The following is a 57,671-nucleotide window of genomic DNA, read 5'->3' on the forward strand; positions in this document are numbered from 1 at the left end:
AGTCGGGCTCCTCCGTTCAAACCGATGGGTCCAGTGGAAATACTATTATTATCGAAAATAATATGTCGGTTGAAGAGGATGGACAGGTGGACGTGCAGGGTAACGACAATATCGATGTGCGGGGCGACCTCGACAACCAGGGAGATGTGCAAAGTGAGGAACCGTTTGTCTATGCAATTTCAACTCCATCCACTACTGAAGTGCTTGTAACCTTCGACCAGCCCATGGATGAGGCAAGCACTGGCAACGCATCCAACTATTCTATCGACAACGGGGTTACGATCTCTGGTGCAACATTCCACGCCAATGACTCTACGGTGACGCTTCATGTCTCCCCATTGAGTGATAATGTGGAATACACGCTGTCGGTTTCCCAGAATGTTAAATCAGAAGACGGTGGTAAAATGTCCAACAACCATACCAAACGTTTTCACCTGATGGTGGATGCAACCTACTACAGCAGAGCCAGCGGCGACTGGGATGATCCCGACTCATGGTCAACGGAAAGTCATGCCGGTGCCGCCGCCAGTGCCATACCCAATGCCCAGGACGATGAGGAAGTGATCATCGCTAATGGCCACACGATCACACTTGGTTCAACCCAGGACATTTCCAATATGGCCGAGCTGACAATTAACGGAGCCGGTACGCTGGAAATCGCAAGCGGCGATACACTGACCCTGGGGCAACTAACGATCAGCGGTTCGGGAACATTCGACCTGCAGGGTGGGGGAACGCTAAAAATTGGTTCCCCGAACGGAATTGAGGCAGAAGGTTCCAATGAGGGCAATATCCAGACCTCCACAAGAAATTACAGCTCTTCCGCGAACTACATCTACAATGGCAATGGCCAGCAAAAAACCGGTTCAGGACTACCCGTCACGGTGAAGGATCTTCGCATCAATAGTGTATACGGCGTTGAAGTCCAGGACAACCTGCGAACCAACGGTACCCTCTACCCGACCGACGGGCCGTTAATCTTTCCTTCGGGCAAGCAATTAATTGCCAACAACAGATCGATCGGCAACGGGGATCTCATTTTCAACCGGGTTATTTCGGGTAACCAGGGATGGAGAGCACTTTCGTCTCCTATCGCTTCTACCTACCGGGATCTGCTCGACAGCACTGTGACCCAGGGATATACCAACTCACAGTTTGGACTCCAGGATGGCAATCAAAACTCCCTTCAAACGAATGTGTTATACTACCTGGAGGATGTCGCCGGAACCGACAACCAGCACTGGCGTGCCCCTGGCGATGCTACGAATAGCCTAACGGCAGGACAGGGAATGTTTGTCTACTTTTTTGGTTCTGTACCTGAAGATAACCGGTACAACAACGCCCTGCCCGATACCCTGACGGTACGGGGACAAGAGTTCACGGGCTCCGGCGGCGATGTGTCATTTGATGTAACCCGAACGGATATTGAACTTGAGAATACATTTACGACCAATGCGGATTCCGGGTGGAACCTGGTGGGAAATCCGTTTGCCTCTGCCATCGACTGGGACGACAATACCCACTGGACCAAAACCAATATGGACAACACCATTTATGTCTGGGATCCCTCGACCGGGTCATACAAAACCTGGAATGGGAACACCGGCAGCCTGGGCAGTGGACTGATTCCACCATTCCAGGCATTCTGGGTAAAGGCTAATGGAAGCAATCCTGCTTTAACCGTGAATGAGGAGGCCAAGACGTTTGGCGGAAATTTTGTTGGGAAGCATATCTACCCTGACAACCCGAGAATTGCATTTAATCTCTCGCACAAGAACCGGAGTTCGAATCTGTTTGTTTCTTTTACGCAAGATGCCCGGCGTGGAAAAGATCCCGGTGACGCTTTTTGCCTGCTCCCCCCTCCCGATGTTTCCTCTTACCTGCAGCTTTATTCACTGGATGAAGATGGTAACCGGTACTCTATCAATACGGTTCCACGGGAATTTGGAGCATCTTACGAAATCCCGTTGCACGCACAGTTCGTTCAATTAGCTAACTCAGATAAAAATGCAGGGGATCAACAGGTAACCCTGTCGTGGCCCAGCGTAGAGCAGATTCCCAGCTCCTGGACTATCACACTGACCGACGGGGCAACAAATAAAAAAATCGATATCTCGCAACAATCCAGCTACGCGTTCCGCCTGCCCCCCTCCAAACAAAAAGGAAAAATGCAGAAGAGTGGCAAGCGTAAATCCTATAAAATTCTGACGCGCGTCTCTCCTGACCAGGCCCGGTTTATCCTAACGGTTAATCCCGGGACAGAAGGAGCCGCGCTGCCCTCCGAGGTTTCGTTGCAACAAAATTATCCCAACCCATTTAATCCCAGCACCACCATCCAGTTCAACCTGCCGATACAGAGCGAGGTAAGTCTGACCATTTATGACATGCTGGGCCGGGAGGTTGCCACACTTATCAATCAACAATCCTACAGTGCCGGCCAACACTCTGTTAACTGGAATGCCTCGGGTTATCCCAGCGGTGTTTACTTCTACCGACTCACCACTCCTGAAGGGACATTTACAAAAAAGCTTACGCTTATAAAATAGGGCTTCCGTGTTTTGCTGTTGAGCTGTTGACTTATTGTGGCGTCGAATACAAGTCGAAGGTCCTAAAGTCCTAAAGTCTAAAGTCAGAAAGTCTAAAGCACCTCCCTCCACCCTTCGAAACTTTTTCTTGGGTAAAGTGCCGGAACTGTAGCGTTCAGAAACCATTTCTGTCTGAGTTCCGCGTATCTCAGCGGAGCGAGTTAAATGGTTTTAGTGGAGGCAGAGCGAACGCAGCGACAATTTACTCCAGCGGTGATTTTTTTGATAGACAGTTCGCTAGTCCGCCCACCGGCGGATTTTTTTCACTGAAAAAATGAATGCCATAACGGGAATAAACCTCCAAAAAGATGATTGCCTCCCGGTAGCCTATCTCACATTCTCTATCCCTCAAGCATCTCCTGATTGAGTATACTGCTCCGCCTATTGGTGCTTATAACTCCTGGGTGTATGATATTAGTATATCATGGTGTGTGATATGACTATATCATGAGGTCCGATATGGTAATATCATACTCTGCGATATAGTAATATCATGCAGCACGATATAGTAATATCACGGTGCTCGATATAATAATATCGTATCGCCTGATATGTTCATATCAGGCAGACGATGAAGTAAGTGCAGAGAGGCTGTAGTTAACGGAACCGGGAAACGGAGCAGGTAAGGGAATACCCACGATCCGGGGCGGTTCCCAATCCCCGGTCTTCTATTCCCCATTAAGAGGGCTTTGCAAAACCCTATGTCATTGCGAACCGTGTCCGACTACTGGCGTGATGGAGCGAATGAAATGATCCCGACAGCTGTCGGGAGGCAATCTCCCCTCGTGTGGGGATCGCCACGCCCCGAAATCCGCCAGCTGGCGGACGCGATGACAATTTCACATGGTGTGGTTCTGCAAAGGCCTCATTAAACCATTCTAATTTAATATTTGTTAATAATTGCGCATCTGTAACATTTTGATGATTATCTTCACGGCAACGGCTTGATATATCAACATATAGTATCATCTATGGGATCTGTAAAAAAGTGGGCTGTTGGTCTCCCGCTACTCATATTATTTTTAACCGCCTCTGTGCCCCATTTATATGGGCAGACAGCAGATGTGATCAAAGCATCTGGTGGAACGGGTCTTTCCATCGACTCGGTAGCTACCCAGGGGTTCTCTCCGCTTGACGGTCCCACGATACGAGAAACAGCCTCTGGACAACTTGCCCAGGGTGGCACTATTGTTCTAACCCTGCCCAGCGGTTTCGTTTGGAATGATGCAATGACATCAGGCGATATCACCATTACCATTACCCCTACCGGTGCGGCCAACACCAAACTTGCAGTTAGTTTCTCCTCTATAACAGCACAGGAAGCCACCTTTACGGTAGACACTGAAAGTCAAACACAGGGAAACGGACAGGGGCCGGGCCGCGTAGAGATCCAGGGATTGGAGCTGCGCCCAAGTACAACTGACGTCCCCACAACGGGCCAGATCAGCAATACCGGGACCACCGGGCCCGACGTCAACTATGGCGATCTTAGTACGGCTGTGGGAGCAATAAGCCAGGTAAGAGTTGAAACCGCCTCTGACGGCAGCGGACAGGTTGTACCCAGCCAGGATATTTTTGCGGGAGAGTCGATAACCGTCTACTCCATTGCCCGCGACGTCGGCGACAATTTCATCGAAAATATAGCGCTGGATAGTGAGGGAGACTGGAGCGTCATTAACAGCACGGGCGATGTGCAACAAACAGCAAGCTCCGCCGACCTTAAGAGTGCGACTTTCTCCTCTCAACAAACCGGGACAGCAGAGATACAGGCCTCCTACAGCGGGACCACCTCTACTCCCTCAGGAACGATCACCGTTCTACCGAGGTCAGCTGATGAAATGATCATCAACACGCAGCCCTCCGGGAGTGCCACGGCAGGTAGCGCTTTTGCTACGCAGCCCGTAATATTTCTCCAGGATCAGTTCGGTAATAAAGTAACCACCGATAATTCCACGCAGGTTACCGCAAGCATTAACTCCGGGGACGGCAGCCTCTCCGGCACACTCACGCAGACTGCATCAGGTGGTGAGATCACCTTTACCGATCTCTATGCGACGATTGCCGACACAATTACACTGCGATTTGAAAGTAGCGGTATGACCTCGAAAATATCCAACCAGGTGATCGTAGATCCCACGGCTGCATCCGACCTGTCTTTTGCACAACAGCCCACGAATACCGCTCAGGGCGGCACCATCACCCCGGCTGTCACGCTGCAGTTGTTGGATGAGTATGGCAACAAAGTACAAACAAGTGGAACCACCGTTACCATTGACAATGAACCATTTTTAGATGGCAGTTCGACGCTCTCTGGAACCACCGACGCCGATGGAATCGCTACCTTTGGCAACCTGAATCTAACCGCCAGTGCCACCCTGGGTGAAGCACAGCTAACCAGCCAATTCAGTGGCATCTCTTCACCCGTGTTGAGCAATACCTTCCTGATCATAAGCGCTGATGCACTTGCCCGGTACGAAATTACCGCTCCCGATGGAACCGACATCGGGCAGCAGCAGGCTGGCACCCCCTTTGATATACAGATAACGGCCAGGGATGGTAATGGCGACATCAAAACGGATTTTACCGGCACTGTTGAGGTTATGGCCGATGCCACCATCCTATTACAGGGTTCAGAAGTCTCCAGTTTTACGACCGATAACTTCCAAAGCGGGGTGCTTGATACTGCCATCACGCTCACCTCATCTGGCTCAACCCGCATATATGCCGATCAGTCACAGGATATTTCCGGGCAGAGTAATAGTTTTAGCGTCACTCCTTCGGCAACCATCGGCCTCTCTGCTTCAACTATTACCGCCGATCCGACCAGTATTACAGCGGATGGCACCAGCACATCTACCATTACCGTGCAGCTCAAAGACGAGTACGGCAACAACCTGACCAGTGGTGGAGAAACGGTGGAATTGTCGACGACGGCAGGGACATTTCCAGGAGGTGGAACTACTACAACAGCAACCGACCAGGGCGATGGTACCTACACCGCGGTGTTGACATCATCAACCACGGCTGGCGTAACTGCGACTATTACCGGTACGGTCAATTCACAAAATCTTTCAGATGATGCGACTGTTAATTTTGAAGCCGGTGAAGTTACTAGCTTCGCGATCTCACTACCCCAGTCCGGCGGCACTCCAGCCACTCAAACTGCGGGCGTGCCGTTTGATATTGATGTTCAGGCCGTTGACGGGCAAGGCAACGTGGTGCCGACCTTTGACGGTTCTGTAACATTCACTACCAACTCAGTACTTAACGCGGGAGGCACGGCCAGCTTTGCAAATGGTGAGCTGCTTAATCACACGATTGAATTGACCAAAGCGGACTCCAACGCCACGCTTACCGTCACTGCTGACGACCTCTTTGAGGTTTCGGGAACCAGCAGCTCATTTATCATTATTGCCAACAGCCCTGATGCATCAACATCCCAGCTTACCGCCTCACCAGACGTGCTTCAAAACGCTACGGCCTCCGAAGCAGTAATTACGATCATTCTCAGGGATCAATACCAAAACAGAGTGTACCAACAGACACCGGTATCTCTGAGCCTGGAACAGCTTGAGCTCAACGGTTCCCCTTCAAGCGGGTCGCCGGATGCTTCATTGGCGAATGGAAGTAATATCCCTTTTAGCGCTTCGCAGGGGCTTTATCGAGACACGCTGATAGCTACAAATACCGTAGAACTTGTTGAAATCTCAGCTACATTCGGCTCCTCTCCCACCCATATAAATCAAACGGCCACCGTCGATATCGTTGTACCCAATACCTGGGAGGGCGATGCCACTGGCCCCGGAACCGTAGCTACCGACTGGACCAATGCTGAAAACTGGTCCCAGGGAACCGTTCCCGGAAGCGAAGATTTTGTTGTTATTCCCAATGTGACCGACTTGCCGGTGCTTGACCTAAACATAAGCGTTGGGAGCTTTGAGGTACAGGCCGGTGCAAATGTCACGCTCTACGGTGGAAATGCGATTACTGTTTCTGGAAATACCACCATAGATGGGACACTGAATATTGAAGATAATACGGAGATCACGGTGGGCGGAAACTTTGTGGGATCAGGGAGCTTTACGGCCGGCGCCTCAACATCGATCGATATTGCAGGAGACATTTCGCTGGGCACCTTTTTGGCTCGTACAACGAACTCTCAAATCACGCTAAACGGCAGTACGCCCCAGACCATATCGACAACAGACTTTCTGGCGCAAAACCTGAATATTAAAAACAGTGTGAATGCGGACGCCAGCAATGACCTAATCGACACCGCAGTACTGACAATTGACACAGACCAAACTTTTGAGCTCAATACGGGAGCTAATGACACTCTTGATGTAGGCCAAAAAATACAGGGAGGTGGAACCCTGCTCATAAATGACAACGCCCTGGTGCTGGGTGGTAACACCGATCTGACAAATATCGATGCCAGCCAGGGAACCGTTATTTTCGGCGTTCGATTGGGCCAGGATCCAACCGCAGCCAACCTGTCGCAACAACAGATCCTGAACCTGAGCCAGATGAAAAATACGGTCATTAATAATGATCACGGGGTGCGGACATTTGAAGATATCATCGTTGATGGTACACTAACCCTGGAGAACGGCAACCTCATTATCAATTCAGGGAAAAGCCTTATCGCACCAAACCAGGTTTATAACAACGGTACACTCCAAATCCGAAGGGCGATCAGCGGTCAATCGGGGTGGCGTATGATGAGCGCCCCCATTAACACCAGCTTTTCAGATCTCTTCGATGAGCTTACAGTACAGGGTATCACAGGATCCGACTATCCCACCCGACAGCCGAACCTGCTGTACTATAACGAGACGATCTCCGGTACGGATAACCAGCGCTGGCGTGCCCCTGCTGATATCAGCAATACCGTGCAGGGCTCCAACCCCGATTCGCTGGGACGCGGTTATTTCTTTTACGTTTTTGGAGATGTCAGCGGTGATTCTGACTACAACGACTCAATCCCTGTAACATTGAATATCAGCGGCCAGGAATACCAGTATTCAAGCAACTCCTTTAACTTTTCCTCGGTCACCTATACCGCAGAAGCCGACACCGGCTGGAACCTTGTGGGTAATCCCTGGGCGGCTAGCCTTGACTGGGACGCCAGCGGCTGGACAAAAACCAACATGGACAATGTTATTTATGTCTGGGATACCTCCACCAACACCTACAAAACCTGGAACGGGATCGACGGATCCCTGCGGAACGGTCTTATCCAGCCTTTCCAGGCGTTCTGGGTGAAGGCAAATGGAGACGGCACCCCAACCCTTTCGGTGGACAAGTCGGTAAAAACAACCGGGGGTACATTCAAGGGAAAAGAAGGCAAACGGCCGGCTTCGATTGCATTCCTCCTTGAGGCCGATACCCTGCAGCAGTCGACCCATATCACCCTCTCCCCTGACGGCAAAACGGGCAAAGACAAACGTGATGCGTTTCGCCTGTTGCCATTTGAAACAGATACATACCTCGAGCTCTTTACCACACTCGAAAACGGAACTGAGCTGGCGATCAACAACCTGTCGCGAAGTTTCGGCAAAGAGATTACCATTCCCCTGCACTTGGGGGGCTTTAAAGATGGAGAGCCCATAAATGGAGAATATACCCTCTCGTGGCCCAATGTCGGTGAGGTCCCCGACGCATGGACGATTATCCTGGAGGACCATCAGACAGGCAAAAAAATTGATCTGAGGAAAAACTCCTTCTACAGTTTTGACTTCGCACAGGCAAAATCAAAAGCGCCAATACAAAATAGCATGGAAAGCTTTCAGCTCGTGAACGCCCCTGTCCCAGGCAAAGCACGTGCTGGCAACGATGCCCGCTTTTCCATTAGTATCAACCCCGGTGCCGATGCTGAAGGACTGCCCGATGAGTATGCCCTTCGCAACAACTACCCGAATCCCTTTATGGATTACACGAACGTCGTTTTTGACACCCCGATTGAAGGCCATGTTCAAATTACAATCTACGACATCCTGGGACGGAAAGTCGAAACCGTGGTTGATAAGAATTTACCCGCCGATTTCCATAAGGTAGAATGGAATCCCCAGAGCCTGGCCAGCGGTGTGTATATCTGTGTAATGCGAGCGGGCGACAAACAGTTTACGAAGAAACTCACCTTCATTAAGTAGTTCCAACGTTCTTAACGTATTTCTCATCTTCATTATCCATTCCTAACAACAACTTACCTTCCTGCTTGCTAAATTAATAGTGAATCAAGAAAGACCGACTACTAATTGAGGAGAGAAAGATTAATAATCTGTAACATTTGTAACTCCCTCTACTCTTTATTAGTAGTTAAAGACAGTAAAATAAATCTACAGGCCGGGGCTATGAGTGATTATCTGATGGGGGGCTATCCGCCTTTTCCCTGCTCTTTGTGCAGTCAAGCTACTTATTTCAACTGGAAAAAAGAATGTCATTGGGGAATTGACCAATTTCTCAAATCCGCTGGAAATAGTAACTTCTCGGATGCTAGCCAGCACCTTTCCCCCATTTTATCCCCGGGTTAGCACATTTTCCGAAATTTATTGGAAAGAGAAACCGGTACAACAAATACAATAGCACAATGGAAAAAAAGACTATAGCCCAAAAATCGATTACCAGATCAATGCTTAAATTCACAACTCTTGCCGTCATTCTACTGCTGGCAGATGCTGTGCAGGCCTTTGGACAGAGCAAAATTACATTTAGAGTTAATTTGACTCCCCAACTTGAAGACAGCGTGTTTGTGCCGGGCAGGGATCAAATCTACATTCAGGGAAACCTGTATCCTTTGAACAGATCACAAAAAAACTATTTGCAGGATATCGCCCCGGCCGACAGTATATATGAGACTACCGTTGACTTTGGAGCGACCACGAGAGGCGACCAACTTAATTACAATTACATCATTGTTACACCAGAGAAGGTGAAGCGAGAGCACGTACCACGAACATTGAAACTCCAGTCCCGCGAACAGGAACTGGATGTCCTGTATTTTGACAGTTTCGCGTGGTAGTATGCATTTATGTTAGTGAAATTTAACTGAATCTTGTACTGAATTCTTGCTAATATTGTATTAATAGTAATAAAAGAGTTATAAAGGTTAGATTATTTTTATATACTAAATAAAAGTTGCAATAAACATCTACAGTTATGATTGGCTATTCTGAAGTTATCTATACGATGGCAGGGATGCTTGTCTTTTCCCTGATCTTGCTAAGTGCCAACCGCATGATGCACCGTAATACCCAGCTTCAGGTTGAAGGCGAACTTGAAAAAGAGGTGATCGCGGTAGCGCAAAATATCATTGAGGAATCCCGTTCCGTGGCGTTTGATGAAATGACGGTTGATGGTATTCCGCCCGTCAAAACACCAGACCACTTTACTGCCGCAAGTATTTTTGGTACCAAACGATCTGATGAGGGTACTCAAGGAGAAGATGATACCGATCGTACAACATTTGACGACTTTGACGACTACGATGGATGGGGAGATACCATCACTGTAGAAGATATCGACTATAAATTATCCGTTAAAGTACGATATGCGGATGCTACCACATATGACTCCACATCCTATAAAACGAATTTTAAAAAGATCTACGTCAAAGTAGAGAACAAGTATTTAACGAATACGTCAGATGAACCGATTGATTATGAGTTCACCTACATTCGAAACTATTATGCTGATTAAAGAAAAAGGCAGTCTATTATGAATACCGCGTATATTACCAGTTTTGTTATAGGTGGAATGGTGCTTTTGTCCATTCTGACAATGAATTTCAGCATCTCGCAAAACAGTACAGAGTTGGCACTGCAGCGGAATATGAAGCAGCATGTGAATACCGTGGCAGACATGGTTTCTCATGATTTTGCCAAAATCGGGTACAACTGGATGGGCAAAATTAACAACCCGATTCAGTCAGCAGACTCCAACAAAATTGTCTTCATGTCAAATATCGACAATGACAGCTCCAACGACGCGGAGACGGTGACCTGGACGTTTGGGACCTCCTCTGTAAGCTCCACCTCCAACCCCAACGACTACGTGTTGACGCGCCTTATCGTTCTGGGCTCAACAACAATTAACAAAACAGACATCACGCTTGGGGTCACAAAATTCAGTCTCAGCTATTACGATACGGTAGGCAGTACAACACCAATGTCTACACCCGTTGCCAACCCGGAAGATATCAGGCAGATAGAGATCGAAGTGGTTCTTCAGAGCAAAGATAAGTTTAAAGCTACTTCAGGATCACCCGGCCGATATATAACATCTACATGGCACAAACGATTTTCTCCAATAAATATACAAGACAATTAATCTACAGGAATAAATAAATTAAATTGAGGTACTATCATGGGAAGGGCACTATTAATCATATGCGCAGGCGTATTTGTTGGTTTGGGTTATGTCAGCATAGGTATTAACTCTCAGACGCGATCAGTCACTGAATCGACGGTCAGCTATGCCCAGGTTATCCAGGCCCGGAATGCGGCCCATACGGCTATCCAGGTGGGGATGAATGAGATGAACAAGGATACCTCATTCGCTAACACGCATGGAGAAAGTAATAAATGGAAACCGATAATAGATGGCGATACGGCCGAAGTTTATTTCGATGTCATCCAGGGGACCAACGGCTACCGGGACACCTCAATCGTTCGGGTGCATGCTACTGCAAAATCCGGCGGTTACAAAAGCAAAGTGATTAGCCTGTACCGCCGCTCCAATTTTGATTTTGTACCTACATTTACCGCGGCTGCTGCTTTTGCGACAAATAACTTTACATTTTCAATGGGGGGAAGTTCACAAATCAACGGCAATGCTCCTTCAGGTTCCGACTGCCAGGATTTGCCTGGAATTGCAACAATGACAGATGAAAGAACGGACTATGTTGAAGGCCAAACTTCTGGCAGCTCAAATTTAACGGGCAATCCAGAGGTACAAACGGATCCTGACCTCTCCTATTCACCGGTTGACTCACTCATCGCGCGGCTACGAGACCTCGAGGGCACCCAGTTTATCAGCGGTAACTATAAAGGTGGTTTGGGAACCCAAGATGAACCCGGGGTATTTTTTGTAGAAGACTATGCCAAGTTTACCGGGGGTATTGGTGAAGGCTATGGAATATTAGTAGTTCGGTCTGATGCCGATATGGAATATGAAGATAGTGATGGAAGTACTCTCGATATGGCTGGAAATGTTACCTTCAACGGTCTGGTAATTTTTGAAAACGCTTATAACTTCGATGGTAAAGGAACCCCAACCATCAATGGCTCCGTGTTGGTTGGTAATACCGATGACTACAGCGGAACTATCGACGTAGATATATCTGGTAATCTGACTATTCAGTATGATTGCGTTGGTGAAGAATATGCAAAACTGGCCGCCGCCCGCATGGTTCAAACGAACAAGTATAAACGGCTCACAACTTTTGAAGACCTGTAGAAAACATTGCTCTTATTAGTTGTTTGTTATAGTGGTTATTAGTTATTAGTTGTCAGTTGCCAGTAGTTGTATGAGCGCTGCCTAATAACTAATAACCGGTAACCAATAGCAAAATCGTTTGTGCAGATAGCTTCATTACTCGCGACGTTGAATACTTTCTTAGTGGTAATTCCACTAGCTAACTTTCCTGGCAGATGCCACTGTGTTTAGGAGATTCTGAAAAGAAGGACATTTCAACAGAACAATTTTACAGGATCTGCAACAACACATCATATTTGTTAAGTTCTATTCTTGGGGAAATTAGGATAACCTAAAGGTGGTCCCAATATGAGCTGTTGTAACTTTCATATCTCCTCCTTATTAAAGCAATTACAATCTTTTAATTAAGAATTTATAACTGGCTTTCACGCCTTATTAACCTGATTTTTCAACTACTAAAAAGGCAAACTCCAAACTGTGTCTCCAATGAAATGTAAGTGGAGCTATTTACTTCTTCCATGCTTGTTACTCTGTTTGATACTATTCAACCCCACATCAGCGGTTGCACAGGACGAACTTTCAATTAATGTATCTGCAGAGGTCATTAGCTCCATTGAGATGATAACGCTCAAGTCAATGCGCCTTTCTGGAGCAGAGGCCAACAACAACATCATCGAGATCGACCCCACGACCAGTGCCAATGCAGGGAAAATGGTGGCTTATGGCACCCCTAATTCGGAGATCCGAATCAGCTATCTGCCAAGCCGGGAACTCACGCGCATGCAGGGTACTGAATCACTGACCTTTAATTACCAGATTGCAGGAAACCAGCAGGAAGACCAGGTAAGTGCCGAAATAATGGATGTAGAAAACCGGGATTTTTCGTTCAATGAGGATGGCCAATTTTTCCTTTGGATTGGCGGCAGTGTTAATATTTCATCCGCGGTTCCCGGTAACTACCAGGGAGATTTCACCCTTGAAATCGAATATATATAATGATCCGGCGATGCCTCATATCATGTTTGTTGGTGCTTGCCACCGTTTGGCACTGCCATGCGCAGCAAATCAATTTTGGGGATTATGGCAATTATTCACTTTCAACCAGTGAACTGAACACCGGTGATATTGACTTTGGTCAGATTATAAGTGGCAGCGGAACCAATTCCATTGATATCAACAACGCTAAAATAATTGAAATCGTAGGCGTCAAATACCTTGATGTAATCGTTGAGATAACGGCCGATAATGACCTGTACCTGAATGGCAATACGAGTTATGCCGGCGATTCCCAAAAGTCGATCCCCCTGACCCTAGAAGCAGCCTATGCCAACAACGCCGGTACGCCCACCATAGGACAGGCTAAAATTATTAACGTGCCAAACAATAATTTTACCACCCGCTTCCCGATCCTTGAACGCCAGAGCCAACCTCCCGGTCCCCCGCCCCCACCGCCAACAAACGCTTTTGATCAGTCTAAGGTAGAGGAAACGGCTTATTTTTACATATATGGATCAATCAATGTAGGCGATGTTGATGCGGGATTCTATTCGGGCCAAATTACTGTTACCGTTAGCTATGATTAGGGTCTTCCATAATAACAGACAACTTTTAGGGCTGGGGCTCTTCGTTCTCCTCTTTTTGGGAATTCCTCTCAAGCAGGGGAACTGCCAGTTCCTTGACCTCCAACTACAAGTTGATTCAGAACTCCGGGCTACCACCGAGCAACCGCTGAATTTCGGCACGTTATCAACCAATAGCGGGCTTGTTGAAATCAGGCTCGGGGCAGTCAACATGGGTATATTCAGTATCCGGGCCCTGGAGAACCAAAACCTATTGATTGCTCTCAACACACCGGCAGAACTCTCCCACGATAATCCCGCCATTAAAGAAAGTATTCCACTGAACCTGGAGACCCGCTACGGGTATTCCCCACAAAATTATCAAGCCTCTTCTATGCTTCCCGAATCCGGAAACAGTATAACAGTTGCACCAACCGACGGGCAGGGTCCCTGGAGCACGTTCTATATATTTGTATATGGATCAATTGAAATTGGCGATATCCCCGAGGGTACATACTCCGATGAAATTTTTCTAAGTGTCGAATATTTTTAGTGCAGCGATTCCTACTGTAACGCAGATGACACTGATACTGTGGATCGCCGCAGAATAAATATGAAATAGCACTTTGCAATAATAAATCCGGGTAGATCGGAATGATCGATGTCACCCGCGTTCTATCAGGAAAAACAAAAATCACAAGCTCGATACGATACTAGTTTTGGTATTAATTAATTGGTAAACCGGTTATTTGTTGCCAACTCATTCCGGCGTTTTTTCTAACAAGTGAGTTTTTCAAGGTTGATAATAATTATCTGCCATGCAGATGGAGAATATTAAAGCATTATAACTTGTCAAGTCCCTCATGGAACTGTATCATTTCGCTCTGATATTCAGAGACGTTGGAGGGCAAAAAAACGGGCTCTGAAGAAAACTGAGTGGGAATATTAGAGCTTTCTTAATTAATCGATCTTAATTTTAAGCCCCTCATTTTTTTGATAATATTCACGTAGATCATAAAACAAAGAGGAAGTTATTACACAATTAAAAAATAAAAATCACAGACCTATGAAACGTTTATACTCAATAATATCGGCTATTGCTCTCGTACTTGTTGTATCAGGAAGTGCTTTTGCGCAGGCGGTTACAGCTTCTGCTGAAGTTCTTACAGAAGTAGGATATACCGCTGATACAGATTTGACTTTTGGTGACTTCACAACAGCTTTTTCATCGGCTACTATTGATCCTACTGGAACCGGTGGTGATAGCGGTGTAAATGGAACTGCTGGCACTGACTACAATGCTGGTAAATTCACGATTTCAGGGAGTGGCTCACAAGACGTAACTGTTTCTTTAGATAACTCGACAGTAACCTTGTCCAATACGACCAATGGTTCAAGTTCAGATAACCTCTCATTATCTGCTACGCTCTCACAAGCTTCAGGAACATCTGGTAACAATCGTGGTGGCTCAGCGTTTACCAGTGGAAACACTGTTACCTTGAGTAGTGGTAATGCAACCATCTGGATTGGTGGTACCCTTACAGCAAACGATGGCGACAGTAATGGATCAATTGATCCTGGTACTTATGAAAACAGTTCGGATCTGACACTTACTGTAAGCTATTCTCTCTAGAATTATATGATTGACTTTTAAAGCTTCAGGTGCCTAATCACCTGAAGCTTTTTTTATAAAAAACAACTTTACCTATATTGTGGCCTTATTTATTCCTTAAAAATCATTAAGCTATGTTAAATAACCAGGCAAAAAATTTACGTAAGGCTGCGGTATTCCTGGGGGCTTTTTTATTCATCAGTTTGTCTATCATCACTCAGGGCAAGGCACAGGTAAGCATAGCCCCTACTTCCCTGTTCTTCGACAGCCAGAGCCGCTTTAGTTCATTAACCGTAAGCAACGGGGGACAGCAAGCGCAAGAAATATCAATCAGCACGGAATTTGGCTACCCCACAACTGAGAATGGGAACCTAACCATCAAGACTGATTCTGGTCTGGCCAAAGAAAAATCCATCGCTCCCTGGCTGAAGGTGTTCCCCCAGAATTTTACGCTTCAACCCAACCAACGGCAGGTGGTGCGCTTTGTCACCCAGCCCCCGCAAAACCTCGAAACCGGTGGTTACTGGTCGCGTGTTCAAATTTCATCTAACCCGGTGTCACCGCCAATCGAGTCGGTCAGCGAGGGACAAGTCGGGGCCCAAATTAACCTTGTCGTGAACCAGGTCATCTCCGCCCATTTCAGAACCCGAAATGCAACAACGGGTGTGGAGATCGCTTCGTTAGATTTTACCCAAATTGACAGCACAAATACCGGTCAAATTGACGTGAGTATGGCACAAACCGGGAACGCTCCCTTTATCGGATCAGTCAGTGTAGAGGTTACGAGCGCCGGGGGCGAAACTGTTTTTCAAACAACCACTACCAACTCAGTTTATACCACGATAACGCGGTCATTTTCTTTTGATTTGGCTGGCCTCAGTCCTGGCAGCTACACGGTTGCAGGAACAATACGCTCAAGTCGCAGAGATATAAACCAGGACAATTTACTTCAAATTGAGCCTGTAAATTTTAAACGTACAATAACCATTGAGTGAGGAAGTGGGCGGCCATAATAAAAATATCGGTTTGGGTAACAGCATGCGTGCTGTTTGCCTGTGCATCACCCTCTCATGCCCAACAGGCTGGTACTGAGGCGACCGAGGTTTATCTCACCTTTCGATACCGTGGCATTGTCAATGTCTACGTTACAAGCTATTATAAAGACAACCAGTTCTACCTCCCGGTTAGTGAGCTTTTCAACGCGCTCCAAATCCAACACCAGGTAGATCAAGGGGCACTGACCATATCCGGGAAATATCTTGGTGAAAAGGAATACCGGTTCGATTTTAAAAACCAGGTGGCGCGAGCCGGTGATACCGAAATCCAACTGCAAGCAGATGATTTCATTATTCCCGGGATCGATTACTTCGTAACACCTTCCATATTCGAAGAGCTCTTTGGCCTCACTTTCACTACCAACTTCAATAATCTGACTCTTGACCTCCAGACCGAGGATCGCCTGCCGGTAGTGGCGCAATATGAGCGTGAACAGGAACGGCAGCAGCTGGACCGCGACAAACCGCTGTATGACCGCACGTTTTATCCCCTGAAGTATGATCGTGAATACGGTACCGTCGACGGTGGTTTTCTTGATTACAATCTCTCAGCAATTTACACGGGCGGAACACCATTATTTACCTTTAGTAATGCCATTGGGGCTGAAATATTGGCGGGTGATCTCCAGGGAAACCTTTTTGGAGCACTTTCCAGGCAGCAACAGTCGTTTACCACCAGCGGCCTCCGGTGGCGATATGTGCAGCGGAATAACAGCTACTTCAGTAGCGCAATTGTAGGGCAAACCAATTCTGAAGGCTTTGGAAATCGAGCTTTTCGTGGAGTGAAGATATCCAACAAACCAGTAGAACCACGACAGCTGTTTGATCGGTACGTGATCGATGGAAATACAACGCCACAATCCGAAGTGGAGCTATACCTGAACAATAGCCTGGTGGACTTCCAGGAAGCGGATGAGAGCGGGAATTATCGCTTTGTGGTACCCCTAACCTATGGCAGCACCAATTATTCGCTCCGTATCTATACCCCGTCAGGTCAGGCCATTGAGCGTAACAACCGCATACAGGTGCCTTTTGATTATATTCCCAAGGGAGAAGTGGATTACAGCATTAGTGCGGGAGAGTTGAGCAATCCAATTCTTGGTTTCTCAGATACTGGTTATATGGCGGATGCATCCGTATCAGCTGGACTCAGCAACTGGCTAACGGCCCAGGCATCCACCGAATATCTGACCCAATTCCACAATACCATACCCTCATTTACCGGGACGCTGAATGCACGCCTCTTCACCAACTATCTGCTGAGTGCAAGCGCTAATTCCGAAAATTTTTATCGCCTGAGTTCCAGCGTTGTATACAGCAGCGGGGCCAGTTGGAGCTTGTCTTATGACTATAACCCGGGACAAAGTCGCCTGTATAATGTGGGCGGCAGTGATCACCAGGCCCGTCTGAATCTCTTTACACCCTTTAAAATAGGCAATACCCCTCTTAATATTCGCTGGTCATCCACCTATCGGCAGAACGCCTCCTCGAGCCTTCTGCGATATCGTGCAGACCTTAGCACTCGTTTAAATCGCCTTAATGTGCGCTTTGGGTACCAAGACCAGCAATCCGGTGCCCTTTCTTTTATCACGACCCAGTCCTCACGTATCACCAATTCTTATACCTATTCAGTAGGACGAAGTGGAGATATACCTGGTCTGTTGCGGCAGATGTTCATCCGGGGAAATATTAGCTACCTACCAGGACTTCATGAATTTGAGGAGGTGGAATTCCAGCTATCACGCAACATTTTCGGAACAGGACGGTTTCAGCTTACGTTTGGGCACAACTTTCTGGGGGATTTCAATTCTGTAGGACTAAATGTGACCATAGACTTTGACAAATTTCGCAGCAACTCTTCTGCCACATCTAACGGGTCCCAGATGTCATTTACACAAAATATACGGGGATCAGTTGGGTATGACGGCTACGGAGAACAATTAATACTAAACAATCGCCAACAGGTGGGACAGGCCGGTACAGCGGTGCGATTATTCCTGGATAATAATAATGATGGAAGTTACCAAAAGGACACGGATGAACTTATACGAGATCCCGCTGTACGGCTAAACAGGAGTGGTGGTAGAACACAGGTACAAAATGGGATCAATTACATATCTCAACTGCTTCCTTATTATCGATACGATATTGAAATCAACAAAAATGAACTAAGTAATCCCCTGCTCGTACCCGACTCCGAGAACTTCTCGATCGTCACTGATCCAAATCAATTCAAACCGATAGAGATCCCTTTTTACCTTTCCGGTGTGATATCAGGTCGTGTGGAACGGTTGCGCATAGATGGACAAGACAGTACACGCAGTGGATTATCAGGGGTTCGACTATTCCTGGAATCTGATTATGAGAATCCCGAAAGCAGGGAAGCTCATTCAGAGGAAATTCGCACATTCTCAGACGGGTCATTCTATACCTATGAGGTTCCCCCCGGAAAATACAATCTTTTTATAGATCCCAATCAACTAAATTTCCTGGATGGCGTACCCAAACCGGATACCATGAATATTGAAGTCAAACCTCTGCCGGAGGGAGACTTTATTGAAAATTTGATATTTACTGTTGCACCAAAGCAGGATAAAACAGAAACTGACACGACACGACGCAAGGTAGCCAGCATCCGCCAGGAAGATACTAACCGGTTCAAAGTGCAAATTGGAAGCTTCAAATACTACGAGAACGCCATTAAAGCTGTTGGAATTGCACAGCATCTGTTTGACCAAACTTTTTGCATCCAATTTAATCCAAAAACGCAACTCAATGCAGTAAGGTCAATGCCGATAACTGGCTTGGAAAATGCCGCTGAACTACTTGAACAGATTCGTCATAAAAGTGAATTCAAAGACCCGGCACTTGTTGTGATGGAAGAAAAAGACCGCTTGTTTTCAGTGCAATTGGGCGCTTTTTCAACGGTTACACGGGCAAAACGCTTCTTTACTGATATCAACAATCGGTTGGACCTGGAACTGTACTACTACAAAGATCCAATTGATAAACTTTACAAGGTAAGAACCGAGGGAACCAGCGATCGTATGCTTGCCAAGAAAAAACTCGATAAGCTGCGAAGTACCTCTGAGTTTCATGATGCGTTTATTCCGGAAGACACCAATTTCCTTTTTGAAGGAACAAATTATTCATTCCAATTAAGAATAAGCGGAATATCCGGTGAAAGGCAGATAACGATACCAGAAGATGTTTCCAGTGAACAACTTGTAAATGGCCCCCAAAAGGATATGATTACATTGCAGGGTTTCACGAAATGGAAAGAACTGTTAAGCATCCAGGATAAAATCAGGAAACTAAAGCCCGGAATTGAACCAGTAATTATTCTGCAAACTAAAGCAGCACCCTAAAAGCAAGGTTTCAAACTCAAATGCTCAACGGAACAATTGAAATTTACAGATATTCAATTGTAGTGGTAAGTGTGCCACTATAGATCCCCTTGTATTCTCCTCCACTGTAACTCCCCTCAGTGCTGCTAAATTTAAGATTAGTCTGCTGAGCACTGCGTTTATTAAAAGTGGAAACCGGCAACGCAATTCGGTGTCCTTCTGTATTTACTAAATACATCTCTTTTTGGCTCGTCACCAGCACCTCTTTGTCTCCAAGTCCTGATAAGGAAATAGAACCTATCTCACCCTGGATTCCACTTTCGTCAAAAGAAAGATTTGATTGGGCATCGGCATTAGCGCTAACACTATTCACAATATTGACGGAAACCCTCATTGTAGCATTGGCTGACTTTTGGGCTTCTGACACCGTAACGAAAAATACCAACAAAACTAAAAGTAATATGTATCTCTTGTCTCTCATTGTATTCTGACCTAAATCTGATTTCACAACCATAATATTAATTATTTCTAATATTATGAAATTTTAATGTTGATTAGGAATCTCTAACTTTCAAAAATAGCTCCAGGAGTGCTTAACAGGTGTTTTACAAAGATTAGAATTTGGATTCCCCTCTTAAGCTTAGTTCAATCCGATCTTTTGAGGGACCTGTATCAATAAATTATTTAGAATTGAATTTGGGTATTTGTGAATGAACAACCCTGGAATCCGTTGTTATATATCGGTTTTTGATGCTTGGCGGGAGTGTAGATAGAAGCAGTTGCATACTAGGACAGGAGTAACAAAAAGGAAGGAAAAGCTATTTTGTAAGGCAAAAAGGAAAAGCCCCTCTTTCAAGGGGCTTTAAAGAAAAAAGAAATATATTACTAAAGTTGCTACAACAAGATAGAAAGTGGATTTTCCAGCATACCCTTCAGCGTGTTAAGGAACTTAGCAGCAACTACCCCATCAACAATGCGGTGGTCGCTCGAAAGGGTAACTTTCATCCGTTTACCGGGTACTACTTCTCCATCTTTCACGACCGCTTCATCCCTGATAGCACCTACAGCAAGTATACAGGCATTGGGCGGATTTATGATAGCGGTGAATTCCTCAATTCCAAACATACCCAGGTTACTGACGGTAAACGTGCTACCCTCCATCTGTTCGGGCTGCAGTTTACGATTTCGCGCCAGATCAGCGAGTTCACGGGTCTCAGCACTAATTTGCTGCAAACCCTTCTGATCAGTATTTCGAATAACAGGCGTCATCAGGCCTTCATCAATAGCCACAGCTACAGCAACATGCACATCGCCGTGCTTCACAATCTTGTTTTCTTTCTCCAACCACGAGCTGTTCACATCCGGGTGCTTGCGCAGTGCCTGGGAGCACGCTTTCACTATAATATCATTGAAGCTGATTTTCTGCTCGCTCACTTCATTTACTTTAGCTCGAGCCTCGAAAAGCGCGTCAACATCGATGTCAATAGTTTCATAGAAATGTGGACTTGTGAACTTACTCTCGGCAAGCCGGCGGGCAATCGTCTTGCGCATCTGGCTAATACGGATCTCCTCATCCTCCCTGCTTGCAACAACAGGAGCTACAGAAGGAGCAGCAGCCGGTTCATACTCCTCAATATCCCGTTTTATTATGCGACCTTCCGGGCCAGAACCCTTTACATTAGAAAGCTTAATGCCTTTATCTTCAGCTATTTTGCGAGCCAGCGGGGAAGCTTTGATCCGTCCATTGCCTGAGCCGGAAGTCTTATCCTCTTCCAATTCATTAAAAATCGGATCATATTCTTCATCATCACTCGCCTCTTCAGCAGCTGCCGCCTCTTCCTTATCACCAGATTCTTCTTTACTGCTGCTATCTCCTATGCTCTCAAGGAGTTCACTTATATCTTCATCTTCTTCACCAACAATAGCCATCGGCTCACCAAGGGGAACGGCATCTCCTTCTTCAGCCAATATTTTTAATATTGTTCCGGCATCAAAAACCTCAACCTCCATCGTGGCTTTATCCGTTTCGACTTCTGCTATAATATCACCGGATTCAACTTTGTCCCCTTCCTGGACGTTCCACTTAGCGATTACACCCTCTTCCATCGTATCGCTAAGCTTCGGCATTTCTATTTTAATGGCCATGTCGTTTCTACCTTAAATGATTATGTAATTATGTTTATTTCTAAATCCTTAATGGCAAAATAGCAAGAAACCCGTGCTATCATTTACGATATGTGACGGTATTAATAGCGTCAATGACTTGATCCGGGCCTGGCAGCCATTTATCAAATAAGTTTTTGGCAAACGGAGCACTGGTGTCCGGCAGCGTTACTCGCTGAACAGGCGCGTCCAGGTAATCAAACGCTTCTCGCTGGATCAGGTAGCCCACTTCAGCAGCCAGTCCGCCAAATGGATGAGCTTCATCCACAATCACACAGCGGTTGGTTTTTTGAACTGATTTGACAATGGTCTCTACATCGAGCGGCTTAACGGTACGGGGATCGATCAGTTCAACTTCTACCCCCTCTTTTTCCAACTGCTGGGCAGCCTGCTTAGCCACGTGATACATCTTGCCGTGTGCAACCACTGTTACATCACTGCCTTCACGCTTCACTTTTGCCTTGCCGATAGGGATCGTAAAGTCATCCTCATCCGGCACTTCCCCTTTAAGGCCATACATCTGCTCAGATTCCATAAACAGTACAGGATTGTCATCCCGGATAGCCGATTTAAGCAGCCCCTTGCCGTCGGCAGGTTCCGAGGTATATATCACTTTAAGCCCGGGAAAATGGGCGTACATGGCATCGTACGCAACAGAGTGGGTAGCGCTGAGCTGACCAGCAGAGGCGTTAGGTCCTCGAAAAACAATCGGAACTGAAGCCTGCCCGCCAAGCATATACCGAACCTTGGATGCGTGATTAATAATTTGATCAGCTGCCAGCACCGCAAAGTTAAAAGTCATGAATTCTACGATGGGACGAAGACCGTTCATGGCTGCACCGATACCTATTCCAGCAAAACCAAGTTCCGAAATAGGAGTATCGATCATGCGCTTGGAACCATATTTGTCCAGCAGTCCTTCTGTAACTTTGTAGGCCCCGTCATATTCAGCGACCTCTTCACCCATTACAAAAATATCTTCATCACGCCCCATCTCTTCATCGATGGCAGCTCGTAGTGCTTCTCTGAATTGTAATTCAGCCATTATTCAAAATTAATTCTTAAGTGTTATGTCTAAAAATTGAGTGGGAGTTTGCACTCCCGGGATGGAAGTGAAGGCTGACCTTTGATTTATAATTTCGCCTTCAGGTTATCCGCGATCACTTATGTATGGAACGGATAGTCATCCTCTACAAAAACATCTTTATAGAGATGTTCCTCTTCAGGAAAATCGCTTTCCTCAGCGAAGTCTATTGCGTCGAGTACTCGCTGTTCGATATCTTCCTGAATCTCATCAAGCTTTTCCTGGTCTGCCAGGTCATTATCCAGTATGTAGGATTTAATTCGTTCAATGGGGTCCAGTTCCTCGTATTCCTTGAGCTCTTCCTTGGTACGATACTTCATGGGGTCGGACATGGAGTGCCCGCGATATCGATAAGTACGGATCTCCACAAACCACGGTTCCGAGTTCTCACGGCTGGACTTCGCAATCTCTTTCATATTCTCATACACCGTAAACACATCCATACCGTTAATCACGGCGCTTTTCATATCATAAGCCTTCGCCCGTTCATGAATTTCTCCTACCGTATGACGGTGCACAGCCGTTCCCATGGCGTAGCCGTTGTTCTCTACTGCATAAATGCAGGGCAGTCCCCACAGCTTGCTCATGTTCAGCGTTTCATGAAGGACGCCTTGATCTACCGCGCCATCACCCAGGAAACAGGCCGTAACGCGACCAGTGTCCCGGTATTTATTGGCAAATGCAATACCGCCGCCAATCGGAATGTGGCCACCGACTATTCCATAACCACCCCAAAAATTGTTCTCAACATTGGCAAAGTGCATGGAACCGCCTTTCCCTTTCGAGCAACCGGTAACTTTCCCATACAGTTCAGCCATTCCTTCTTTGGGAGAGACACCTCGACATAATCCCCAGCCGTGATCTCGGTACGCAGTGATTATGTCATCGTCATCATTTAAAGCATATACAGTACCGGTAGAAACCGCCTCCTGCCCCATATAAAGATGAAGAAATCCGCCAAACTTTCCTTTTTGATACATCTGCATGGCGCGTTCTTCAAATCGCCGCTGCAGATACATCTGTTCAAACATGTCAACCACATCTTGCTCGGAAAGCCCAAGCGACTTATGCTTTTTCCGGGTTGGGGACGGGAGTTCAGTGCTCCGCACAATTTGTCCGTTCGTGCGGATACCAGTACCCGACGGTGTAAATGTAATTTCTTTGTTTTTTTGTTTTGCCATAAAATTAACAGGGATTGTTATCTAGTGCTTAGAAGCCAAAATATACCTAAAAAATTGAAAGATTACAGACGTAAAGCCATATAAAAATCTATTCCAGATAGCTATTAACTACTTTTTCTAAATTTTGCAGTACCTGGCCTAATTTTTGTGTCTTTCGTCCCCCGGCTGTAGCTATGCTCGGCTGACCGCCACCACCGCCACCCAGCATTTTACCGAGTTCTCCGACCAGGTCGCCGGCTTTCAAATTCTTTTCTTTGATCAAATCATCGGTAACCGTGGCTGCGATATACACTTTGCCTTCATCTTCGTGTTTTGAGCCCAGCACAGTCACCGTACCGGTCTTACTTTTCTCGAGCGATTCATAACCAAGCTGTTTTAGCAGATCCATATCTGCATCTTCAATTTCTCCAGATACCAACTTAATACCACCCGATATCTGTTCGGCGCTGCTAATCAGCTGATCCAGCTTTCCAGAGCTCTGCTGCTTCTTCAATCGCTCCAGCTCCTTCTCAAGCTGCTTCCGCTCTTCAATAAGATCTCTTATGTCCTTAACAAGATTTTCGCTCTGTCCGATCTCACTTCGGATCGATTGGACAAGATTTTTTTCCTCGCGCAGCAGATAGTCGGCCTGTTGACCTACCACTGCTTCTACCCGGCGGATACCGGCCGCGGCAGAAGATTCACCTAAAAACCGTAGATAGCCCAGTTCACCGGTGGCTTCAGCGTGCGTGCCACCGCAAAGCTCAACCGAGTAATCCTGGTCAAACGTAATAACCCGAACCTGGTCGCCATATTTCTCCCCAAAGAGCATCATTGCTCCACGCTGTTTTGCTTCATCAATGGGAACGGAGCGCTCCTCTTGCTTGGGGATATTCTCCTGGATCTTGTCATTGACCAATTTTTCAATCTCTTTCAACTCTTCCGGGGTCACCTGTTCATAATGGGAGAAATCGAACCGCAGGTGCTCGGGATCTACCAGCGATCCCTTCTGCGCGACATGCGTACCCAGCACTTTGCGGAGCGCAGCATGCACCAGGTGTGTAGCGGTGTGATGCTTGCGAATTTCGCGCCGGCGTTCGCGGTCTACCAGTGCCTGCCAAGTGCCTTCCGGGTTTTCCGGAAGGGAATCGACGTAATGCACAAAGCGATCCTGCTGCTTCTGTACATCATGCACGCGCAGGTGTTCATCTCCGCTACTGATAATACCAGTGTCTGCTACCTGCCCCCCGCTTTCTGCATAGAACGGCGTTTTATCGAGAATTATGTATTGCTTATCATTTTCTGAACCGCTTCCAACAATTTTACTCTCAGTGACCAATTCATCGTAGCCTACAAATTTTGTGCCGACATAAGCCTTAGCATTAGCTGAAATTTCGCCTGTAACAGAAACAGTTGCAGTAGCAGGAGATTTAAAATTACTAGCGGCTCGTGACCGTTCTTTCTGTTCCTGCATTAATTTATTGAATTCTTCAACGTCCACCTCCACTCCCCGTTCACGTGCCATCAATTCCGTCAGATCAATCGGAAAGCCATAGGTGTCATGCAATTTGAAGGCATCTTCGCCGGGCAGCAGTTCTTTACCATCGATCATCTCATTAAAAAGTTCGATGCCCTGCCCTAGCGTGTTCAGAAAGCTCTTTTCCTCAGCTCGAATTACGTTCGTTACATAATCCTGCTGCTTGATCAGAACCGGGAAAACCTCTTCAAACTGATCGGCAAGTGTGGGAACCAACTTGTGGAAAAACGGCTCTTTAAGATCCAGCTTGTCCCACCCGTAGCGGATGGCACGCCTGAGGATCCGCCGAATCACGTAACCCCGGCCGTCATTACTTGGAGAAGCACCATCGGCAATAGAAAAACTTACGGCACGGATGTGGTCCGCAATCACCCGCATGGCGATATCGATCTCCTCATCCTCGCCATAGGTTACATCCGCGAGTTCCCCGATTTTGTTGAGCAGCGGTCCAAAAAGGTCTGTGTCATAGTTGGAACGCTTGCCTTGCAGTACGGCACAAATTCGTTCGAAGCCCATGCCCGTATCGACATGCTGGGCAGGCAGCTTTTCCAACTCCCCACTTGGCTGGCGGTTAAACTGGATAAATACGAGATTCCATATTTCCATGACCCTCGGATCGTCCATATTGACAAGCTCCGCTCCATCTTTCTTCGATCGCTCTTCATCGGGCCGCAAATCGATATGGACTTCGGAGCAGGGACCACAGGGTCCGGTGTCGCCCATTTCCCAGAAATTATCTTTCTTCCCAAACTTGAGGATGTGCTCAGGGTTGATTGCTGTTTTCTTTTCCCAGAGTTCTATCGCTTCTACATCGACAGGCAGTCCATCTTCTTCGTCTCCGCCAAATACGGTGGCGTAAAGGCGATCGGGTTCTAGTCCCCAGCGCTCTACCAACAGCTCCCATGCCCATTCGATCGCTTCTTCCTTAAAATAATCACCAAAGGACCAGTTTCCGAGCATCTCAAAAAGCGTATGGTGGTAGGTATCGTGCCCTACCTCTTCCAGGTCGTTGTGTTTGCCGCTCACCCTGATGCAGCGCTGGGTATCGGCTGCACGCTTCCATACCTTTCCATCCGATTTATAACCGGACTCTTCCCCCATAAAAATAGGCTTGAACTGGTTCATCCCCGCATTGGTAAACAATAATGTGGGATCGTCCTGAGGAACGACGGGGGCACTATCAACGATAATGTGCTCCTTCTCCTCAAAAAACTCGAAGAACTCGTTTCTTATTTGTGATGCACTTTTTACGGGCATGAATGCTGGTTCCAAGTAATTATCAATATTATAGAGCGACGGAAAATAGCAAAAAATGATCTTTTACTCATACATCATTTATTATACATACGAGGTTCAAACCGCACATCATCCCAAAAACGATAATTTCCAGTGCCAGAAATTGGTCATGGATTTGCAGGGAAATGAGCGGAACTCACACTTTTTGATTATTTGCTGTTTAAATAACACGTAATTAGCTTCAATCTATCGCTTACAAAAATTTACTCGGCAATTACCACTTTTTTACAAAAATCTCGTGCTATGAAAACTTTATTCAATAATTTTTTTCGCGGAATGCTACTGATTTTTCCCGTTGGAGCCACCATATATATCATTTATGCACTGGTACGCTGGGCAAATGAGTCGCTTAATACCCTGATTTTTGAACCATTTAATATTGATATTCCTGGTCTTGGCATCTTTACTGTTTTCCTGGGCGTCGCCCTTTTGGGCTTCATCTGTACACGTGCGTTTGTACGTCCTCTCGTGGCCTATTTTGAGCGGTTTCTCTCCCAAGTCCCGCTTGTCAAAATCATCTATACTTCAATAAAAGAGCTAACGGAAGCATTCGTAGGTGAAAAAAAACGCTTCAATCAGCCGGTCATCATAGAGATAAATGATTCTGTAACCCGGCTTGGATTCATAACTGACAAGGATCTTTCGGTATTCAAACTGGATGACAAGGTCGCCGTTTACTGTCCGCACTCTTATAATTTTTCGGGAAACCTCTTTTTTGTGGAACAAAGTAAAGTCAAACCGGTACACGTTAATTCAGCAGAGATAATGAAATATATCGTTTCAGCAGGAGTTACCGATATAATTGAGGAATAGTTGTACGCTTTAGTTTTCATATTAAAAAAAATTAATATATTTTCGAGTGGATAAAATCCATTTCGGGGATAATTCCATTTGCTTAATTCTCTGTTTCTCGCAAATAAAAAACTCATACAAATGAGAGCGAACGGACTCTTAGAAAAAGACATTACTACAAACGGATCAGCGTTAAATTCTAATTTACCACTTGAAGAAAAGATTTTATTAGAAAAGAGCTTGGACTTTGTATCTGAAAAGGATCAAAAAGGTCCAACCACAGATCTTTTCTTTCATGAATTGATTGAAAAGGAAACCCGCCCTAAAAAATATTTTGAATTGGTTGTAGGGTTTCTTGGGTTCCTGTATTTCATCATTACGCTACCCCTCTATTCTCTGATCATCTTTGTCACTTCGGGTCGGCCAATCTTTGAGACAAGTCAATTTGTGGGCTATCGGGGGAAAAAGTTAACGCGTTATTTCTATCGCATTCACAAAACCTCTGATCCAACTCAAACCACGCTGGTGGGTAAATTTCTAAAGATTACCGGGCTGTACAAGCTCCCGAATTTTCTGAATATCCTTAACGGCAGTATGGGCCTTGTTGGTCCAAGTCCACTTTCGGTAAACAATAGCGAACATCTCAATAAAAAATTTACGGACTTTTATAAGCGGTTTGCCACCAAGCCTGGCATTATTGGAATCAAGAATGGCAACTCCTGGGATCTCGATCAGAATGCTGAGAGCTTAAACCATAATCTCAAGCTTGAACTAAAATATTTAGTCTATCCTACCCTGAAAAAGGATTTCCAGGTGATTTCAGGTAATTTTGAAGATCGCGTTTTAAAGTAGTTAGTTGTCGGTTTTCTACGCCGGTATCAAGTCCTTAGTAAACCTCCACGAAACTTCGGGGAGCGGGCTTAATATTTCTTTTCAGGTCATTCTCATCCCATTCACCCGGCTTCTTATCAATCACGCCTTCCCGAAGATCAAGATATTTCTTTAGCCCTTTCTTGGCCAACGCTTTGTAGATGCCTTCCTCCATTCCCTTGAGACCACAGATATAAAGCAGGGTATTATCCTTTTCCAGGATCGGATCCAGCAGATCCGCGTCATCCCAAAGGCATGTTTGAACATATTTTTTTGATCCATCCGACCGCCTGTTTTCACGCGAGATGTAGGGCAGGTAAGTAAAATTTGAATACTGCTCGTCAAGGGGCTCAAAATAATCAGCATATAACAGGTCCGTTCGGTAGGGGCACCCGAAAATAAGTACAACATCATTTTCGATTCCAGAATCCAACAATTCCATTACCATGCCCCGAAATGGAGCAATGCCGGTACCGGTTGCAAAAAATACGTAGTTAAAATCTTTAGCATTCTCCGGTAGCAAAAATCGCCTTCCACTGGGACCAGTCATCTTTACCGTATCTCCGGGTGACAGATCAGCCAGGTAATTAGAGCACACGCCCAGATACAGGCTGTTGTCATCCCACTCCTCTATTGTCCGTTTGACCGTGGTGGAGACCAGGCTTGTATCTCCCCCTTCCCCTTCCGTTGGAGAGCATACCGAATAGAGCCGCAGCTTGTAGGGGCGGCCGTTTTCATCTTCTCCCGGGGGAAGAATTCCGATCGATTGCCCGACCCTAATTCGGCCTTCAAGGTCGGTGCCCGAAATATCGAAGGTAATATGGCGCACAAAGTTAGGGCTCGATTCCTTGGTACATATCCAGTTTTCCACTATGGGTACTTCAACGGGGTCGCGGGGGCTGTAAATATTGAGTTCTACTTCTGGCAATTTTATCTCGGGCATAGTCCTCTATCGTTTATGGGTGAAACCATCAGTTCATTCTATACTCAAAAAGTTGATGCTGATTAAATAAACAAAATTATAATCAAACAAAAAGCCCCGCAGTGCGAGGCTTTAGAAGTGAGTCGGGGGGGGGAATACTTGTAATTAGAGATAGAACATTAGCCCGACGGTAAACACATTTCCACTGAAGCTGGCATCGTCGAGCGACTGTTCATTGTCATCCGGATTTAAAAACAGGTATCGGTAATCAGCATTAAGAGCTGCATTAGATCCTATTGGGAATTCCACACCGAAACCAAGGTGGTATCCAAAATTGAATTCATTTTCATTCTCATTGGTAAAGGTCCCTTCATAGTCATAAATCGTGTAGTAGGCACCTAATCCTGCCAATCCGTAAGGGGCTATCTGAGCGTTTAACGGCAAAAACATCATTAATGAGCCCGTAACAGGGACAAACTTTGTTTCTACTGATTGGCCCGCAAACTCATAACGTTGTCCCGATCGGTAATCCACTGCTCCTTCTATGCCGAGGACCGGTCCCAGCCGGATGCGGGCCTGGACACCACCGTAAAAACTACCATCTTCAGCGTCACTGGCTTTGTAGTAGCCCAGCCTGGGGCCGAAGCCAATAGTATTTTTTATGGCAGCGCCATCAGAAGATGACTGACCTTGCGTAATTAATGGAACCGCAAGCAGGGAACAAACAAATGGGAGTAATATCAGTTTTTTCATAAAGCATACCATTTTCAGTTTAACATTCACCCATTTGTAATATGATATACTCTGGATTGTTCCACTTGTTTGAACGGCTGTTACTGGTTGCTGATATGGTATCGGATTAGCTGTTCAATTGAGGGTAGGGTCTCATTTTCTTGCACCAATTGTTCTACTTCCGAGGTCCGGACCCCGGTGTCTTTCAGACGTATAAGCTCATCAATTGTAATATCGTTATAGCCGTAATCGTGCATATTACTGGTGAAATAGGCGGTAACCCCATGCTGACGTAACCGGATCAGTTCCTCTACAGATAAATCATATCCCAGCTCTTTCATCATTGCCGAAAAGGTGGCTGAGACATCATTTTGCCGGAGCCGTACCAAATCATCCAGTGTAAGATCGGTATATCCGAGATCTCGCATGCGTGAAGTGAACGTGGCAGTGACTCCATCCTGCCGCAACTGAATAAGATCTTCCCTTGTGAGGTCGGTGTAGCCCATCTCCTCCATCCATGTACCCATCTCTTCCAAAAGCTGCTCGTCTGGCTGATCCACCCAGCTAAAAAAATTCTGTGCTGAATTCGTAATTTCCTGTTCAGGTACACTGTAGCGAGCATATGCATAAAAGAGAAAAGCGATTACAAAAGCCCCGAACAGTACATAGCGTGAGATACGAGAAATTGTGTTTTGCCCGACAACACCTGAACTTTTCCTGCGCACACCCTGCCCTGCCGATTCACTTTCTTCCAAAAAACGAAGCTGGTTCCTCAGAGTTTTAAATTTTGAACCCATCGTCATTCCTTGATTTCTTACATTTGCCAACAGGTACTACGAACACATGTGACAAAAGATTCAAAATCCAGGGCCGCTTATCAGGTCAAGATTTAGAGCTTTCCCCTTTAAGATGCGGCAGAAAGCGATCTGCTCAATTCATGGAATGTGACCGGTTTAGTAAGAAAAGCGAGATGATCAATCTCTTTAATCCGTTTTTTATAGCTGTCATCTGAATTACCAGTTACAAAAATGACGGACGTCGGATTTTGCTCATTGATTTTCTGCATCGCCTGGATCCCATCTAGTTGGCCCCCGAGACGGATATCCATTAAGATTAAATCGGGTTTATGTCGTTGAGCCGATTCAACTGCAGCTTCTCCAGTTGAGACTTTGTCAATGACGTTATGTCCCTGTTTAGTAACCATTTGATCAAGCATGAGAGCAATAATCATTTCATCCTCAACAATAAGTATATTCTTCTCCAACGTTTCTGTCTCTTGTGGTTAAAATAACTTCAGCGTTCTGTACATGATTTATTACCAAGAGAATTATTCCCACCCCATGTTACACTATTAATATTTTTTAATATAGCTACTCTTGGGTAAGAGACTTTCTTATCGAAGATATTATTCTAAAATTAAGGTCGATTATTCGATTAATTTTTGTAACATTTTTGGAGAGCTTTTTACAAACAAATTATGTAAGCGATGGATGGGGAAATACTTACGTGGATCTTTCTGATTGGGGGGATTTTGTTGATGCTGATCGAAACAGTCGTTCCGGGAGGTGTCTCATTTTTCCTGGGATTGAGCGGATTGCTTGTAGGTGCTCTGCGTTTTTTCGGCATCCTCATGGAGCCCACCAAAGCTGTAATCACCTGGTTATTTACCTCCATCGGGTTGATTTTGCTTATGCGTCCGCTAATCATGAAATACTGGGGTGGCGAAAGCACTTTTAAGCTGGCTGATGAAGATTATGAAGCGATCGACGAGGTTGTAGACGTCATCGAGCCGGTTAACTCTATGGACAACTCAGGACGCATCCGGTACCAGGGCATTTCCTGGAAGGCACAAACACTTGAGGGCAAACTGGAAAAGGGACAAAAAGCCAGAATAAAATACCGGGATAATGTCACCTGGATTGTGGAACCGATGGATGAACTTGAAGACGGGAATTAGTTGGTCAAAAGGTCTCAAGTCCAAGGTCTAAGGTAATTTTGACTTTGGCCTCTTAGAACTTCGACCTCCGACCTTAAGACTTTCTGACCAACACCATCAGGAGAGCTCTTCAGATACACATTACATTCGATTAAACTTAAAACATTAAGGAAACATCATGTGGACAATACTTTTAGTACTGATTTTAATCGGGGTATTCCTCGTCACCAAAGTTTTTATGATCGTTGAGATGCGCGAAGAGGTCATTAAAGAACGTTTGGGGAAATACAACAAAACGCTTAAACCGGGATTCCATTTTCTAATCCCTTTTGTAGACCGCCCGGCCTATCGGCAGGAGATGCGGGAACAGGTAATTGATGTACCGAGCCAGACCTGTATCACCAAAGACAATATCGAGGTGGAGGTCGACGGCTTGGTGTATATCAAGGTGATGGACTCCTACAAGGCCAGTTACGGAATCGGAGATTACCGGCCGGCCGCTGTCAACTTGGCACAGACGACAATGCGGAGTGAAATCGGTAAAATAACGCTTGATGAAACGTTCTCGGAACGCGAACAGATGAACGAAAATATCGTGCGCGAGATCGATAAAGCCTCCGACCCATGGGGCATCAAGGTGATGCGGTACGAGATCAAAAACATCCGTCCCTCCAGCGATGTCATTAACACGCTGGAAAAGCAGATGGAGGCCGAACGCGACAAGCGCGCCGAGATCACTGAGTCTACCGGAACGCGCGATGCCCGCATCAACGAGTCGCAGGGTGAACGGCAGTCGGCTATTTTGCTGTCCGAATCCAACCGGCAAAAACGGATCAATGAAGCAAAAGGGAAAGCCAGGGAGATGGAGCTGATCGCCCAGGCCACAGCCAAAGGACTCGGCCGTATAGCAGAAGCAATTGAAAAGCCCGGCGGACAGCTGGCAGTAAAAACACGCCTCACCGAGCAGTATATCGATCAGCTGGGCAAAGTTATTGAAGGTGCAAATATCTCTGTACTCCCTACTGAGACTGCAAACCTGAAAACATTTTTTGAAGGCGTTGGCAAGGTGAGCGACCACACGAGACCAAATATAAACTCAACTTCAACAGGAGACGCACAATGATTGAGACTATCAGCAAAGTATTACTCGGACTTTTAGCGATCTATGTACTGTACAAGTTCATTCAATCGATACAGCTTGTCCCCACCCAAAAAGCCTACATCGTGGAGCGGCTTGGCCGATATCAAAGAACACTCGGTCCTGGCTTTCACGCCCTGGTCCCGTTTTTTGACAAGGTGAAATACCGGCAGGATCTGCGTGAGGAAACCATAGAGGTGGAACCGCAGGAGTGTTTCACCAAAGACAATGTGAAGGTGGAGGTGGACGGGGTTATCTACCTGAGTGTAATCGACCCGGTGAATGCCAGTTATGGCGTTACGGACTACCGCTTTGCCTCTGTACAGCTCGCACAAACCACCACGCGTTCCGTCATCGGTACCATGGATTTGGATGACACCTTTGAGGATCGCGCCGTGATCAATAAGGAGGTTGTAGAAGTGCTAAGCGAGATGGAGAAGGCTTGGGGGATCCGCGTACACCGCTATGAGATTAAAAACATCATGACGCCCCGAACCATCCAGCGCGCCATGGAGCGGCAAATGACAGCCGAGCGAGAACGCCGAGCGACGATTGCGCACTCCGAAGGTGTCATGGAATCCAGCATCAATGATGCCGAGGGACGGAAGCGTGAGGTCATCAATGTCTCGGAAGGTGAAATGCAGCGGCGCATCAACGAGGCGGAAGGGGTGGCGAAGGAGATTGAAGAACTAGCCGAAGCAACTGCCATCTCCATCGAAGCAATCGCCGAAGCCCTCAATACACAAAAAGGAAAAGAAGCGATGCAGATGCGGCTCGCGGAAAAATATATTAACCAATTGTCCAAGCTTGCCGACAAAGAGAACGAGGTTATCATTCCAACTGATATCTCCAACTATGACGCGATCATGAAGGGACTCTCGTTGGATAAAATCTCTATCGTGCCTGATACAGACAAGTCCTAAGAGGACACTATTTTCAGCGTCTCAATACTTTGTTGTGATGCTTCTCCACCGCAGGACTATAATTCTTATAAGTACCTATTTTTACATAACTTATGAGAATTTTTAGTAGCTTTCGAATTCAAATAAGCGGGAAACTTAAATGGAGAGCATAATATGAAATGTCTAAACGTACTATTGGCAGGAGTGCTGATTTCAATTGCCTGCAATCTTGAAGCAAACGCACAAATATTTGATCGGCTAAAGAAAAAAGCGCAGCAGGCTGCAGAACAGAAGCTGGAAGAAAAAATGGCTGAACAGGTAGCGCAGGCAGCTCAGCAAATGGTAGAAAAGAGCTGGAATTCGATCTTTGGTGAAATGAGTGGTGACAGCCTGTCCGGAACGTATCCGTTTGCCATGAACAGCAATGTAAAAACCGAGGATCTATATCGTTTTGATACAATAACGACCATGCAGATCGAAACGACCAGGAAAAACGGCAAATCTGATCCGCCGGTTCTAATGGATATGCATTACAATCAGAATGAGATGTATACCGGCACCTCATTCAGATCGGAAGAGATGAACAATGAAGATGGTGAATTGTTCATAATCTACGATTTAAAAAATTCTGCCATGCTCATGTTGATGAGCAATGAGGAGGATAAGTTTTCATTTAATTATGAATGGAAACAGGATACCGAAATGTCGGGTGAATCAGCTGCTTACCAGGAGACTGACTGGGACAACATCAACGAATGGCAGGGCTATACCAAAATTGGAAGTCGTAATATACACGGTTATGCTTGCGACGGTTACAGATCCGAATCAGATGAAGGATTGGTTGAACTGTGGGTGACACGGGACACTTTCCTGGGAACAGACCTGATGCTTTTTAAAGCGCAAACCAATGCCAAACAGATGAAGGGGAAAATTCCTGAAGACTATCCCTATGGCACCATTATGGAGATGGTTTCAGAAGACAAGACGAGCGGTGATAAAACCACCATGAAGATGATAAATATCAATCAAGAAGCGAATATTCAGTACAAGATGGCTGATTACCCTTCCATGAGCTTCACTGCCAAAGCAATGGAAGAGTAAAACAGCGGACATTTTTATTGATATAAATGGCACGCATCCATATCCTGTGCTACCGATTACTCAAGAATAATTTTATAGGCAACAGTTACTTATGGATGTACAGATTAAAGGAAAGGTAGACCAGATACTCGAAGAGCAATCCGGAACTGGAAAGAACGGGCCTTGGCGCAAGCAGGAGTTTATACTCGAAACTCAGGATCAGTACCCCAAGAAGGTATGCATTACGCAGTGGGGTGAAAAAATCGACGAGTTCGATGTGCAGGAAGGGGAAACGCTCACGGCACACGTGGATATTCAGAGCCGGGAATATAACGGCCGCTGGTATACCGACGTTAAAGCCTGGAAAATCGAGCGCGGGCAGCAAGGACCTCAACAAGGCGGGCCACCCGAAGATGTTCCGTTTAATGATGAGGAGCCAACGATAAATATGGATGACATGGATGAGGACGAAATTCCTTTCTAGGACATACCTCTTTAACTGGAATGTAATGAACGCAAGGTGCAGTCTCATAAGAGTTGCATTCCATGTTCGCAATCCATTCCCTGATCAGCGCCACTGCTTCTTCATGAACAAGGGGCCGGCCAATATCAGGCATACAAACTTCCGGCCCGATTGATTTCATGCGATGGACCAAGATCGATTTACCCGGTTGGCAAAGCAGGATACTGTATCTCAATCCGCCGGAACCTGCCCCACTACCCACCGGCGACTTACAAACTCCCAAGCGAAACGGATCCTGCTCCTCAAGCGAGAGGTAAAGTGCCGAGTTATTGGCTGAACCATTCAAATACACTGTCAGGTTTTCCTTCAGTTTTTCCACTGCACTTCCCATGATTTTCGCTTCCATCATCTTTGTCCATTTTAGTTTATCAATCCGGCGTTAATATTTTGGATATATGGTTGAATAAGCTGTGAGAGTGCTATCTCTGACGCTTTCTTTTCCCATTTGCGCAGGACCTCTCCCCCGCTGAGAGTGAGACTTTTCCCACGGACGGCGTAGATCTCGACGGGACGTGCAACATTTCTCAGTTCAAACCTGCCGACAAATACCGATTTCAAGTCGGGATGGTTTTTTAGTTCATCTTCCACCTTGTCCGATATCAGGATTCCACCTGCAAAAGAGAGCGATTCGATACGAGAAGCCACGTTAACCACATCGCCATAAATGCCATCACTAGTAACAATGATCTCTCCCATATGTATACCGATCCGTACCGGGACGATAGGTGCTTTGTTAAGCTCTTCCTGGATCTTTCTCGCGCACAGCGTTGCCTGGTAAGCACTTTGGAATGTTACCAGCGCGCCGTCACCATAATACTGGCGGATTTGTCCGCTGAATGCTGTCACCTGCATTTCCACTACGCTACGTTTCCGATTCCGAAGGGCGATCGCCTGCTGCTCATCTTCCTGCATCAGCGCCGTGTATCCTACGATATCGATAAACATGACTGCGGCAAGGAGCCTGGTATTTTCTGTGTGCGTGTTCACTTGTCACCTCGTTAGATCAGTTGAGTTCCATTGTACTTTATAGATAGGCAGTAATACGGGTGGAAAATGCGCCGAGAAGGTGGGGAAATTCAGACATTCGACCAAAATGACGATTATTGGTGATTAGTCCCCTTTTTGAGATTCGGATTTTCTGGACTTTGAAAGCCGAGATATTCCTTAATCCAGCCTTTTATAAAATAAGTTTCAACTTTTTTTGGGAAGACACTAGCTGGTATTAGAGGAGTTCTTAACAAAAAGAGGGACAAGAATGTGTTCTGAGAAGGGAACTAAACAGTGATCATTCAAACGTTATTCTTCCAATTAGATGCTCTCTTGTGAAATAAAGATCGCCATTGGGATCAAATGTCATGTCTATAAAATTTTGTGATATGATGGTCCTTACCTTTCCCGCTGCAGTTATTTTGCGGAGCTCTCCCCGGGATCCCAAGCTAACATTTCCCACATAAAGATTCCCATATTGGTCTATTGCAAGTGACGAAGGAAAATCAAATTTAGCCTCCTCTGGATCACCATCGCGATGACCGTCACTCCCTACTAAGCCCGCGAAAGTGCTTACTTCCGCGGTCGCCAAGTCAATCATTCTAACCACATGATTTCCTTTGTCAGCTACGTACAGATATTGTTCATCGGGACCAAGTGCCAAACCTGACGGACCACTGAACAGTGCTTTATCACCCGGGCCATCTCTAAATCCAGCAAAAGCCCCACCGGCAATAGTAGTTACCTCACCATCAGCCGTTATTTTCTTAATTTTCTGGGGAGCTTCTTTTATCGATCGGCTGCCTGTGCTAAGAAATATCACACCGTTGCTATTCACTACGATACTCTTCAAATTCATAAATTCAGCCTCGTTACCGGTTCCATCACGATCTCCCCTATTACCGTTACCTGCAAGTGTGGTTACTTCTCCCTGGGGGGTAATTTTTCTGATCCGGTTATTGCTGCGATCAACAATGAATAGGCTGCCGTCTTGAGCCAAAGCTATATCAGAAGGATACGAGAACTGTGCCTCCTCAACATTACCATCCTTGTAACCACGACGACCGCCGGCATAGGTACTCACCATTCCACCGGGAGTGATCTTCTTAATCTTATGATTTACCAGGTCTGCCACAAACAGATTACCATCCTGATCGGCCACGATACCACTTGGTTTATTGAATTGAGCATTCGAGGTGTCGCCGTCTGTATCTCCCCGGTAGTAACTACCCGCCCATACTTGCATGGTGAAATTTGTATCCAAAAGAATAGGGTCCGGCTTTTTCATAGGCAGATCAACCTGCAGGGTATCTTCCGAACAACCCACGTAGATACCTCTGGAAAAAAGACTGGTATAGGTTGGAACAGACAGGTAATATGCCAAGCTATCGCCAACCTGCTTCCGGGCAGAAAGAACAAAGGTGTCCAGTAAGCAATCCAGTCCACCGACAAACGCCGTAATTTTATACTTCCCGTATGTCTGCGTTTTTACCTCTGCAATTTCTTTGATATCTGTACAACAGCCCATTATCGGGTCTTCTTTGCGTTGCGTAAGCGTCACGGATATCCCTGCTATGGGAGATCCATCCTCTTCGCTGTAGGCCGTCCCAGCAATAATTAACATAGCTGGCTTTGGCTTCTCCTCCTGTCCCCCTGAGGTTGAAAATAAAGCATCACAACCAACCAGTGCCAATGACAGGAGTGCCATTATGAAAGCCCCATTTTTCATTGTTATCCCTCCCCTTCAGTTCTATTTTGAAAGTGAGAATTGAATAGAAACCGTTGGATGCAAAGCGAACTTATCTTGATACACCGACGGCTGTATTCCCATTGAAAATCCCAATGGCACCCTTACCCATTTTTCGGTCTCAACCAGCGCTCCTGTGATAGCTCCGACGGCACCTCCTGCCAGAATCCCCAACACGGCTCCGAAGACAAAGGCTTCTCCATCTGTTAATTCAAAAGATCCACAGAATAATTCTCCCTCACATGGTTTAGGATCCGGGTTGGTGGCAGCGGCAATGATACCAAGCAGAAGCCCGCCTGAACCTGCACCTAGCAGGGCTCCTTTCAGCGGCTTACGTTTCTTGCCGGCACTTACAGATAGTTTTCGAATTGAGCTATTTGGGATGTAATACGTAGAATCATTCCTGACGGCCAGAATGGTAACCGACCCCGAATTATCCAGGACTGTCCCAATGATTCTTCTATCACTCATCGAAGGAGCATCTATTTTAACCCGGTCTCCCTTCGCAACGCCTTGTATCTGGGCCGATACTGTGGTTGTTGAGATGAGGATGCCAATCGATATCATCACTAGTTGTTTCCAGCAGTTACCAGATAAACTACTCCTTTGACCTAACATGATGACCCTCCATATTACTTTGATCGTTAAGGACCTATTTTATTCTCTATACTAGCCTTGATCGGGGTAGAGAGATGGGACATTAAGCGGTAACAAACCCGACATGCAAGCTTAAGGTTATCCCACGACCACCTTGCCCGGATAGCCTACCTCTATACTAGACATACCCTATGCCCTACCCTAGACACAGCCTTCGTCTAGCCTAGACACGGCCTATGTCTAGGCTACGCAGACCTTATCTGGTATTTGAGGAGTTTGGACACTGATTTGGACACTGAATTGAGACTCTTTTTGATGTCCGTTTTCTCTACCCCAAATGCCGGTTATGTCTCCGTGCCCACTCAGTAAGTTACCTCACAAACAATCGATCACACATAAAAAAGGTGACAACAATGGAAGCTTACGCTTATATCCCGATTCATAGATCAAGGTGTTTAATATTGTTAGTACTCTGTTTTATTACTCAAAATGTCCAAGCACTCCAATTGGTACCGGAAGTTAAAAACCGGGACCATGTGTTTGATCACGTTATAAATATGCGTGGAGAGTCCAGGCTTTCTCTGTTTACCGGCCTCCCAGTAATTGGCAGTAGCGAATATGCGTATGGTGTATCCAACCGGCTGACGGTGGGTATTCTTGGTGGTTTCACTCCCTTTGAGGAAGCAATCGGCCTTCGAGTACGTACGGTTTTATATCAAAGTAAAGAATCCTTCCGGGTGTACTACTGCACGCCAATCATTTTCTATCCTCAAACCCAAAAACCGGATCCAGATCCGTGGTTTATTACCAGACCTAACATCAATTTTGAATGGGTGAAGAGATCAAACTTCAGATATAAAATTGGGGGAAGCATTATTGCATCGGCTTCGGCGCATGATCTTTGGGGAAATGCTTCCGAATCACAGCATTCACCTGGATTGTGGTCCGCCGTTCATGCCGGGGTTAGCTTGCCGGTTGGGGCAAACATCTCCTTCCAAACCGAATTATCGTACGTTACCAAGGGTTTTCAGACGATAGATACGTTTTTTGGGGGACCGCCATTCATTCTAATAACGGGGATATCGTATACTTTTTGACAGATTGCCCATGTGGAAAAGGACGCTGTCATCGACTTTCCTCTTCCACGAATTCGGAGGGTGTGACCCCAAAGGTTTGCTTAAAAAGACGAGAAAAATACTTGGCGTCCTGGAAGCCCACTTTGTATGCAATTTCCGAAATATTACCCCATTTTTGACGCAATAATTGACTTGCACGTTCCAGGCGCATCAGGCGGATGTAGCCGCCCGCCGAGAGGTCGGTGATGGAACGGAGTTTCCGCTGAAGCTGCCGTGAACTCAGGTTCACTTCGCCTGCCAGCCAGTCGACACTAAAATTGCTGTCCTCCATATGCTCTTCGATTACCTCCTGGACCTGTTGTAAAAACCGGGCGTCTTCCGAGGTAACATCCACCTTTTCTCCTTCAATGCGAACCTGCTGGCTAAACTTTTTCCTGAGTTTCTTTCGGAGGTCAATCAAATTCTCAACCCTGACCATTAACTCGGCAGCACTAAATGGCTTGCTGATGTAGTCGTCTGCGCCGAGTTCCAGCCCCTCGATCCGGCTTTCCTCGGAGGCCTGTGCAGTCAGCAAAATAACGGGGATATGATTTAGTTCTGGCGATTCTTTGATGATTTTGCAGAGTTCAAACCCGTCGGGGGCCGGCATCATAATGTCGCTGATCACCAGGTCGATGCTGTCATTTCTCACCAGTTCCAGGGCTTCAGCGCTCTCCTCCTTTGCTATGACAACATATCGCCGGGACAAGTAAGGCTCCAGGTAGGCTAAAATGTCTGGGTTATCGTCCACTAGCAGAACTGCTGGCGCATCATCTGAACGCCTTGTCTCCTCCTCCAAAAAGTCAACACTTTCTTGTGTCACAAGCTCAGGCTGCTGCTTCCCCGGTACTCCATTTCCTCCCTCTTTTGATGCAGCTAAAATTCCTGGAAGTGCAATTATAAATTGGCTCCCGCTCCCCGGTTCACTGCTCACATCGATCTGCCCGCCGTGAAGTTCAACAATCTCTTTCGCCAGTGAAAGTCCAATGCCGGTGCCGGTATGAAATGTCCCCGAACTATGGGCAACCTGGTAAAAGCGATCAAAAATGTGGGACAGCTCGTCCGAGGGAATACCAATGCCGGTGTCACTCACAATAATTTGTATCTTTCCTTCCACCGAATCTGTCTTGGTGAGTGAGACAGTCACCCGGCCACCCTCTGGCGTGAATTTAATTGCGTTGGAAACGAGGTTCCCGATTACCCGTTCTATCTGCTGTGGATCCACTTCTGCAATAATGGGACGAGATGGTAGGTCACAAGCCAGCTGAACCCGGTGCGACTCGGCCAGCGGCCCAAAGGAGAGTACCTGATCACGGATTAACTCAGACAAATCGACCTCTTTCAGTTCCAGTTTAATCTGGCCGGCATCAACTTTGGAGAGATCTAATAATTGATTTATCAATTCCAGCAGACGTTGGCCATTATGGAGCATCAGTTGTAACAGGTTGGTTCTGACAATTTTCTTTCCACTCTGTTCACCCTCCTTTAATATATCTTTCAAGGGACCCAGAATTACCGTAAGTGGCGTGCGAAATTCATGGCTGATATTGGCAAAAAACCGGTCTTTGAGCTTTTCGTTTTCCAGCAACTGATCAGCCTGGAGCTCCGATTTCTCCTTCATTTTTTGGAGTATCTCAGCACGCTCTTTCAACTTCCAACTTAATTCTTCTGCCTCTTTCTTGGCCAGGTGTTGCCGATATCGGTTAATATATAACTGAGATGAGATACCTGTTAACAACAAAGCAATCACAGAAATGATAACTATTTGTGAAATCTTTAGCTGTAGGGGGTTTAACCCGAGCCACCCGGGTACAAATTGCAAAATAAGTATCGTTGAGACTATCACTGTAATAGCCAGCAAAGCAGTTTGCCAACCTTTATAGGGTACCATGGCAACCGCAAATACAAGTACAATAGTTAAATAGGTTGTCGTAGCAGACACATCTTGATTAGCTATATCATCCATTAGTATGGCCGAGCAGATGAGCAACACCAGGGAATAAATAAGTCCCCTTATCCAGTTCAGTGAGATAGAGCTATAAGAGATCGGAATAATTGAGAGGCACAATAAGAGGATGAAGCTTTTGTCTAAAACCATAATATGGACATCAGGATCAAATCCGCTGTAATCCCAATGCACGGATTTGCCCAGCCAAAAAACAAATGCAGCAACATAGACTATCACTATAACTACACCTAATATTCCATAGATAAGCAATCCCTGTCTCGCAAGTGATCTGAGCAGTTCCTTGTAGTCAGCATCTCTCTCATAAGGTCCAATTGTAAGAAATAGACGGAGAGATATTTTTTTGGATAAGTCTCTCATGATTCATTCGAGTTTTTGTCCAGTTCAAAACACCCGTTCCCTTCATTTTTTTCAGAAAATCACCCTACCTATCTAATTAACGCAATTTATCACATATAAACACTTGTATTTATTAAACTTACTATATTAATATATGCCATCACTTGATTGGCATATTCTGAAAAATTGTGGAATAATGTTATGGAGTGTCGCTTTGTAAAATTCCCTCTATAATTGTTTTCCCAACTATTTATCCTGATGGGGAGCAGCAATGTATTCAGTTCTATTTAGCATATTGTGTGGATTTTCTACTCTTCCGGGAATATTGCCGGCTATTGAGCAATCGCTACCGCCCTCCATCTCCGTTGACTCTTCAACGACTGATACAGGCCAAGTAGAAAAAACCGAATTTGTCCTGCTCCCGATCTTCTTCTCCTCACCAGACACGCGCCTGGCGATTGGTATTTTGCCCCAAATCGTATTCCGAACTTCATCCGCCAGCAATCCCTCCAGCGTTCGCATGGATTCCTACTACACCCAAAACAAGCAGTATCATTTACTCCTGCGGCCTAGAGTGTGGCTGCGGGATAATTCCTATAGCCTCACGGGCAAGTTTTCCCTCAAAAAATGGCCGACTTCCTTTTATGGAATTGGGAATGCCAGCACAAGTGACAAGCAAAAGTTTACCGAACAGCTTTATGAGTCCTCCATCGAAGCAATGAAAAATATTGGAAAGGGATACTTCACCGGTCTGAACTACGCCCTGCGTTATGGTAAAATAAATCCTGAAAGCCCAGAGGCCCGGTCAACTCTTGCAACAGTCTCCGGCCATGGAACAACACTGACCTCTTCCATTGGTTTTTTGTTCAGGCAAGACACACGCGATAATCACTTCTATCCGCGTAGAGGAGATTACCATACCCTGGAATTTTCTGTCGCCTCAAAATTGATGGGCAGTGACCACACCTTTGCGCAGTTCACTGCCGATTTTCACAAGTATATCCCCATCCATCGATCACACGTGCTGGCCGTTCAGGGTTTGGGCTCCGTCTCGGTCGGCGACCTGCCTTTTCGATTGCTACCCTCAGTGGGAAGCACAATGCGTGGATATTCCTCGGTGCGATACATCGACCGTAACCTGGCAGCCCTACAGATAGAATATCGTGTGGCCCCGCTGTTTGGGAGGATCGGATTTGTTGCTTTTGCCGGCGTCGCGGATGTCTTTGAGCATCCTGATGACTTGCATTTGGACAAGCTGAAATATGCCGTTGGAATCGGGATCCGTTACCTCTTCTCTCGTTCTAAAAAGATCAATATTCGCTTGGATTACGGTATTGGTCGCCGCAGCTCGGGCAACTATGTTGATTTAGGCGAAGCTTTTTAAATAGCGTTGTTGCTGGTACGGAACCTGCAAACAAGTCAGGTGTTTAACTAGAGTCAAAAGAAAAGAAGAGTATATTTTCTTAAGGATTATTTAACAGTAAAAACCCTATTCAATGATTACCTTAGTAGTCCTAAAAACAAAGTCTTTTTGACTAACAACTAAACGAACCCTTCCAACCTAGCAGGGTTCGACCCCATAAGCTTTTGAAAATAAAAAGAGGAGAGATTACAATGCAGGAAGAATTAGAAATTATTACCGAAGAGGAAAAAGAACGATTCCGTGACCTTTACCAAAAAATTTTACAGGCCATTGAGTCTAATGAGGAGGATAATACAAATGAATAAATTTTCTTAGGCCATTCAAGGGAAGAAATTAAACGATATAGGGGACTATGAATCCCATATAATTTCTTACTCTCCTGCCAGGCACCTATTCATATCTGTCATTTACTGCCACCTGTAATTGCTCCGGTTTTATATGTGCTTCTGAAGCTAAACAAGACTCCAGATATATACGCTTTTGTTAATCCAGTGGGATTTACCCATTTTTAGCTACAACCTTGTTTTCCATTTAGTTATGCATTAGTTAATAAATCTATGACAGAACAGATCCTGTTCCAGCTGATTTTTTTGGCTCTGTCAAGTTCTCCAGCCGATGAACTGGATCAAACGGAGTTAGCAACCGAAATTAAAAATGGAAACCACCAGGCCTTTAAAACATTTTTTGAAAACCACCAGGATGCGTTATATCGCTTTCTGCTAAGCAAAGGAGTCTCAGAACAAACGGCAGAGGACCTCATTCAGCAGGCCTTCATCACTATCTGGGAAAAAAGAAATGGGATCGACGAAACGAAATCATTACGAGGATATCTTTTCAGAATTGCCTACACACGGATGCTTAACCACTTTCGTGACCGTGCAAAATTTAATGATGAAGAACCCGACATCTCGGATGAGTCCTCCCTGACTCCAGAAGACCATGCCCGACACCAAGACCTGTTATCTGCCGTTGAAGATGCCATTGAACAGATGCCAGAAAAGAGGCGCATGGTATTTGAATTTTGTTTTATGCAGGGATTTACCTACAAGGAAACAGCAGGCACGCTTGGGGTCACCCGCAAAACAGTCGAAAATCATATGGGACTCGCGCTCAAGGATATCCGTAGTGCACTTGGGGAATTCTCCGACTTTTAGCTTGTTTTTATAGAAATATGCATACAAAACAATAATTTACAGACAAAATTTTCTACATTAGCAAAAACCGTTAGGGGTAACCCCCTGCTTGATGTGTAATAAGCACAAAGATTCCTTAATACATATCAACTAACGGAGATTATTATGCAAACGGCTTCTAAACCTAAAATTAATTTTCGGAACCCACTTTTTTTTATAGTGGTTGCGATTACGTTGGCTCTTTCGGGGTGTACACTTGACGGCTTATCAGACGAACCTGTAAATACTGAGGTAAGCGAGTCGGATCTTGAGGCGGCAAGCCAGATTCTGGGTGAATCACTTTCCGATGAAAACAGCGGTGTGATGGCAAGCCTGAACGATGCCCTTTCGACGGTATCGAGCAGTGGATTTGAGCGAGCCAAGGCCAAATCAGAAGACGGCTCCTCCCTGCAATCACATGATGATGACAGCAACAGCGGGCGTGGTGAAGAGCGCAACTTCAGCTACAATTACAACTCGGAAACCGGGGTTCACACTATAGCATTTGAGCGGATTGTACATAACAATGAATATTTCAAGAGCGTCAAGGATACGCTTAAATATATCTTTACTGACAATAACGGTCAGTTTATTGCCTTCCCGCGACAAAATAAAGATCGAATCGAAACGATCGATTTCAAGGGATTCCGCGAAGGACAGATCGAGTCGCAGGTCAGGGAATCTCATTTTGTACGTCAGGATACCTTTTTCATTGACGGAGCGTCTGAAGCATCGTCCATATTGCGAATCGACGGCGTTCACCATGGACGGGGTGAGCTCAGCACTCAAAATGATGCTGGAGAAAACCTGCAGCGAAACTATAATACGAAGATTAGTTTCCTCGACATACAGATTGACAAAACGGTGGTAGCGGAAAACAGAGGTCTTGAGCAGGGGGTTACCGGGACCTTAAGCTGGGAGATGGTTATCGAAAAGAGCACCAACGGAAGCACCGAAACGAAAACCATTACCGGTACCGTTGAAATGAACGGTGACGGTACGGCACTGCTGCGCTTCGAAGGATTTCAAAAGCTGTTCCTTATCAATCTCGATGACGGGGATGTCAGGGATCATGATGATGAATTCGAAGGTCGCGTCAAGCGCGTAAATATAGATGCCAACACTTTTGTACTGGCCAGCGGGCGTACAATCAAACTATCTGAAGAGGTGGAAATCAGCGATGATAGCGATGTTACGAGACTTGAACAAGTAGGAAGAGCGATTGAAGATGGAGCCCACGTAAAGGCTGAGGGATCAGGTTCTGTTGAAGGCGACCAGTTTATCGCTACCGAAGTCACATTTGAGGTTGAAGAAAGTGATGGCCGGCACTTTGAAGGCTGGGTGAATAGAATCAACCTCGATACCGGCATTCTTACGTTTAATGAAGAGGATCATGTGCGTTTTGGAGAAAAGTCCATTATCTCAGAAAGTGGAGATCTTCTGTCACTGGCAGGCGTTAAGGAGGCTCTTGAAAATGGCTATCAAGTAAAAATAATTGGATACGGAAAGGCAGATGAAAACTCTGATGCCGAGCTGTTGGTCGTGGAAGCTAAGTTTCAAACGGACCGCAAAGAGTTCGAGGGCCATGTGACCGCAGTACACCCAGACTTGGGAACCTTTACCATTGGCGGCGAACTCACCATACAGATCAATGATAATACCACTATTTCGCAAGAAGGAAATCTGTATAATCTGACGGAAGTTGCTGAAGCCCTTGAAATGGGATATGATGTGGTTGCTTTCGGTGGCGGGATACGCACCAACGATACCGAAACCGGATTGCTGGCAAATAAAGTCACTTTCAAAGTTCGGTCTGAACAGTTTGAAGGTCATATCACCGGGGTAAGCCTGGATGCAGGTACCTTCACTATTAACCAGGAATTGACCATACGTGTTGGCGACAATACCATTGTCTCGGAAAGTGGTAATCTCTACAGCTTGCAAGAAGCTGCTGAAGCATTGGAAGCCGGTGCTGATATTGTAGCATATGGTTCCGGGAAAATTTCCAGCAGTACGGACAGCAAATTGATTGCAAATGAGGTCGTATTCAAAGCCCAACACGAAGAGTTTGAAGGCAACGTAACGGCTGTTAATCTTGAAACCGGTACTTTTACGCTGGATGAAGAACTGACAATCCGAGTTGGCGAAGAAACGATTATTTCAGAAAGCGGAGAGTTCCACACGCTTGGTGCTGTTGCCGAAGCCCTTGAACAGGGACAGGCTGTAGTCGCCTTTGGTGACGGAATCTATGACCGGGCTACCGATGCCAGAATTCTTGCAGCCGAAGTCAGGTTTGAGCTCACGCAATAATCTAAATTTAGACATCAGGGCGGGCCGATTCCCAAAAAGTCGGTCCGCTCATTTAATCTTAACCCATGGCTGATAAATTTAACATACCAGAAGATGATCGGGACTTGATACTGGCCCGGGAAATCGGCCAGCGATTGGATACCGGGTCCAGCTTATCTGATATATCGGATCCCCTGATGCAACCGTTGCTGAAATTCCGTGAGGAAAGGGAAAAACGCTCATCCCGCCTGAAGACTGATTCAACAGGTTTATGGAATTCTATTGAGCAACAGATTTCTCCGGATGAACAAAGTACCCCAAATTACCGATTGTACAATCTCAGAAATTACCGGGTTTGGGCCGCTGCAGCAGCAATTCTTCTTATTGTTACTACTGGATTGTTTTATTTGTTAAACCAGCCGACAGCTACCTTAATTACTGAAACACAAGGTTTTACCCAAACCATTAATTTAGCAGACGGTAGCACTGTTACCCTACGCCCTTATTCTAAAATTCATCTTGTTACTGAAAGTCCCGAAAAGCTGGAATATGATCTCACCGGCGAAGCTTTTTTTGATGTCGTTTCAAATCCCGACCGAACATTTTCGGTCAAAGCCGGTAACGGGCGTGTGAATGTACTGGGCACAAGCTTTATGCTGAGCAGTTGGGGAGACCTGGTCCAAGTCTACCTACAAGAAGGTTCTGTACAGTTTGAGACGGTAGACCGCTCTGCATCCACAACTCTGGAGCCCGGTGAATATGCTTCGATAAGTGGATCCAGACTTACTGAACCGGAAACTGCCAACGAAGAGCTTTTTACTGACTGGATAAATAACGAGCTGGCATTCCAGGATCAGCCGGCACAGTATGTCTTTTCCGAACTTGAGCAACATTTTAATATATCAATCACCGCTTCCAGGAACATTGCAGAAACCCGGATTGGCGGGCGCCTCAGCCTAGAAAATCTTGAAGCCAGCCTGAATGATCTGGGGCTGGTTCTTGGCGGTACATTCATCTCAACGGGGGAAAAACAATACAGATTTGAAGCCGAATAATAACGCTTGAACACGTGTGAGGTATGTTGGATTATTTGAAGAAGAAGGGGATACTATTCCTCGGTACAATCAGCTTATGTCTATTGGCCATACCTGTCTATGGCCAATTTTCATATAACAATGCCCCCCTCATTGAGATCATAAATGATCTGCAGAATCAAACGCCGTACCGCTTTCTCTACAGGGAAGCTCATATCAACCAGGTAAATCTGTCTTTCAAATCCACGGAGGATGATTTACTCAGCAGTATGCGACCTTTGCTGGAGCATCAAAAGATTGCAATGCGCGTAGATACGGCACGAAAACAGGTGATCCTATTCCGGTCTAAAACAACCCGAAAAACCTCGAGGGTGCAGATATCAGGTTTTGTAGTGGACGCATCCACGGGGGAACGACTGCCCTACGCTACAGTAAAATGGAAACAGCATGGCGAGGTAAAAGGGACTATTTCAAACAGCGCGGGCTATTTTGTAATAGATAATGCCAGTACCTCCTCCAAACTGCTCTTGACAGCTTCATACATAGGCTACGGTCCTTCCACTGCTGAGATCAATCTGGGTGCCAACAGTCCGGTTAATGACCTCACGATCCGGCTCTCACCAGAATCGATCGATGGAAATGAGATTGTCGTTACCGGGCAGAAGTATTTCAATTCGATTAACGAGGAACTCGAACGCTTTGTGGATATCGGATCATTCAGCCCGTTTGGAGAAACCAATACCATCCGCGGATTGCAGCAATTGCCATCGGTAGGCATGACTACCGCAATGAGTGATGGCATCCATGTGCGGGGTAGTTCCTCCGACGGTTTCCATGTGATGCTGGACGGAACCTCTATTTTTAACCAGAGTCACCTGTTTGGGCTACTTGACAGCTTTAATTCAGATGTACTGCGGCGCAGTGGACTGTTTTACGATATCGCCCCGGCCCAGTACCAAGCCCCTCCCGGGGGCACGCTCTCCCTGCTTACCAAAACCGGTTCTCTGAACAATCTAAGCGCTACCGCAGGATTTAGCAACTCATCGTACCGGGCCACCATTGAGGGACCGATTAAAAAAGGAAAAAGCAGCTGGTTGCTGTCAGGTCGCCATTCCTATATGAATACGGTGGACTGGCTCAATAATGCTGGACTTGTGGAATGGGGACTGGATATCGATCGCTCCCGGGAAATCCTGGAGCCCAACCTGGTGGATGTTGAATCCAGACTGATTACACCGGGCGACTACCAAGCACGTTTCTACGACCTGCACGGAAAGCTATATTTCGAGGGTGACCATGGCGGGCGCTTTTATGTCAGCGGGTATTATGGGGCCGACCTCACCGACCAGGCTGCAGAACGACTGGTGAGAACGTTTAATGATGTGGCCAACAGTGGTGAATTGAGCCCGATCAATGTTGAAACCCAAAACGGCTGGTATAACCTGGCGGGCAGTGTACATTATGAAAACTCCATCTCTACTTCTGTTTTTAATCATAGCATGGCGGGATTCAGCGTATACGAGACAGATTATTCCAAGGAAGACTTCACATATGTACAATTTGATGAAGGTAACACCTTGATGCAGGCGTTTGTCTACCCTTTTGCAAACCGCAGTATCATCAATGAATTCAAGGCTGAGGAGAGCATTGACCTGGATTTCTATACCTTTATCTGGACCATTGGTTCTTCCTATCAATACTACCTTGGGGAATATTATGAACGCTCTTTCGATCGCCCGGGGTTCTTCTCACATGTATCCTCACACAAAATTAATGCTTACACACAGCTTGATTTTAACGGCTGGAAATATCTTCGGATGAATGCGGGTGCTCGAGTTCATTACTTCACCAATGGCTCATTCCTGGGAGCATCTCCAAGGATAAAATTAGAACTACTTCCTGAACAAGCGGTATCTTTTAGCTTTGGATATAGCAGAAACTACAAATTTCTCCACCAGGTCAACCTGTTTAACGTCGTCAGTTCGGATGTCTGGGTATTGAGTAATGAATCCCAGCCCCCCAGTGAGGTCGACTACATCACCACTGGACTCTACTTAAAACCCGCGCCCTTTACTTTTCTCCAGGCCGAAGCCTATGTAAAATCCTTTGATAACCTCCGGTTGCACGAGATCAATACACAATCTTTAACAAACACTTTTGCAGAAGCACCGTGGTTTTTTGATAACAGCGGATATGGAAGAGGGTTAGAATTATTGCTAAAGAACAGTTTCAATCGATTTAGTCTGACACAGACCTTTACATGGTCACGCATGGAACTCGAAAACAGTCGCATAAGGCAGGGGGCTGCTTTTCCCGTTGAGTGGGATCGCACATATCGCTACTCGATATCTGCAGAACTAAATCCGGTAGACAATTTTCATCTTTACCTCTCTTGGATGTATGCTTCAGGTACTCCTAACCAGCTTGCAACTTTTGGACCTGACACCCAAAAACGCCTCAACGATTACTACCGAACCGATCTGAGCCTGGAGTACAAACTAAAGACACAACACATTAGTAGTGACCTCTCAGTCTCTTTCTTCAACTTGTTTGACAGGCAAAATCCCTGGTACCGGGAATATTCATTTGTCATAGACAGGACGAAACCCCGGGACCGCTTAAGAACTACTCCGGTGACCGTTTTTGACCTTGGATTTCAACCCTCGTTCAATTTCTCCCTGACTTTTTAAGATGATCCGTTATTCTACAAAGTAGACATCCGGATCGTCGATGACTTCTGTACCATCTTTTATATCAGGGCCCTTATTAGAGAAAACGAACTCCCGCGCACGCTCCTCGTCATCCACATCAAAGTATAGTACAACCTCTTCTGGATCGTCGACATTCTGCCACAGCTTCTTCAACTTCATACCCGCTTCTCGCTGGGCTTCTCTGTGGGACTCAAAGATTTCTCTCCATCTTATAAAATCAGTTACCTTGTGTCTTACTATTAATTGCATAACTGGCTCCTCCTAACAAATTAATACCTGCAGGATTTTTTCCCGTCTTTCTTATATGATGTAAACAATTATTGCAGGAAGCAAAGTTCATACAAAATTGTTACACAAATCTAACATTAAAGAGTGAGTGGGAAATGAACCAGCTTTACATGTTAATTTACAGTAAATCCCATTGAAAAAATTACAATTAACCAACCACTACAGAATTAAGATGTATAAGAATCTGCTTCCAGCCTTCCGTGTGATTCTTCTTCATCTCCTCGTTTGGCAAGAAATCGTGTTTTAGCTTGACTTCTGTTCCCCCATTCACCTCGCTTAACGTTATAGTGACAACCGTATCTTGCACAGCATGGGAGTTCCAGGTGAATACCAGTTTTTCATTGGGAATAATCTCCTTGTATTTCCCCTCGTGACTGTAAGTATCATTCTTTCCATGCATGTCAATCTGGTATTTGCCACCCACCTTGGGATCATTCTCAACCGTGGCCGACCAACCATCTGCCCCCGCATAAAACCACTTTTGCATAATTTCACCATTAGTTAGCGCCTCAAAAATTGTTTCACGATCTGCATTAATGACTTTTGAAACAGTAAGACTTTTGTTGTTTTCTGCCATGGTTTTACTCCATTCTTAATTGTGATTATTTGGTTTAATCAATCTCATTTCATCCCTTGTTCATTTTTATTTTCCTTAATAACTGCTCCAGCTCATCAGCCGCATACTCTAAAATGCGCTGTATTTTTGATCAGACCAAAAACCGGAACCATCGGTTCATAGTTCATACGGCATTTGTAGCTGCCTTCTTCTTAACGATGAGGATCGTCTTTTCAAGCACCTTCAGGTGTTTCGAGACTCCTGCCAGCGACACGCAGGGCTCGGCAATTTCATTGACCGTGTGCTATTCCCAAAACGGAACAGGATATCCCTGCGGGTCCGGGTAGCCAAAGCGTGAAGCAAAGCAAATAATATTCGCTTGCCATATTCAACCATTAGGTTAAATAATACATAACCAATTACTGACATTCAACTACATGGTTAAATAAATTTGAAAATATTTTCTTCCGCGCTTTTTACGTAGCAGAGGGCTTTGCAAAACCTACGACTTCGTCATTCTGAGCCTGTCGAAGAATCTCCTGAATCCGATTGATGCCGTTAAATGGAGATCCTTCACTACGTTCAGGATGACTGCCCGGTTTTGTAAAGGCCTCTAGTAAAGATTGATACTGATATAAGGTGAGTTATTTAGAGATAATCGCTACCGCTTCTATCTCGACCAGCATGTCAGGATGAATCAACCGGCTTACCTCAACCATGCTGGTTGCGGGACGAATTTCATTAAAAAACATCCCGTGTGCACGCCCTATCTCCTCCCACTGATCAATATTGCAAACGTATATTCGGGTTCGTACTACATCTTCGAGCGAGGCTCCTGCTTTTCTCAAAGCATGATCAATGTTATTGATAATCTGCACCGTTTGCCGGTACGGGTCGCCTATCCCGATCACTTCACCATTTTCATCGGTCGCGGTCGTACCAGATACATACACATGACTCCCTTTTCTTACCGCTCGAGCGTACCCGACCAGTGGTTCCCATTTGGTTTCTGTAGTAATATTTTGCCTGTCCATGTTTTACCTCTGACAATTAGGGACTCTCTTTCAGCCTCATTTTTCTAAATTACCCTTGCTTTGTTAATGTAACGTATAGTACAGTATAAAGATTTTTAATTCCTTCGTTTCTGAATATCCATTAAATCACTCTCTTCGGCTGCTTTTTTACGCTGTTTTTTGTAGAAATTAAGTAATCGCGGGTCTTTGATAATATCTCTGGATGTGATCTTTTTTTTCAGATACAGGCCGTTAAAACTGGTGCATCGGCTCAGTCCCACATACAGCTGTCCATTTACAAAAGCACCACGTCCTAGGTCAAGGAATACCTGGTCAAAGGTCAAACCCTGGCTTTTGTGAATCGTCATAGCCCAAGCCAGTTTAACCGGGTATTGGATAAAGGTCCCTTTAACCTCCTCTTCTACCCTGTTTTTACGCTTGTTATAGTTGTACCTGATGTTATGCCAGGTCTCTTTTTCGAGCTCATGGGTCTCCCCATTTTCCAGTCGTACGGTAATAGAATCCTTTTCCAGCTTTTCTATTTTGGCGATCGTACCATTGACCCAGCGATGGCCTTCCAGGTCATTTTTAATAAAGATTACCTGCGATCCCTCCTTGAGTTCCAGCACCTGGTCGGTCGGGAAGCGATCTTTGGGGAACTCGCCCTCCACCTCGGCATGATACCGGTATGATGGTTCGTCAATCAACTCAAGGCGACGGTTATTCTCGTGATTGGCCACCCGGTTAGTAGTCGTGAGAGTGACAACATAATCTTCTTTTCCCGGCAGGTAATTGGGGGCATGGCGCTTGTTCAGTTCATCCAGGTGACGCTGTTCCACCAAGCCGGTTCGCACCCGGTTCAGCAGCCTGACAAAAGCTTTGTCCTCTTGCCGATACACTTTGAAGAGTTCTACAAAATTGAAGTTTGCCTCCTCAAAAACAGGGGCATCAAAAAAGTACTCGGAGTTGTAGGTATTCGAAAAGATATCCTGCTCCACCGGATCATTTTGCACCACCGGCGGCAGTTGAAAAATATCACCAAAAAGCACCAACTGCTTTCCCCCAAACGGCTGGTATTTATTGCCGGTGTTTATACGCAATGCATGATCGATGGCCTGGAAAATATCGGAGCGCAACATCGAGAGCTCGTCGATGATAATCATATCCACTTTGCTGAGCAACCGCTCCCGTTTGCTCCCCGAACGGAACTCCTTGATGGAATCGTCCCCGGGTAGTAACGGTTTGAAAGGAAAAAGAAACAGTGAATGGAGAGTGACACCACCTACATTAATGGCAGCTATTCCAGAAAAGGCCGAAACAAGTGTGCTTTTGATCGCATGCATCGCAAGGTAATGCAGGAAGGTAGACTTACCCGTGCCCGCTTTTCCCGTAATGATGAAGTTCTCGCTCGATGCGTTAATCCGCTGGAAAAGCTTTTCCAGGAAGGGATCATTGGGATAATTTTCGGGGAGTTCTATGCGTCGGTTTTGTGCGCTCATCCGTGGCTGTAAAATTACTGTTCAAGTGTTCCAAACTTACTAAAACTATGGCAACATTAAACAGTGAGTTCCAACTCCCGGCCAGGATTAATTTCCATTGCAAGCGGTAAAGGGTGCACGATGATTCAGATCGTAATAAATATTTTCCGTTTATAGAGGAAGTAGGTCATATACCACATAAGGCCGAGAACAATCAGAGACGTTATCACGCCAATCCAGGCATTTGGCATTGAAATCAATCCCAAAATATCCACCGTAAAGGCATCAACCATACTATAGAACCAGTCGACACCGCCCAGTTCGCTGAACATGTAAATAAACAGGGGGTTCATGCCAACAATGGCGAAGAAACGCCCCCAGTTCATCGACCATTTCCGTACATCAAATACCCAAAACGAAGTCACCAATGCCAGCAGGCACCAGCCTCCGGTTACAATGGTAAAAGAAGTTGTCGCTATCCGCTTGATGATCGGTGTTACCGGGTCCAACAAATAACCAACTGCCAGCAAGCCAACACCATATACCAGGAGCTTCTTAATCTTCTCGTGCGTTTCTCGATCACTTATTAAAAGCTGCCCGGCAATCACACCCCAGATGGTGTGAGCAGCTGTTGGCAATGCATTAACCGCCACCCAGTGTCCACCACTTAATTTACCCATCAACACCAGATCCAGCCAGGCGCCAAAATTTTTATCAGGTGTAAAAGGCTGACTGAAACCATCAACAGCCCATAGACGATAGAGTAATTCAGTCAAAATCAGCAGACCTACAGAAAATCCAATCTGAAATTTCCAGCTTTTTTGCATAATCAGGAAGGCAACCAAGTAGGTAAATGAGAGCTGTGACAAGACGTTCCACAACTCAAACACAATCTCACCAGAATAGACACAGTGCAAGGTAAGCCCTAACAAAAGCAACATGAACGAGCGGTACAGGGCATGCAGAAATGTTTTTGACCAAGAGTCGCCACGCGCCCAGCGCTTGCCAAATGAAATAGGCATGGCCACGCCCACAATAAACATGAAGAACGGTTGTACCAGGTCCCAAAAGCGCAAGCCGTTCCAGGGATGATGATGAAACTGGGTGCCAATGGTGCTTATGATGCTTCCTTCAAAGTACGGTTCTACAATAGCATACCACAAGCCCGCTCCTTCCGCAATCAACAAGAACATTGTCAATCCCCGATAGAAATCGAGCGAAAGCAGACGACCATTTTTGTCAAGAAGAGCTCTGTTTATCTGATCCAACGATATCCCCCATTTCCCTATTATTTGCCTAATCTAAATACATTAAATTTTGTTTTTTTTGAAATAAAAAAATGTTAAAAATAACTATTTGCTCCCATCCCTTTGGGAGAAGACTGTGTAAATTTTCCTGAATAAGTAAAATTAAATCAGGAACTTACATCCATAGTTAGCACTATAAATTCTCTTACCCATCTACAATTCATTTACCCTGTTTTACGGGTATGTTCTTAACTGGCAGAATAAAAATAGTAAGGGAACAAGCCACCAGTCAGAACATGCCATTCTATCAAGACACCGTTCGTACCAGAGAGGTTCAGAAAAAAATACAATTCTAAAATTAAAGAAGGTGTTACCATGATGAAGTCAAATCAAATCAATCATATCAAAGTTCAAACGAATGAAATTCCAGATGAACTCTCCAGAACCGACATCAATAGTACGAGACGAAGCATTGCTCTATATTACAGGGGTGGTAAGTTTATCTACCAGAACTTTTTCACTCAGCCCTTGATTGGAAAGATCAATGCTCTTGAAGGTTTGGAAAAGAAAGCAGATGTGTTTTTCCGCTCCATTCGGATGGTGGGAAGCAACACATTTCATATCCGTCTGGTAGGAAAAGAGGAAGATGTCCGGAAGATGTGCAAAGATCAGGCTTGTTATAGACTACTGCAGGGAATCGGTGAGTCACTAAACACCGAAGCACGCACGCGAACCTACCTTGAAGTATCAGATAAACATGACCATTGTGATGTATTGATATCACTTGACAAAAAAGCCTTCTACCTGGCCAATAACGTAAAAGTTGAAGGAAAGGAGATGAGAATCCGAAATCCAATTGTGGTGGGTGACCGGATGGTTGGTCTTACAGAAAAAAGGGAAGTCTGTATCGGTCAATTGACACCGGATGTGATAGAAAAGCCCAACATCAAGCTTGATATGGAACTGATGGATGAGATCAACAGAATGGGGAAAGTGGATCTGCTGGAACCGGCTCCCAATTCTGAGGACCTGTTCCTGGTATCCATCAAGAATTCCGTCTACCAGTTCAACATTTGGGGTGAGATGGCCCACTTCGAAGAGTTGGGAGAAGAAGTAAAACATATCAACTCGATTAATTTCAATCATACGTCTTCCATAATGGCAACCGATAACGGGTTGTATGAAGTGGATGTCAAAGAGATGCCCAACATGATAAAAGCTGAAGGATTGCCCCGCCGTATTAGCAGCAAAGATCTGTCTGGCGAATTCCAGGTTGCCCTATATACGGAGGATCCCTATGTCTGCGGTATTAATCCCGCCTTGGGAGTATTTTCCAAAACCAAGGACAACAAGGTGATGTTCTTCTAAAATCAGTACGGTCGCCGGTCCCAATTTTGGAACCGGCGGCCGAAGCTATGTAGGCCAATGATCGATTGATCTCGCTTCCCGCCTCCGCGAATTATTACAAACCGTATCCTAATTTTCTCCACAACCTGAGCACCTGTATTATTTCACCATTTGAACCAGGATAGGCTGGATTAAAGGATGTACGGGATTACTTCTTATACAAATATAACATCCTGTTCATCCTCAAATCCAGTAAATCCCGGTTCCAATTTTTTATTCACCTCATACACGTGCTTTGCCACCGCTGCTTTTTGACGCCACCCTATCTATTCCTGCATCCTTCAGAACAGGCGTTATGAAGCTTTCATCATGAAGGGCAAATAATATCAATCCAAGCTCCTCAATAACCAGAGCAGGCCGTCGCAAAGACTATGTGAAGTAGTCGGAAAGGTTATACGACGCCGTTGATCATTGTCATACTGAGTATTGCACACCTCAATCTGCCGGGGGCGGCGGCAAGGCTTTCCGGGATGCACAGGGTCAGCGTCTTGAGCTCGTTGGTGCGGATCTGCTCCGCTTTGGTCTTCGCGTAGCCGGACTGGCTAACAAAAAACGGACGGGGAGATCACCACGT

45 protein-coding genes (1 of these 45 only partly in view) are annotated in these 57,671 nt (G+C 45.7%); 26 read left to right on the plus strand and 19 right to left on the minus strand.

The window, feature by feature from the left end; genetic code table 11:
* The 12 genes from NC796_RS06940 to NC796_RS06995 all read left to right on the plus strand — a co-directional run.
* A protein-coding gene (locus tag NC796_RS06940; protein WP_310683350.1) for a T9SS type A sorting domain-containing protein crosses the window boundary here: on the plus strand, positions 1–2,546 show its 3' portion. It extends 1,165 nt beyond the left edge of the window; 2,546 of the gene's 3,711 nt are visible here — the last part of the coding sequence; its start codon lies beyond the left edge, outside the window; its stop codon occupies positions 2,544–2,546.
* 1,010 nt (positions 2,547–3,556) lie between these two features.
* Positions 3,557–8,737, plus strand: coding sequence for an invasin domain 3-containing protein (locus tag NC796_RS06945; RefSeq protein WP_310683352.1), 5,181 nt, complete (start codon positions 3,557–3,559; stop codon positions 8,735–8,737).
* A 437-nt stretch (positions 8,738–9,174) separates the two neighbouring features.
* On the plus strand, positions 9,175–9,606 hold the full coding sequence (locus tag NC796_RS06950; protein ID WP_310683354.1) for a hypothetical protein: 432 nt from the start codon (positions 9,175–9,177) through the stop codon (positions 9,604–9,606).
* 137 nt (positions 9,607–9,743) lie between these two features.
* Positions 9,744–10,283: a hypothetical protein gene (locus tag NC796_RS06955; RefSeq protein ID WP_310683356.1), complete on the plus strand. Its 540-nt coding sequence runs from the start codon at positions 9,744–9,746 to the stop codon at positions 10,281–10,283.
* An 18-nt stretch (positions 10,284–10,301) separates the two neighbouring features.
* A complete protein-coding gene (locus NC796_RS06960; protein ID WP_310683358.1) occupies positions 10,302–10,913 on the plus strand; it encodes a hypothetical protein in 612 nt (203 codons plus the stop codon).
* Positions 10,914–10,949: 36 nt separating this feature from the next.
* Complete coding sequence (locus NC796_RS06965) at positions 10,950–12,041, plus strand: hypothetical protein (protein WP_310683360.1); 1,092 nt, start codon at positions 10,950–10,952, stop codon at positions 12,039–12,041.
* A 513-nt stretch (positions 12,042–12,554) separates the two neighbouring features.
* Complete coding sequence (locus NC796_RS06970) at positions 12,555–13,016, plus strand: DUF4402 domain-containing protein (RefSeq protein WP_310683362.1); 462 nt, start codon at positions 12,555–12,557, stop codon at positions 13,014–13,016.
* A complete protein-coding gene (locus NC796_RS06975) occupies positions 13,016–13,603 on the plus strand; it encodes a hypothetical protein (protein ID WP_310683364.1) in 588 nt (195 codons plus the stop codon). Before NC796_RS06970 ends, NC796_RS06975 begins: the two co-directional genes overlap by 1 nt.
* Positions 13,596–14,132: a hypothetical protein gene (locus NC796_RS06980; protein ID WP_310683366.1), complete on the plus strand. Its 537-nt coding sequence runs from the start codon at positions 13,596–13,598 to the stop codon at positions 14,130–14,132. Before NC796_RS06975 ends, NC796_RS06980 begins: the two co-directional genes overlap by 8 nt.
* A 513-nt stretch (positions 14,133–14,645) precedes the next feature.
* Positions 14,646–15,212, plus strand: a complete 567-nt coding sequence (locus tag NC796_RS06985) for a DUF4402 domain-containing protein (protein ID WP_310683368.1) — start codon at positions 14,646–14,648, stop codon at positions 15,210–15,212.
* 113 nt (positions 15,213–15,325) lie between these two features.
* Entirely contained in the window at positions 15,326–16,186 is an 861-nt protein-coding gene (locus NC796_RS06990) for a hypothetical protein (RefSeq protein WP_310683370.1), read from the plus strand.
* On the plus strand, positions 16,183–19,614 hold the full coding sequence (locus NC796_RS06995) for an SPOR domain-containing protein (RefSeq protein ID WP_310683372.1): 3,432 nt from the start codon (positions 16,183–16,185) through the stop codon (positions 19,612–19,614). Before NC796_RS06990 ends, NC796_RS06995 begins: the two co-directional genes overlap by 4 nt.
* A gap of 43 nt (positions 19,615–19,657) precedes the next feature.
* Here NC796_RS06995 and NC796_RS07000 read toward each other — a convergent pair whose 3' ends face one another.
* The 5 genes from NC796_RS07000 to alaS form a co-directional block, all read right to left on the minus strand.
* Complete coding sequence (locus NC796_RS07000; protein ID WP_310683374.1) at positions 19,658–20,074, minus strand: hypothetical protein; 417 nt, start codon at positions 20,072–20,074, stop codon at positions 19,658–19,660.
* A gap of 413 nt (positions 20,075–20,487) precedes the next feature.
* Positions 20,488–21,738 (minus strand): pyruvate dehydrogenase complex dihydrolipoamide acetyltransferase, encoded by a 1,251-nt coding sequence (locus NC796_RS07005; protein ID WP_310683376.1) that lies wholly within the window; start codon positions 21,736–21,738, stop codon positions 20,488–20,490.
* Positions 21,739–21,817: 79 nt separating this feature from the next.
* Entirely contained in the window at positions 21,818–22,801 is a 984-nt protein-coding gene (locus NC796_RS07010) for a pyruvate dehydrogenase complex E1 component subunit beta (protein ID WP_310683377.1), read from the minus strand.
* A 119-nt stretch (positions 22,802–22,920) separates the two neighbouring features.
* Positions 22,921–24,021: a pyruvate dehydrogenase (acetyl-transferring) E1 component subunit alpha gene (gene pdhA / locus NC796_RS07015; RefSeq protein WP_310683378.1), complete on the minus strand. Its 1,101-nt coding sequence runs from the start codon at positions 24,019–24,021 to the stop codon at positions 22,921–22,923.
* Between the two features lie 88 nt (positions 24,022–24,109).
* Positions 24,110–26,794, minus strand: coding sequence for an alanine--tRNA ligase (alaS, locus tag NC796_RS07020; RefSeq protein WP_310683379.1), 2,685 nt, complete (start codon positions 26,792–26,794; stop codon positions 24,110–24,112).
* Between the two features lie 315 nt (positions 26,795–27,109).
* Between alaS and NC796_RS07025 the strand changes: the two genes are divergently transcribed.
* Together NC796_RS07025 and NC796_RS07030 are read left to right on the plus strand one after the other, a co-directional pair.
* Positions 27,110–27,646: a DUF502 domain-containing protein gene (locus NC796_RS07025; RefSeq protein ID WP_310683380.1), complete on the plus strand. Its 537-nt coding sequence runs from the start codon at positions 27,110–27,112 to the stop codon at positions 27,644–27,646.
* Positions 27,647–27,865: 219 nt separating this feature from the next.
* Positions 27,866–28,477, plus strand: a complete 612-nt coding sequence (locus tag NC796_RS07030; RefSeq protein ID WP_310683381.1) for a sugar transferase — start codon at positions 27,866–27,868, stop codon at positions 28,475–28,477.
* A 34-nt stretch (positions 28,478–28,511) separates the two neighbouring features.
* On the opposite strand, the gene NC796_RS07035 is transcribed toward NC796_RS07030, so the two are convergent.
* From NC796_RS07035 to NC796_RS07050, 4 genes are all read right to left on the minus strand, one after another.
* Positions 28,512–29,438, minus strand: a complete 927-nt coding sequence (locus NC796_RS07035; protein WP_310683382.1) for a hypothetical protein — start codon at positions 29,436–29,438, stop codon at positions 28,512–28,514.
* Positions 29,439–29,582: 144 nt separating this feature from the next.
* Entirely contained in the window at positions 29,583–30,170 is a 588-nt protein-coding gene (locus tag NC796_RS07040) for an outer membrane beta-barrel protein (RefSeq protein WP_310683383.1), read from the minus strand.
* Between the two features lie 80 nt (positions 30,171–30,250).
* Positions 30,251–30,946: a hypothetical protein gene (locus tag NC796_RS07045; RefSeq protein WP_310683384.1), complete on the minus strand. Its 696-nt coding sequence runs from the start codon at positions 30,944–30,946 to the stop codon at positions 30,251–30,253.
* A 107-nt stretch (positions 30,947–31,053) separates the two neighbouring features.
* Positions 31,054–31,413 carry a response regulator gene (locus NC796_RS07050; RefSeq protein ID WP_310683385.1) on the minus strand — a complete coding sequence of 120 codons (360 nt, stop codon included), beginning with the start codon at positions 31,411–31,413 and terminating at the stop codon, positions 31,054–31,056.
* Positions 31,414–31,635: 222 nt separating this feature from the next.
* Between NC796_RS07050 and NC796_RS07055 the strand changes: the two genes are divergently transcribed.
* The 5 genes from NC796_RS07055 (at position 31,636) to NC796_RS07075 (ending at position 35,689) form a co-directional block, all read left to right on the plus strand.
* The gene (locus tag NC796_RS07055; RefSeq protein ID WP_310683386.1) at positions 31,636–32,106 is read left to right on the plus strand and encodes an NfeD family protein; all 471 of its coding nucleotides are present in this window, start codon (positions 31,636–31,638) and stop codon (positions 32,104–32,106) included.
* 157 nt (positions 32,107–32,263) lie between these two features.
* Entirely contained in the window at positions 32,264–33,208 is a 945-nt protein-coding gene (locus tag NC796_RS07060) for a stomatin-like protein (protein ID WP_310683387.1), read from the plus strand.
* The gene (locus NC796_RS07065) at positions 33,205–34,146 is read left to right on the plus strand and encodes a stomatin-like protein (protein WP_310683388.1); all 942 of its coding nucleotides are present in this window, start codon (positions 33,205–33,207) and stop codon (positions 34,144–34,146) included. Before NC796_RS07060 ends, NC796_RS07065 begins: the two co-directional genes overlap by 4 nt.
* A gap of 153 nt (positions 34,147–34,299) precedes the next feature.
* A complete protein-coding gene (locus NC796_RS07070) occupies positions 34,300–35,226 on the plus strand; it encodes a DUF4412 domain-containing protein (protein WP_310683389.1) in 927 nt (308 codons plus the stop codon).
* A 91-nt stretch (positions 35,227–35,317) separates the two neighbouring features.
* Positions 35,318–35,689 carry a DUF3127 domain-containing protein gene (locus NC796_RS07075; RefSeq protein WP_310683390.1) on the plus strand — a complete coding sequence of 124 codons (372 nt, stop codon included), beginning with the start codon at positions 35,318–35,320 and terminating at the stop codon, positions 35,687–35,689.
* Here NC796_RS07075 and NC796_RS07080 read toward each other — a convergent pair.
* From NC796_RS07080 to NC796_RS07095, 4 genes are all read right to left on the minus strand, one after another.
* Positions 35,628–36,077 (minus strand): hypothetical protein, encoded by a 450-nt coding sequence (locus NC796_RS07080; RefSeq protein ID WP_310683391.1) that lies wholly within the window; start codon positions 36,075–36,077, stop codon positions 35,628–35,630. The genes NC796_RS07075 and NC796_RS07080 overlap by 62 nt on opposite strands.
* Positions 36,078–36,088: 11 nt before the next feature.
* The gene (locus tag NC796_RS07085; RefSeq protein ID WP_310683392.1) at positions 36,089–36,715 is read right to left on the minus strand and encodes an adenylate/guanylate cyclase domain-containing protein; all 627 of its coding nucleotides are present in this window, start codon (positions 36,713–36,715) and stop codon (positions 36,089–36,091) included.
* A gap of 298 nt (positions 36,716–37,013) precedes the next feature.
* On the minus strand, positions 37,014–38,444 hold the full coding sequence (locus NC796_RS07090) for a hypothetical protein (RefSeq protein ID WP_310683393.1): 1,431 nt from the start codon (positions 38,442–38,444) through the stop codon (positions 37,014–37,016).
* Between the two features lie 21 nt (positions 38,445–38,465).
* Positions 38,466–39,080 (minus strand): hypothetical protein, encoded by a 615-nt coding sequence (locus NC796_RS07095; protein ID WP_310683394.1) that lies wholly within the window; start codon positions 39,078–39,080, stop codon positions 38,466–38,468.
* A 515-nt stretch (positions 39,081–39,595) separates the two neighbouring features.
* On the opposite strand from NC796_RS07095, the gene NC796_RS07100 reads away from it, so the two are divergent.
* Positions 39,596–40,156 carry a hypothetical protein gene (locus NC796_RS07100; RefSeq protein WP_310683396.1) on the plus strand — a complete coding sequence of 187 codons (561 nt, stop codon included), beginning with the start codon at positions 39,596–39,598 and terminating at the stop codon, positions 40,154–40,156.
* A 28-nt stretch (positions 40,157–40,184) separates the two neighbouring features.
* Here the strand turns inward: NC796_RS07100 and NC796_RS07105 are convergent, their stop codons facing one another.
* Positions 40,185–42,500 (minus strand): ATP-binding protein, encoded by a 2,316-nt coding sequence (locus NC796_RS07105; RefSeq protein ID WP_310683398.1) that lies wholly within the window; start codon positions 42,498–42,500, stop codon positions 40,185–40,187.
* A 250-nt stretch (positions 42,501–42,750) separates the two neighbouring features.
* Between NC796_RS07105 and NC796_RS07110 the strand changes: the two genes are divergently transcribed.
* From NC796_RS07110 to NC796_RS07130, 5 genes are all read left to right on the plus strand, one after another.
* Complete coding sequence (locus tag NC796_RS07110) at positions 42,751–43,863, plus strand: BamA/TamA family outer membrane protein (protein ID WP_310683401.1); 1,113 nt, start codon at positions 42,751–42,753, stop codon at positions 43,861–43,863.
* Between the two features lie 596 nt (positions 43,864–44,459).
* Positions 44,460–45,056 carry a sigma-70 family RNA polymerase sigma factor gene (locus NC796_RS07115; RefSeq protein WP_310683403.1) on the plus strand — a complete coding sequence of 199 codons (597 nt, stop codon included), beginning with the start codon at positions 44,460–44,462 and terminating at the stop codon, positions 45,054–45,056.
* Positions 45,057–45,200: 144 nt separating this feature from the next.
* Positions 45,201–47,384: a hypothetical protein gene (locus NC796_RS07120; RefSeq protein WP_310683405.1), complete on the plus strand. Its 2,184-nt coding sequence runs from the start codon at positions 45,201–45,203 to the stop codon at positions 47,382–47,384.
* Between the two features lie 65 nt (positions 47,385–47,449).
* Positions 47,450–48,418, plus strand: coding sequence for a FecR domain-containing protein (locus NC796_RS07125; RefSeq protein WP_310683407.1), 969 nt, complete (start codon positions 47,450–47,452; stop codon positions 48,416–48,418).
* Positions 48,419–48,441: 23 nt separating this feature from the next.
* A complete protein-coding gene (locus NC796_RS07130) occupies positions 48,442–51,087 on the plus strand; it encodes a TonB-dependent receptor (RefSeq protein ID WP_310683409.1) in 2,646 nt (881 codons plus the stop codon).
* 9 nt (positions 51,088–51,096) lie between these two features.
* Here the strand turns inward: NC796_RS07130 and NC796_RS07135 are convergent, their stop codons facing one another.
* The 5 genes from NC796_RS07135 to NC796_RS07155 all read right to left on the minus strand — a co-directional run bounded on the left by NC796_RS07135 (position 51,097) and on the right by NC796_RS07155 (position 55,711).
* Entirely contained in the window at positions 51,097–51,357 is a 261-nt protein-coding gene (locus NC796_RS07135; protein WP_310683411.1) for a hypothetical protein, read from the minus strand.
* A 187-nt stretch (positions 51,358–51,544) separates the two neighbouring features.
* On the minus strand, positions 51,545–51,973 hold the full coding sequence (locus tag NC796_RS07140; protein ID WP_310683413.1) for an SRPBCC domain-containing protein: 429 nt from the start codon (positions 51,971–51,973) through the stop codon (positions 51,545–51,547).
* Positions 51,974–52,596: 623 nt separating this feature from the next.
* Positions 52,597–52,986, minus strand: coding sequence for a RidA family protein (locus NC796_RS07145; protein WP_310683415.1), 390 nt, complete (start codon positions 52,984–52,986; stop codon positions 52,597–52,599).
* A 95-nt stretch (positions 52,987–53,081) separates the two neighbouring features.
* Positions 53,082–54,464 (minus strand): DEAD/DEAH box helicase, encoded by a 1,383-nt coding sequence (locus NC796_RS07150; protein WP_310683417.1) that lies wholly within the window; start codon positions 54,462–54,464, stop codon positions 53,082–53,084.
* Between the two features lie 125 nt (positions 54,465–54,589).
* Complete coding sequence (locus NC796_RS07155; protein WP_310683418.1) at positions 54,590–55,711, minus strand: DUF5009 domain-containing protein; 1,122 nt, start codon at positions 55,709–55,711, stop codon at positions 54,590–54,592.
* A 354-nt stretch (positions 55,712–56,065) separates the two neighbouring features.
* On the opposite strand from NC796_RS07155, the gene NC796_RS07160 reads away from it, so the two are divergent.
* Positions 56,066–57,058, plus strand: a complete 993-nt coding sequence (locus NC796_RS07160; protein WP_310683420.1) for a hypothetical protein — start codon at positions 56,066–56,068, stop codon at positions 57,056–57,058.
* Positions 57,059–57,671: the final 613 nt, after the last annotated feature.

This window comes from Aliifodinibius sp. S!AR15-10 (assembly GCF_031569985.1).
Classification (GTDB): domain Bacteria; phylum Bacteroidota; class Rhodothermia; order Balneolales; family Balneolaceae; genus JAMQKA01.

Bases quoted from the DNA above. Each gene is read 5' to 3' on its own strand.
- NC796_RS06945 (WP_310683352.1), top strand. From the start codon at position 3,557: ATGGGATCTGTAAAAAAGTGGGCTGTTGGTCTCCCGCTACTCATATTA.
- NC796_RS06950 (WP_310683354.1), top strand. From the start codon at position 9,175: ATGGAAAAAAAGACTATAGCCCAAAAATCGATTACCAGATCAATGCTT.
- NC796_RS06955 (WP_310683356.1), top strand. From the start codon at position 9,744: ATGATTGGCTATTCTGAAGTTATCTATACGATGGCAGGGATGCTTGTC.
- NC796_RS06960 (WP_310683358.1), top strand. From the start codon at position 10,302: ATGAATACCGCGTATATTACCAGTTTTGTTATAGGTGGAATGGTGCTT.
- NC796_RS06965 (WP_310683360.1), top strand. From the start codon at position 10,950: ATGGGAAGGGCACTATTAATCATATGCGCAGGCGTATTTGTTGGTTTG.
- NC796_RS06975 (WP_310683364.1), top strand. From the start codon at position 13,016: ATGATCCGGCGATGCCTCATATCATGTTTGTTGGTGCTTGCCACCGTT.
- NC796_RS06980 (WP_310683366.1), top strand. From the start codon at position 13,596: ATGATTAGGGTCTTCCATAATAACAGACAACTTTTAGGGCTGGGGCTC.
- NC796_RS06985 (WP_310683368.1), top strand. From the start codon at position 14,646: ATGAAACGTTTATACTCAATAATATCGGCTATTGCTCTCGTACTTGTT.
- NC796_RS06990 (WP_310683370.1), top strand. From the start codon at position 15,326: ATGTTAAATAACCAGGCAAAAAATTTACGTAAGGCTGCGGTATTCCTG.
- NC796_RS07000 (WP_310683374.1), bottom strand. From the start codon at position 20,074: ATGAGAGACAAGAGATACATATTACTTTTAGTTTTGTTGGTATTTTTC.
- NC796_RS07005 (WP_310683376.1), bottom strand. From the start codon at position 21,738: ATGGCCATTAAAATAGAAATGCCGAAGCTTAGCGATACGATGGAAGAG.
- NC796_RS07010 (WP_310683377.1), bottom strand. From the start codon at position 22,801: ATGGCTGAATTACAATTCAGAGAAGCACTACGAGCTGCCATCGATGAA.
- pdhA (WP_310683378.1), bottom strand. From the start codon at position 24,021: ATGGCAAAACAAAAAAACAAAGAAATTACATTTACACCGTCGGGTACT.
- alaS (WP_310683379.1), bottom strand. From the start codon at position 26,794: ATGCCCGTAAAAAGTGCATCACAAATAAGAAACGAGTTCTTCGAGTTT.
- NC796_RS07025 (WP_310683380.1), top strand. From the start codon at position 27,110: ATGCTACTGATTTTTCCCGTTGGAGCCACCATATATATCATTTATGCA.
- NC796_RS07035 (WP_310683382.1), bottom strand. From the start codon at position 29,438: ATGCCCGAGATAAAATTGCCAGAAGTAGAACTCAATATTTACAGCCCC.
- NC796_RS07040 (WP_310683383.1), bottom strand. From the start codon at position 30,170: ATGAAAAAACTGATATTACTCCCATTTGTTTGTTCCCTGCTTGCGGTT.
- NC796_RS07045 (WP_310683384.1), bottom strand. From the start codon at position 30,946: ATGGGTTCAAAATTTAAAACTCTGAGGAACCAGCTTCGTTTTTTGGAA.
- NC796_RS07055 (WP_310683386.1), top strand. From the start codon at position 31,636: ATGGATGGGGAAATACTTACGTGGATCTTTCTGATTGGGGGGATTTTG.
- NC796_RS07060 (WP_310683387.1), top strand. From the start codon at position 32,264: ATGTGGACAATACTTTTAGTACTGATTTTAATCGGGGTATTCCTCGTC.
- NC796_RS07065 (WP_310683388.1), top strand. From the start codon at position 33,205: ATGATTGAGACTATCAGCAAAGTATTACTCGGACTTTTAGCGATCTAT.
- NC796_RS07070 (WP_310683389.1), top strand. From the start codon at position 34,300: ATGAAATGTCTAAACGTACTATTGGCAGGAGTGCTGATTTCAATTGCC.
- NC796_RS07075 (WP_310683390.1), top strand. From the start codon at position 35,318: ATGGATGTACAGATTAAAGGAAAGGTAGACCAGATACTCGAAGAGCAA.
- NC796_RS07080 (WP_310683391.1), bottom strand. From the start codon at position 36,077: ATGATGGAAGCGAAAATCATGGGAAGTGCAGTGGAAAAACTGAAGGAA.
- NC796_RS07090 (WP_310683393.1), bottom strand. From the start codon at position 38,444: ATGAAAAATGGGGCTTTCATAATGGCACTCCTGTCATTGGCACTGGTT.
- NC796_RS07095 (WP_310683394.1), bottom strand. From the start codon at position 39,080: ATGTTAGGTCAAAGGAGTAGTTTATCTGGTAACTGCTGGAAACAACTA.
- NC796_RS07105 (WP_310683398.1), bottom strand. From the start codon at position 42,500: ATGAGAGACTTATCCAAAAAAATATCTCTCCGTCTATTTCTTACAATT.
- NC796_RS07110 (WP_310683401.1), top strand. From the start codon at position 42,751: ATGTATTCAGTTCTATTTAGCATATTGTGTGGATTTTCTACTCTTCCG.
- NC796_RS07115 (WP_310683403.1), top strand. From the start codon at position 44,460: ATGACAGAACAGATCCTGTTCCAGCTGATTTTTTTGGCTCTGTCAAGT.
- NC796_RS07120 (WP_310683405.1), top strand. From the start codon at position 45,201: ATGCAAACGGCTTCTAAACCTAAAATTAATTTTCGGAACCCACTTTTT.
- NC796_RS07125 (WP_310683407.1), top strand. From the start codon at position 47,450: ATGGCTGATAAATTTAACATACCAGAAGATGATCGGGACTTGATACTG.
- NC796_RS07130 (WP_310683409.1), top strand. From the start codon at position 48,442: ATGTTGGATTATTTGAAGAAGAAGGGGATACTATTCCTCGGTACAATC.
- NC796_RS07135 (WP_310683411.1), bottom strand. From the start codon at position 51,357: ATGCAATTAATAGTAAGACACAAGGTAACTGATTTTATAAGATGGAGA.
- NC796_RS07140 (WP_310683413.1), bottom strand. From the start codon at position 51,973: ATGGCAGAAAACAACAAAAGTCTTACTGTTTCAAAAGTCATTAATGCA.
- NC796_RS07145 (WP_310683415.1), bottom strand. From the start codon at position 52,986: ATGGACAGGCAAAATATTACTACAGAAACCAAATGGGAACCACTGGTC.
- NC796_RS07150 (WP_310683417.1), bottom strand. From the start codon at position 54,464: ATGAGCGCACAAAACCGACGCATAGAACTCCCCGAAAATTATCCCAAT.
- NC796_RS07160 (WP_310683420.1), top strand. From the start codon at position 56,066: ATGATGAAGTCAAATCAAATCAATCATATCAAAGTTCAAACGAATGAA.